This is a genomic window from Actinopolyspora alba (genome assembly GCF_900112765.1).
Lineage (GTDB): Bacteria > Actinomycetota > Actinomycetes > Mycobacteriales > Pseudonocardiaceae > Actinopolyspora > Actinopolyspora alba.
Map to the genome: position 1 here is coordinate 1 of NZ_FOMZ01000021.1, position 57,671 is coordinate 57,671.

General features: G+C 66.1%; 53 protein-coding genes (1 of these 53 running past the window's edge). 40 read left to right on the plus strand and 13 right to left on the minus strand.

What is annotated here, in order from left to right:
- Positions 1-121: 121 nt before the first annotated feature.
- Positions 122-1,198, plus strand: a complete 1,077-nt coding sequence (locus BM150_RS22845; protein WP_092929977.1) for an ArsO family NAD(P)H-dependent flavin-containing monooxygenase — start codon at positions 122-124, stop codon at positions 1,196-1,198.
- 70 nt (positions 1,199-1,268) lie between these two features.
- Here BM150_RS22845 and BM150_RS22850 read toward each other — a convergent pair whose 3' ends face one another.
- The gene (locus BM150_RS22850; protein WP_092929979.1) at positions 1,269-1,754 is read right to left on the minus strand and encodes a DUF7144 family membrane protein; all 486 of its coding nucleotides are present in this window, start codon (positions 1,752-1,754) and stop codon (positions 1,269-1,271) included.
- Positions 1,755-2,120: 366 nt separating this feature from the next.
- Here BM150_RS22850 and BM150_RS22855 point away from each other — a divergent pair, with 366 nt between their 5' ends.
- From BM150_RS22855 to BM150_RS24335, 4 genes are all read left to right on the plus strand, one after another.
- Positions 2,121-4,229: a glycoside hydrolase family 3 C-terminal domain-containing protein gene (locus BM150_RS22855; RefSeq protein WP_092929981.1), complete on the plus strand. Its 2,109-nt coding sequence runs from the start codon at positions 2,121-2,123 to the stop codon at positions 4,227-4,229.
- A 125-nt stretch (positions 4,230-4,354) separates the two neighbouring features.
- Positions 4,355-5,605 (plus strand): ROK family transcriptional regulator, encoded by a 1,251-nt coding sequence (locus BM150_RS22860; RefSeq protein WP_092929983.1) that lies wholly within the window; start codon positions 4,355-4,357, stop codon positions 5,603-5,605.
- Positions 5,606-5,704: 99 nt separating this feature from the next.
- Entirely contained in the window at positions 5,705-7,018 is a 1,314-nt protein-coding gene (locus BM150_RS22865; protein ID WP_092929985.1) for a PIG-L family deacetylase, read from the plus strand.
- A 168-nt stretch (positions 7,019-7,186) separates the two neighbouring features.
- Positions 7,187-7,336 carry a hypothetical protein gene (locus tag BM150_RS24335; protein ID WP_175496992.1) on the plus strand — a complete coding sequence of 50 codons (150 nt, stop codon included), beginning with the start codon at positions 7,187-7,189 and terminating at the stop codon, positions 7,334-7,336.
- An 81-nt stretch (positions 7,337-7,417) separates the two neighbouring features.
- On the opposite strand, the gene BM150_RS22870 is transcribed toward BM150_RS24335, so the two are convergent.
- Positions 7,418-7,906, minus strand: coding sequence for an NUDIX domain-containing protein (locus BM150_RS22870; protein ID WP_092929987.1), 489 nt, complete (start codon positions 7,904-7,906; stop codon positions 7,418-7,420).
- Positions 7,907-8,313: 407 nt separating this feature from the next.
- On the opposite strand from BM150_RS22870, the gene BM150_RS22875 reads away from it, so the two are divergent.
- The 6 genes from BM150_RS22875 (at position 8,314) to BM150_RS22905 (ending at position 14,809) form a co-directional block, all read left to right on the plus strand.
- Entirely contained in the window at positions 8,314-11,364 is a 3,051-nt protein-coding gene (locus BM150_RS22875; RefSeq protein ID WP_092929989.1) for a LamG domain-containing protein, read from the plus strand.
- Between the two features lie 395 nt (positions 11,365-11,759).
- Positions 11,760-12,308 (plus strand): hypothetical protein, encoded by a 549-nt coding sequence (locus tag BM150_RS22880; protein WP_139219636.1) that lies wholly within the window; start codon positions 11,760-11,762, stop codon positions 12,306-12,308.
- A 222-nt stretch (positions 12,309-12,530) separates the two neighbouring features.
- Positions 12,531-12,662: a hypothetical protein gene (locus BM150_RS24985; RefSeq protein ID WP_281243743.1), complete on the plus strand. Its 132-nt coding sequence runs from the start codon at positions 12,531-12,533 to the stop codon at positions 12,660-12,662.
- Between the two features lie 182 nt (positions 12,663-12,844).
- A complete protein-coding gene (locus BM150_RS25200) occupies positions 12,845-13,246 on the plus strand; it encodes a CPCC family cysteine-rich protein (protein ID WP_092929993.1) in 402 nt (133 codons plus the stop codon).
- A 788-nt stretch (positions 13,247-14,034) separates the two neighbouring features.
- Positions 14,035-14,256, plus strand: coding sequence for a hypothetical protein (locus BM150_RS22895; RefSeq protein ID WP_092929997.1), 222 nt, complete (start codon positions 14,035-14,037; stop codon positions 14,254-14,256).
- Positions 14,257-14,590: 334 nt separating this feature from the next.
- A complete protein-coding gene (locus BM150_RS22905) occupies positions 14,591-14,809 on the plus strand; it encodes a hypothetical protein (RefSeq protein WP_092930001.1) in 219 nt (72 codons plus the stop codon).
- Between the two features lie 42 nt (positions 14,810-14,851).
- Here the strand turns inward: BM150_RS22905 and BM150_RS22910 are convergent, their stop codons facing one another.
- Positions 14,852-15,751, minus strand: a complete 900-nt coding sequence (locus BM150_RS22910) for a LysR substrate-binding domain-containing protein (protein WP_092930003.1) — start codon at positions 15,749-15,751, stop codon at positions 14,852-14,854.
- A 120-nt stretch (positions 15,752-15,871) separates the two neighbouring features.
- Here BM150_RS22910 and BM150_RS22915 point away from each other — a divergent pair, with 120 nt between their 5' ends.
- The gene (locus BM150_RS22915) at positions 15,872-16,882 is read left to right on the plus strand and encodes an aldo/keto reductase (protein WP_092930005.1); all 1,011 of its coding nucleotides are present in this window, start codon (positions 15,872-15,874) and stop codon (positions 16,880-16,882) included.
- 147 nt (positions 16,883-17,029) lie between these two features.
- On the opposite strand, the gene BM150_RS22920 is transcribed toward BM150_RS22915, so the two are convergent.
- The 3 genes from BM150_RS22920 to BM150_RS22930 all read right to left on the minus strand — a co-directional run bounded on the left by BM150_RS22920 (position 17,030) and on the right by BM150_RS22930 (position 18,755).
- Positions 17,030-17,512, minus strand: coding sequence for a hypothetical protein (locus BM150_RS22920; RefSeq protein ID WP_092930007.1), 483 nt, complete (start codon positions 17,510-17,512; stop codon positions 17,030-17,032).
- A 136-nt stretch (positions 17,513-17,648) separates the two neighbouring features.
- Entirely contained in the window at positions 17,649-17,867 is a 219-nt protein-coding gene (locus tag BM150_RS22925) for a hypothetical protein (protein ID WP_092930009.1), read from the minus strand.
- Positions 17,868-18,119: 252 nt separating this feature from the next.
- The gene (locus BM150_RS22930; protein ID WP_092930012.1) at positions 18,120-18,755 is read right to left on the minus strand and encodes a TetR/AcrR family transcriptional regulator; all 636 of its coding nucleotides are present in this window, start codon (positions 18,753-18,755) and stop codon (positions 18,120-18,122) included.
- A 241-nt stretch (positions 18,756-18,996) separates the two neighbouring features.
- Here BM150_RS22930 and BM150_RS22935 point away from each other — a divergent pair, with 241 nt between their 5' ends.
- Both BM150_RS22935 and BM150_RS22940 read left to right on the plus strand, forming a co-directional pair.
- Positions 18,997-19,389, plus strand: coding sequence for a YidH family protein (locus BM150_RS22935; protein WP_092930014.1), 393 nt, complete (start codon positions 18,997-18,999; stop codon positions 19,387-19,389).
- Between the two features lies 1 nt (position 19,390).
- Complete coding sequence (locus tag BM150_RS22940; protein ID WP_092930017.1) at positions 19,391-19,741, plus strand: DUF202 domain-containing protein; 351 nt, start codon at positions 19,391-19,393, stop codon at positions 19,739-19,741.
- A 114-nt stretch (positions 19,742-19,855) separates the two neighbouring features.
- Here the strand turns inward: BM150_RS22940 and BM150_RS22945 are convergent, their stop codons facing one another.
- Positions 19,856-21,100: an NAD(P)/FAD-dependent oxidoreductase gene (locus tag BM150_RS22945; protein ID WP_092930020.1), complete on the minus strand. Its 1,245-nt coding sequence runs from the start codon at positions 21,098-21,100 to the stop codon at positions 19,856-19,858.
- A 151-nt stretch (positions 21,101-21,251) separates the two neighbouring features.
- On the opposite strand from BM150_RS22945, the gene BM150_RS22950 reads away from it, so the two are divergent.
- Positions 21,252-22,625 (plus strand): cryptochrome/photolyase family protein, encoded by a 1,374-nt coding sequence (locus BM150_RS22950; RefSeq protein WP_092930024.1) that lies wholly within the window; start codon positions 21,252-21,254, stop codon positions 22,623-22,625.
- An 86-nt stretch (positions 22,626-22,711) separates the two neighbouring features.
- Here the strand turns inward: BM150_RS22950 and BM150_RS22955 are convergent, their stop codons facing one another.
- Positions 22,712-23,602, minus strand: coding sequence for an oxygenase MpaB family protein (locus BM150_RS22955; protein ID WP_092930027.1), 891 nt, complete (start codon positions 23,600-23,602; stop codon positions 22,712-22,714).
- Between the two features lie 49 nt (positions 23,603-23,651).
- Entirely contained in the window at positions 23,652-24,542 is an 891-nt protein-coding gene (locus BM150_RS22960) for an MBL fold metallo-hydrolase (protein ID WP_092930029.1), read from the minus strand.
- A 340-nt stretch (positions 24,543-24,882) separates the two neighbouring features.
- On the opposite strand from BM150_RS22960, the gene BM150_RS22965 reads away from it, so the two are divergent.
- From BM150_RS22965 to BM150_RS23000, 8 genes are all read left to right on the plus strand, one after another.
- The gene (locus tag BM150_RS22965; RefSeq protein WP_092930031.1) at positions 24,883-25,257 is read left to right on the plus strand and encodes a hypothetical protein; all 375 of its coding nucleotides are present in this window, start codon (positions 24,883-24,885) and stop codon (positions 25,255-25,257) included.
- 236 nt (positions 25,258-25,493) lie between these two features.
- Positions 25,494-26,384, plus strand: a complete 891-nt coding sequence (locus BM150_RS22970) for an arylamine N-acetyltransferase family protein (RefSeq protein WP_092930033.1) — start codon at positions 25,494-25,496, stop codon at positions 26,382-26,384.
- 16 nt (positions 26,385-26,400) lie between these two features.
- Positions 26,401-27,816, plus strand: coding sequence for a tryptophan 2,3-dioxygenase (locus tag BM150_RS22975; RefSeq protein WP_245755690.1), 1,416 nt, complete (start codon positions 26,401-26,403; stop codon positions 27,814-27,816).
- Positions 27,817-27,913: 97 nt separating this feature from the next.
- Positions 27,914-29,329 (plus strand): aspartate aminotransferase family protein, encoded by a 1,416-nt coding sequence (locus tag BM150_RS22980; protein WP_245755691.1) that lies wholly within the window; start codon positions 27,914-27,916, stop codon positions 29,327-29,329.
- A complete protein-coding gene (locus BM150_RS22985; protein WP_092930038.1) occupies positions 29,326-30,735 on the plus strand; it encodes an amidase family protein in 1,410 nt (469 codons plus the stop codon). The genes BM150_RS22980 and BM150_RS22985 overlap by 4 nt, the downstream gene beginning before the upstream one ends.
- Before the next feature lie 58 nt (positions 30,736-30,793).
- Positions 30,794-32,119: an aminotransferase class I/II-fold pyridoxal phosphate-dependent enzyme gene (locus BM150_RS22990; protein WP_217641885.1), complete on the plus strand. Its 1,326-nt coding sequence runs from the start codon at positions 30,794-30,796 to the stop codon at positions 32,117-32,119.
- Between the two features lie 415 nt (positions 32,120-32,534).
- Positions 32,535-33,851: a S8 family serine peptidase gene (locus tag BM150_RS22995; protein WP_092930044.1), complete on the plus strand. Its 1,317-nt coding sequence runs from the start codon at positions 32,535-32,537 to the stop codon at positions 33,849-33,851.
- A gap of 16 nt (positions 33,852-33,867) precedes the next feature.
- Positions 33,868-34,098 (plus strand): hypothetical protein, encoded by a 231-nt coding sequence (locus BM150_RS23000; RefSeq protein ID WP_092930047.1) that lies wholly within the window; start codon positions 33,868-33,870, stop codon positions 34,096-34,098.
- A gap of 96 nt (positions 34,099-34,194) precedes the next feature.
- Here the strand turns inward: BM150_RS23000 and BM150_RS23005 are convergent, their stop codons facing one another.
- Complete coding sequence (locus BM150_RS23005; protein WP_092930050.1) at positions 34,195-35,412, minus strand: site-2 protease family protein; 1,218 nt, start codon at positions 35,410-35,412, stop codon at positions 34,195-34,197.
- Positions 35,413-35,634: 222 nt separating this feature from the next.
- Between BM150_RS23005 and BM150_RS23010 the strand changes: the two genes are divergently transcribed.
- The 3 genes from BM150_RS23010 (at position 35,635) to BM150_RS23020 (ending at position 39,238) form a co-directional block, all read left to right on the plus strand.
- Positions 35,635-36,219 (plus strand): TetR/AcrR family transcriptional regulator, encoded by a 585-nt coding sequence (locus BM150_RS23010; RefSeq protein WP_092930053.1) that lies wholly within the window; start codon positions 35,635-35,637, stop codon positions 36,217-36,219.
- Between the two features lie 119 nt (positions 36,220-36,338).
- Entirely contained in the window at positions 36,339-36,620 is a 282-nt protein-coding gene (locus BM150_RS23015) for a metal-sensitive transcriptional regulator (RefSeq protein ID WP_092626884.1), read from the plus strand.
- 254 nt (positions 36,621-36,874) lie between these two features.
- Positions 36,875-39,238 carry a heavy metal translocating P-type ATPase gene (locus BM150_RS23020; protein WP_092930056.1) on the plus strand — a complete coding sequence of 788 codons (2,364 nt, stop codon included), beginning with the start codon at positions 36,875-36,877 and terminating at the stop codon, positions 39,236-39,238.
- Between the two features lie 18 nt (positions 39,239-39,256).
- Here BM150_RS23020 and BM150_RS23025 read toward each other — a convergent pair whose 3' ends face one another.
- The gene (locus BM150_RS23025; protein WP_175496995.1) at positions 39,257-40,411 is read right to left on the minus strand and encodes an adenosine deaminase; all 1,155 of its coding nucleotides are present in this window, start codon (positions 40,409-40,411) and stop codon (positions 39,257-39,259) included.
- A 213-nt stretch (positions 40,412-40,624) separates the two neighbouring features.
- Here BM150_RS23025 and BM150_RS23030 point away from each other — a divergent pair, with 213 nt between their 5' ends.
- Positions 40,625-41,371, plus strand: a complete 747-nt coding sequence (locus tag BM150_RS23030) for a GntR family transcriptional regulator (protein ID WP_245755692.1) — start codon at positions 40,625-40,627, stop codon at positions 41,369-41,371.
- A 444-nt stretch (positions 41,372-41,815) separates the two neighbouring features.
- A complete protein-coding gene (locus BM150_RS23035) occupies positions 41,816-42,799 on the plus strand; it encodes an arabinan endo-1,5-alpha-L-arabinosidase (protein ID WP_092930065.1) in 984 nt (327 codons plus the stop codon).
- A 79-nt stretch (positions 42,800-42,878) separates the two neighbouring features.
- On the opposite strand, the gene BM150_RS23040 is transcribed toward BM150_RS23035, so the two are convergent.
- Positions 42,879-44,504, minus strand: coding sequence for a BCCT family transporter (locus BM150_RS23040; RefSeq protein ID WP_245755693.1), 1,626 nt, complete (start codon positions 44,502-44,504; stop codon positions 42,879-42,881).
- Positions 44,505-44,825: 321 nt separating this feature from the next.
- On the opposite strand from BM150_RS23040, the gene BM150_RS23045 reads away from it, so the two are divergent.
- The 8 genes from BM150_RS23045 to BM150_RS23080 all read left to right on the plus strand — a co-directional run bounded on the left by BM150_RS23045 (position 44,826) and on the right by BM150_RS23080 (position 51,909).
- Entirely contained in the window at positions 44,826-45,287 is a 462-nt protein-coding gene (locus BM150_RS23045; RefSeq protein WP_092930121.1) for an SRPBCC family protein, read from the plus strand.
- Positions 45,288-45,779: 492 nt separating this feature from the next.
- A complete protein-coding gene (locus tag BM150_RS23050) occupies positions 45,780-47,039 on the plus strand; it encodes an ATP-binding protein (protein WP_245755694.1) in 1,260 nt (419 codons plus the stop codon).
- Positions 47,036-47,449, plus strand: a complete 414-nt coding sequence (locus tag BM150_RS23055) for a roadblock/LC7 domain-containing protein (RefSeq protein WP_092930072.1) — start codon at positions 47,036-47,038, stop codon at positions 47,447-47,449. The genes BM150_RS23050 and BM150_RS23055 overlap by 4 nt, the downstream gene beginning before the upstream one ends.
- On the plus strand, positions 47,446-47,808 hold the full coding sequence (locus BM150_RS23060) for a DUF742 domain-containing protein (protein ID WP_092930075.1): 363 nt from the start codon (positions 47,446-47,448) through the stop codon (positions 47,806-47,808). The genes BM150_RS23055 and BM150_RS23060 overlap by 4 nt, the downstream gene beginning before the upstream one ends.
- On the plus strand, positions 47,786-48,391 hold the full coding sequence (locus tag BM150_RS23065; RefSeq protein ID WP_092930078.1) for a GTP-binding protein: 606 nt from the start codon (positions 47,786-47,788) through the stop codon (positions 48,389-48,391). The genes BM150_RS23060 and BM150_RS23065 overlap by 23 nt, the downstream gene beginning before the upstream one ends.
- Entirely contained in the window at positions 48,388-49,779 is a 1,392-nt protein-coding gene (locus BM150_RS24820) for a cytochrome P450 (protein WP_245755695.1), read from the plus strand. The genes BM150_RS23065 and BM150_RS24820 overlap by 4 nt, the downstream gene beginning before the upstream one ends.
- Positions 49,776-50,906 (plus strand): cytochrome P450 family protein, encoded by a 1,131-nt coding sequence (locus BM150_RS23075; RefSeq protein ID WP_245755696.1) that lies wholly within the window; start codon positions 49,776-49,778, stop codon positions 50,904-50,906. The genes BM150_RS24820 and BM150_RS23075 overlap by 4 nt, the downstream gene beginning before the upstream one ends.
- Before the next feature lie 301 nt (positions 50,907-51,207).
- A complete protein-coding gene (locus tag BM150_RS23080) occupies positions 51,208-51,909 on the plus strand; it encodes a cyclase family protein (protein WP_092930130.1) in 702 nt (233 codons plus the stop codon).
- Between the two features lie 208 nt (positions 51,910-52,117).
- On the opposite strand, the gene BM150_RS23085 is transcribed toward BM150_RS23080, so the two are convergent.
- On the minus strand, positions 52,118-53,854 hold the full coding sequence (locus BM150_RS23085) for a GGDEF domain-containing protein (protein ID WP_175496993.1): 1,737 nt from the start codon (positions 53,852-53,854) through the stop codon (positions 52,118-52,120).
- A gap of 363 nt (positions 53,855-54,217) precedes the next feature.
- Between BM150_RS23085 and BM150_RS23090 the strand changes: the two genes are divergently transcribed.
- The 4 genes in view from BM150_RS23090 to BM150_RS23105 are tightly spaced (each overlapping or abutting the next) and all read left to right on the plus strand, a layout consistent with a single transcriptional unit that may run on beyond the window.
- On the plus strand, positions 54,218-55,309 hold the full coding sequence (locus tag BM150_RS23090; RefSeq protein ID WP_092930084.1) for a sensor histidine kinase: 1,092 nt from the start codon (positions 54,218-54,220) through the stop codon (positions 55,307-55,309).
- Positions 55,306-56,097: a LytR/AlgR family response regulator transcription factor gene (locus BM150_RS23095; RefSeq protein ID WP_092930087.1), complete on the plus strand. Its 792-nt coding sequence runs from the start codon at positions 55,306-55,308 to the stop codon at positions 56,095-56,097. Before BM150_RS23090 ends, BM150_RS23095 begins: the two co-directional genes overlap by 4 nt.
- Positions 56,094-56,444, plus strand: coding sequence for a hypothetical protein (locus tag BM150_RS23100; protein WP_092930091.1), 351 nt, complete (start codon positions 56,094-56,096; stop codon positions 56,442-56,444). Before BM150_RS23095 ends, BM150_RS23100 begins: the two co-directional genes overlap by 4 nt.
- Positions 56,441-57,671 carry the 5' portion of a sodium/solute symporter gene (locus tag BM150_RS23105; RefSeq protein ID WP_092930094.1) on the plus strand. It continues 458 nt past the right edge of the window, so the window shows 1,231 of its 1,689 coding nt (coding positions 1-1,231); it begins with the start codon at positions 56,441-56,443; its stop codon lies off the right edge, out of view. Before BM150_RS23100 ends, BM150_RS23105 begins: the two co-directional genes overlap by 4 nt.

Below are 57,671 nucleotides of genomic sequence, written 5' to 3' on the forward strand. Positions count from 1 at the left end.
GGCAGGAGGCCTCCGACGCGGCGGAGGTCGCGCCGGAGCTCGTCGGTGGTGGGTACGGAGCCACCACCGAGGCCGACACCGCGGCAGCCCACTGACGCCTCGCTCTCGAGAAAGGAACGCTGTGGCCGGGAACTGTGACGTCGTGGTGATCGGAGGCGGCCAAGCCGGACTGGCCGCGGGCTACTTCCTACGCCGAGCCGGGCTGGAGTTCGCCATCCTCGACGCGCAGTCCGAGCCCGGCGGGGCGTGGCGGCACATGTGGCAGTCGCTGCGACTGTTCTCCCCGGCCGAACACAGCCCGCTGCCCGGGTGGCCGATGCCGCGGCAACCCGGCGTCGACTATCCGGGACGCGAGCACGTCGTGGAGTACCTCACCCGTTACGAGCAACGCTACGCGTTGCCGGTGCATCGGCCGGTGCACGTCACCGGCGTCCACCACGCCGACGACCACCTAGCCGTGCACACCGATCAGGGCGAGTGGCAAGCACGTGTGGTCATCAGCGCCACCGGAACCTGGCGAGCCCCCTACATCCCGTCCTGCTCCGGCCAGGACGAATTCACCGGCCGCCAGCTGCACACGGTCTCCTACCGCGGCCCCGAACACTTCCGCGGACAACGCGTCGTCATCGTCGGCGGCGGCAACTCCGCCGCGCAGATCCTCGCCGAGGTCTCCACCGTGGCCGACACGCTCTGGGTCACTCATCGCCCGCCCCGGTTCATGCCCGACGACGTCGACGGACGCGTCCTGTTCGACGTCGCCAGCCGGCGCGAAGCCGCCCGACGCGCCGGAACAGGCGACCCCGACGGTGTCGCCGCTCTCGGCGACATCGTCATGACCGACAGCGTGCTCGACGCCCGCGAACGCGGTGTGCTGCACGCCCAGCCGATGTTCACCCACCTCACCCGCGACGGGGTGACTTGGTCCGATGGATCCGAGTACCCCGCCGACGACGTCATCTGGTGCACCGGATTCCGCCCCGCGCTGCGACATCTGCGCCCTCTCGGGCTGCGCCGTCACAACGGGACCATCCCCACCGACGGCACCCGTGCAGTGCAGGAGCCTCGCCTGTACCTGCTGGGCTACGGCGACTGGACCGGCACCGCCTCAGCCACCCTCATCGGCGCAGGCCGCACCGCCAAACACGCCATCACCGACATCACCCAACAGCTGTCCGCAAGTCGCGTCGCCAGCTTCTGATCGCCGCACGACGAAATCGGCCAGTGATTTATCAGCCGGATCTCCAGGTGGTCCGAGCGGAGAATCTCGGTCAGCCGACGGCGTTTCGGGGCGGGACCACCAGCGAGTAGATCACCAGCACGCACAACCCGATCGACACCAGTTCCCAGAACGGGAACGCGGCGAGGAAGGCCAGGTGAGCGATCGCGGCCAAACCGGCGAGAGCGATACCGGTCATCCGTGCCCACATCTGACCGGCCAGGCAGCCCGCGCCTGCCACGACCTGCAGTGCGCCGAACGCGAGCCAGATCCAGCCCCAGGCGCCGAAGCCGAAGACCAGCAGCTCACCACCGGTGACCACGTAGTAGCCGGGCTGCAACAGCGCGGTGAGACCGGCGATGACGTTGAAGACGCCGACCAGCGCGAGCATCCAGCCCCCGAAAGCCAGCCACCCGGACATCCCGGGCATCGGTTGGGCGGCCGTCATCGCCCAGCTGCCCCGGTCCTCGGGCGCTCGGCGTTCGGCACCTTCCCCGGCACCGGGTGTGGACTGTGGTCCTGTCTGCGGAGTGGACATTTGAACTCTCCTCCGTGCGAAGGGACGGCTGGTACCAGCGTCCTCCGGTTCGCACGTTCGCGCAGCGCAGCGGCGCGCCCGCCGCGTGGGTGGGTATCCGTTCCGTGGGCGGGTCTGTTCCCGCCGTCCGGCCGGGCAGCACCGTGCGTGACGCCCACAGGTGGTCTTGACCACTATTCCGTCGAGTCTTAAATTAAACCGTAATTTAAGTCACTCCGCGGTGGACGTGCCGCGCACGCCCACGAAGGGGTCAGGGCATGTCATCGCCCGGCCGGATCCTCGACCCGATGGTTCTCGTGCGCCCGGTCCGCCCGATTCGCGCAGTTAATTTAACTATTGAATTAATGGTAGAGCGGAGAGAACGACATGACCATCACCGAGCTGGCGTCCCGTGTCGAGACCGCGATCGCCTGTCTGGACCTGCCGAGCAAAGTGGCCCTGTTGACCGGCTCGGACTCATCCGGCCTACCGGAGAACACGTCGATCGGGCTGTCCCGGCTGCGCTTCTCCGGCGACCCGAGCGGGTTGCGCGGCGCTGAGTACGCCGACGGCGGGATCGCGTCACTGCTGCCCAACCCCACGCTGCTCGCCCAGCACTGGGACGTCGCGGTAGCGGGTGAGGCCGGGGCGCTGCTGGCCGAGGAAGCCATCCACCGGGGTGTGCACGTGCTGCTGGGGCCCTCGGTCAACCTGCACCGAACTCCGTTGGGGGGCCGTGTCTTCGAGTGCTTCAGCGAGGATCCGCTGCTGACCGGTGCACTGGCGACCGAGTACGTGCGTGCCCTGCAGCGCAGGGGAGTATCGGCCTGTCCGAAGCACTTCCCGGCCAACGAGTCCGAGTTCGAACGCACCACAGTGGACTCCGTGGTCGACGAGAAGACCCTGCGGGAGGTGTATCTGCTGCCGTTCGAGATGCTCGTGCACGACGCGTCCCCCTGGAGCTTGCTGACCGCACACAACAGGATCAACGGGATCAGCGCCACCGAACACCCCCAGCTCGTCGAGCGACTGCTCAAGGGGGAGTGGCACTACGACGGTGCGGTCGTCTCCGGTCCGTTCGCCGCGAGTCCGATCGCGGCCGGTACCAACGCGGGGCTGGATCCGGTCGTGCCGGCCCCGGACGGGCCGTGGGGCGCGGGCTTGGTCGCGGCGGTGCGTGCCGGTGACGTGGCCGAGTCCACCATCGACGAACACCTTCGACGCGTACTGCGGCTGGCCGAACGAACCGGGGCTCTCGACGGCGAGTCGGACGGCTTCGTGACGAGCCGTTCCGGAGCGCTGCCACGCGCCCCGCGACCCGCACCCGACGCTCCGTTACGCCGTCGTCGGCTGCGCGCGCTGGCAGCGGGCGGCATGACGGTGCTGACCAACCCGGCCGGGGTGCTGCCGCTCTCCGGTACGGAGTTCCTCGCCGTCATCGGTCGGCACGCCGTGGACACCCTGGCGCAGGGAGGTGCGGCGGCCCGCGTGCGCCCACCACACGTGGTCTCCGTCGCCGACGGTCTCGTCGCGACGTTCGGCCGCGACCGGGTCTCGGTGGTCGACGGTGTCGACGTGCGAAGTGGCCCGTCGGGCCGGCCGGAGTCGACGCGCGATCCGGCGAGCGGGGGCATCCCAGGGCAGGCGATCCGGCCCGCTCCCGCGACCACCGCTGAGATCACCGAACGCGTGGCCCTGGCGGCGAGTGAGGTCGACGTTGCCGTGGTGGTCGTGGGGTTGACCTCGGAGCAGGAGACCGAGGGCAAGGACAAGTCCACTCTCGCGCTTCCCGGACAGCAGGACGCCATGGTCGCCGCGGTGGCCGCCGCGGCCCGGCACACCGTCGTCGTGGTCAACGCGGCCACCCCGGTGCTGATGCCGTGGCTCGATCTGGTGGACGCGGTGCTGTGGGCCGGACTGCCCGGCCAGGAGGCCGGAGCGGCGGTGGCGGCGGCGCTCACCGGCGAGATCGAGCCCGCCGGACGGCTGGTCACCACCTTCCCCGCACGCGACGGGGACGGCCCCGCCTGGTCGACCTGTCCGGTCAACGGGGCGCTGGTCTACGAGGAGGGCACAGCGGTCGGCTACCGGGGTTGGCACCGGTACGCCGAGGTGGAGCCGTTGTTCTGGTTCGGCCACGGCCTCGGCTACACCACCTGGCACTACGATTCCCCCGCGCTGGTCAGGGATCTCAACGCGGTGCGCAGCGTGACGGTCGACGTCGCGAACACCGGTCCCCGGGGCGGTACGGAGACCGTGCAGGTCTATCTGCTGCCCGCGGCGAACTCCGAACCGGTGCGGCTGATCGGCTGGACCAGGGTTCACGTCGAGGCGGGGCGGCGGACCCGTGTCCGGGTGCCGTGCGACCTCCGGGCGCAACGGGTGCGCGACGTTTCGTCCGGAAGCTGGCGTTTCCTGCGCGGCGGGCGAATCATGATCGGCCGAGGACTCGGTGACGTACGCACCACACTGTGGTGGGGTCCGGAGTCGGACTGACGGGGGAATCGGGCTGACGGGGACCGGCCGGAGGGGGCCGGAGTGACAGGGACCGAAGCGAAGCGCACTACTAGGCTCGCCTCTCGGGTTGCCGGTCGGCGATCGCCGGTATCGGAAGGAGCGACATGGGGGATCGGTACGGGCGGACGGTACGCGATCTACGGCGCGGCAATCGTGCCGCGGTGCTGCGCCGACTGTACTTCGGCGGACCACTCAGTCGGCACCAACTGGGGCCCGCCACCGGTCTCAGCCCCGGCTCGGTGAGCAATGTGGTCGGTGAGCTGATGTCCGACGGCCTGCTGGAGGAAGCGGGCTCGGTCGAGTCCGACGGGGGACGCCCCCGTACGCTGCTGCGCGTCTCCCCCGAGAGCGGGCGCGTGGTGGGCATCGACATCGGCGAGACGCGGGTCCGCGTGGAGTTGTTCGACGTCGCCCTGACCGAGATCGCCCGCGCGGAACGACCCCTCGACGTCGGCAGACGCGACCCCGACCACGTGATCGCGCGGCTGGCCGAGGCGTTCGACCGGGTGATGATCGAAGGGGGCGCCTCCCCCGAGTGGTTGCTCGGCGTCGGTGTCGGCGTTCCCGGCATCGTGACCTCGGACGAGGTTCACGGTGCCCTGGTGCACGGGCAGACCATCGGCTGGGTCGGGGTGGCCGTCGAGCGGCTGGTTCGCTCCGCCGCGCACCTGCCCGAGCACGTGCCGGTCCTGGTCGACAACGGTGCCGAGACCCTGGGACAGGCCGAGATGTGGTTCGGCCACGGGCGCGGTGAGCGGGACGTGGCGGTGGTGCTGCTCGGCTCGGGTGTCGGCGTCTCGGTGTTCGCGGACGGAAGTTCGGCTGGTATCGGCGAATGGGGCCACAGCACGCTGCGCGTACGTGGGCGGCGCTGTCGGTGCGGCGGGCACGGCTGCCTGGAGGCGTACACCGGTGCGGAGGCGATGGTGCGTCGTTGGCGGCGCACCGGGGGAGAGATCGGCCCCGACGCGGACGGCGAGCACGCGTTCGGCGCCTTGCTGGCCGCGGCCTCCCGCGAGGGGAACACGATCTCGGACACCGCGGCGTCCACCGTGGTCTCGGAGGCCGTGGAGTATCTCGGAGCCGGTATCGCGACCCTGGTGAACCTCTTCCTGCCCACCCGAGTGCTCATCGGTGGCTGGGCGGGCCTGCTGCTCGGTCGACACCGGCTGGAACTGGTGCAGGACAGCGTAGCCCGGTACGCGCTGCGCTATCCCGCCGACCGGGTCTCGGTGGCCGAGGGCGGGCTCGGTCCCGACGCGGTCACCGTCGGTGCCGCCACGTTGCCGCTCGCGCGCTTCCTCGACGAGGGTGGGCGCTGTACCGCGACCGCTCGCGCTGCGCACGGTCGGTGAGCCCGCTACGGCGCGCGGAGATCGTCCCACGGCGCGTCCGGCTCCGTGCGCTGCTATTTTCGTCGTGCGTCCCGTCCGAACCGCTGTGACACTCGGCGGATGGTGCAGCACTCCGGGCACGTCGAGCGAGCCACCTCCGGTGGACAACCCTCCGAAGGGGGAGCCGTCCGGCAGCCGGGGTGGAAGTCCGTCCAGGGCCGCGCGACCGAGCACACGCACGACGTCGAAGCCGCCGATCCCGGAACCGAACGCTCGCACGAGATCACCTTCACCCTGGCGCCGGAACGCGGATCACAGCCTTCCGCGACGGCGACCGAGTCCCGGGACGAGACCCCGCTGGCCGGATTGCGTGTCGTGGTCGCCGACCACGACATCGGGCTGCGGCGACGTACGGCCGAACTGCTGCGCGAGTACGGTGCGCTGGAGGTCGTCGAGACCGAGGAGCGCGAGAGGTTTCGCACCGTGCTGCGAACCCGCCCGCGTGCCGAGAGCGGCTGGCACGTCGCGCTGTGGGACCGGGAGCTGGAACCCGGTCCGGGCGGGCTCGCCGATTTCCTCAACGCCTGCGGGCACGAGTTCCCCGGCACGGCGTTCGTGCTCACCACCGACGAGGTCTCGACCACAGCGGCGGTGGCCGCGCCGCGCGGACGTGCCTCCGAGATCGTCACCCGCCGAGCCTCCGGCGCCGAGCTGGCCGAAACCGTGCTACGTGCCTTCCGGGACCGCCAGCAGGATCGCGAGGAGGGCGGGGCGGAGTCCGGGGAGAGCGGGGCGGACCGGAAACCGTTCCGGATGCTGGTGGTCGGCGCCCATCCCGACGATGCCGAGATCGGTGCGGGTGGCACCATCCACCGCCGCGTGCAGGCGGGCTGGGAGGTAACCGTGCTGACCATGTCGCACGGCGCGGTCGGCGGTGAGCCGGACGAGCGGATCGCCGAGGTCCACGAGGCGATCAACTCGCTGGGCGCGACTCTGGTGCTGGAGGATCTGCCCGACGGCGGCATCCTCGACGACGTCGAGACGGTACGGCGGATCGAACGCGTGGTGCGGCGAGTCCGGCCCGATGTCGTGCTGGTTCATTCCGAGAACGACACCCACCATGACCACCGTGCCGTCCACCGAGCCACCGCCTCCGCGGCGCGCGGCGTGGAACGGTTCGCCTGCTACCAGTCGCCCTCCGCCACGGTGGATTTCGCACCGAACCGGTTCGCCGGGCTGCGCGAGACGGATCTGGAAGCCAAACTAACCTCCGTCCACACCCACGGTTCGCGGTCCGAAACCCGGGATTACCCGCTGGACGACCTGCTGCGGGCCACCGCGCGCTACTGGAGTCGGTTCACCCGGGAGCACTACGCCGAACCGTTGGAACTGCACGGCAGCGGTGTCGCTCGTTCGGGAGCCGCCGAACGGTGAGACCGCCGGTTCCGGTGTTGCCCGACCGCGCATCCACGTGAAACGGCCCCAGCGAGGGGGTGCGAAGCTCAGCGAGCGGAGTCGCCCCGAAGCGAGCACACTGGATCCGTCAGGAGCTCGTCGGGAGATGGGGGAACTCCGCTGAAGGGGCTGCTTTCGCTGCTGGCGGTGGCTTTGCTGGTGTGGTGGGTCAAGGAATCACCCGCCGAAGCCGCCTCGGCGGTGCGACAGGGTCTGGTAATGCTGCGACAGGCGGCCGAGTCGGTGAAGACCTTCCTCGAGGCGCTGCCGTCGCTGTCCTCGTTGACTTCTTCCTAGCCGGACGGTCCGGTGGTCGGTCGATCGCCGCGACGCCGGGAACGCGCAGGGCACCGGGAACGCGTGGTGGAAGTCGGTTTCTCAGTCCGGGTAGAGCGCCTCGGAGAGCAGGGCGAGGCGGTTGGACAGCACGAACTCGCGCAGCGGTGCGGGACGCAGGTCGAGTGTGGCCAGCGTTTCGGCGCGCATGTCGAACCGCTCCGCGCGGTACTCGCCGCGAGTGGGATCGTCGAATTCCGGGCCGTGGCGGGTGGATTCGTCCATCGAGGTCAGTCGTGCCACGAAGAAGTGCTGCACGGTGAGGCCGCCGGAGCGGGCGGTGCTGCTCAGGAACACGCGTTTCGCACCCGTGGCCGTGGCGCCCATCTCCTCGGCGATCTCTCGGTGCATCGCCGCCTCCAGCGACTCGTCCCGGTGCTCCAGCCCACCGCCGGGAGTCGTCCAGTAGGGCGCCATGCCCGGTTTCATGCGGCGCAGCAGTACCAGACGTTCCTCGTCGTCGATCAGGATGGCCCGGGCGGAGCGTCGCTGAATCCGAACCGCCCGCTGGGACGCGTGCTGTTGGGTCATGCCGAACAAGCCTACGTGCGATGCCGTGCTTCGCAGAGCGCGCCGGTTCGCTTTCCCCGACGCGCTTTCACATCGTGATTACACCTCGTGTTGTTCCATCCGGTTCCGGAGTGCGCGAAACCGCGAACGGTCCGTCTCTCGGGGGTGTACTTCGGCCCACCTCGACACCGCGCTCTCGTTGGTCTCGGCGGTAACGGGATGATGTCCTACTGATCACGAAGCGGTGACTTCGTGAGGTGGCTCTCCGGTAAAGCGGCCGATCGCTCGTTTTTACTCTTCCGAATGTCCCAATCCAACGTGCGCAAAGTGAGCATTGTTCGCATTCCTGTTCGCCTCGATGCTTTGTGCTGGTTTGTCTTGATCCGCCCGTCGCCGGCGAGGCGGAGCAGCACGTTGGAGGTAATCGAGTGCGCACGTCCCACAAGGGACGCCTGTTCAGATCACTGGGGGTAACTCTCCTGGTGTTCGCGGTACTGGGGTCTCCGTTGAGCCAATCGGTCGGCGCCACCGCCCGCGCCGCCACGGCCGAGCCGGTCTCCACAGCGAGACCGTCGGCTGTGCACGGCGCGAATCTGTTGGCGGATCAGATCGCCCCCGATACGGCACCAGTGGTTTCCTCGCCGCTGTATCAGGCGGACAACAGTTGGCATGGTGGTACGGATGTACCCGGTGAATTCACATTCGGCGCGGCCGGAGTCGCCGATGTCGACCACTATTTCTACGGATTTCAGGATCCACCCTCGACAAGGGTGGACGCCAATACAGCAGGAGGCGAAGCCGCGGTCACGCTGACTCCTCCCACCGACGGTGCGGTGACCTTGTACGTGCAAAGCGCCGACGCGGCCGGAAACCGTAGCCCGATGGCTACGCACCACTTCTACGTTCGCTCGGGTGATGGGCCGGCGTCGCACTGGCGACTCGACGGCGACACCACCGACGAAGTCCAGCTCGGTGGCCGGGACGGCACTACGCACGCGGGCGTCTCATGGCAGCCCGGTGCTCTGGGCAAGGCGGTGAAGCTGGGCGGTTCGGCGGATCACTTGACCGCGCCCAACGCGCTCCCGACCAACACGAGTTTCGCGATCTCGGCGTGGCTGAAACCGGCCGCGATCGACGACACCGTTCATACCGCGGTCTCCCAGGACGGCGAAGTGGTCAGTGGTTTCCGACTGCAGGTCACCGCCGACGGAAACTGGCGTTTCCGGATGGCAGGCTCGGACGTGGCGGGCGGTGGAAGCGAGCAGGCTTCCGCTGTCTCGGACTCGACCGTTGCCACACGACAGTGGACGCACGTCGTCGGTGTGCACGATGAGACGGCGAACGAACTCAAGCTCTACGTCAACGGCTCGTTGGTTTCGACTCGCCCCTACAACGGTGATGTCGACACCGACGGTGAACTGGCTATCGGACGTGCCGAGAACGACGGTGTCGAGTCGCAGTACTGGGAGGGCGCGATCGACGAGGTGAGGGTTTACGACCGCGTTCTCACCGACGCCGAGATCCGTTCCCGGGTCGAGTCGGACGATGTACGCACCGGACACTGGAAGTTCGAAGCGGAAAGTAGCACCACGAGCGTTCCGAACACGGTTCCCGGTGGTCAGCCTGCCACTGTGCATGGTGGAGCCGACTACACCGACGGAGCCGTGGGGACCGCCTTGCGGTTGGACGGTACCGACGATCACGTGGTCGCCGCGCAGCAGGTGGCACGCACTGATCTCTCGTACTCCGTGTCCTCCTGGGTACGGTTGGATGAGAGAACGACCGAGCCCGTGGCGCTGGCCAGCCAGAACGGTTCGAACGAAGCGGTATTCCAACTGGGGTACTCGGGTACGGACCGGGACAGCTGGGACTGGACGCTGCGCGGTTCGGACGGCGGAGCCGGTGCGACCGTCACAGTCTCCTCCGAGCGGGCACCGAGAGTCGGGGTGTGGACCCACCTGGCCGGTGTCTACGACGCGCGTGCCGACGAAGCCCGGCTGTTCGTCAACGGTCGGCGAGTGGGGGCGACCGAGTTCGGAGCGGCATGGCATCCCGGGCAGAACAGGTTCGAAATCGGCAGGGCCAAGCACGCCGGTACCTGGGGTGCGTATCTGCCGGGCGCCGTGGACGAGGTCCGCGGCTATGGTCGAGTGCTGCACGACAACGAGGTCCGCGACATCGTAGTGGCGAATGACGTCCCCTCCGGTTTCTGGCCACTCGACGGGGAAGTCACCGATCACTCCGCCCGTGGCCTCGACGGCACGACACACGGTGATCCCGAGTGGGAAAGCGGTCGGAGCGTCGCACCGGAACCGGATGATCAGGCGATTCGACTCGACGGAGTTGCGGAGTACGTCAGTGTTCCGAACGCGGTGGACACCACTAGGAGCTTCTCGGTCTCGGCCTGGGCCAAGCCGGAGCGGATCGGTGAACGTAGGGTGGTGCTCTCGCAGGATGGTAACGGCACCAGCGGTTTCCGCCTGGAACTGACCAGTGACGGCAAGTGGAGTTTCACCATGGCCGGGGGTGGTGATTCGAAGCGCGTCACGGGGGACGAAACAGCGCCGCAGGGTGTGTGGACTCATCTGATCGGAGTCCACGACGTGCACAGCGGTGAGATAAGGCTGTACGTCAACGGCTCCTCGGCTGGTGCCACGTCCTATGCCGCGGCATCGGGCACGGTGGGCGAAACGGCGATAGGGCGTGGACAGTTCGGGGAGCAGCAGGAGGGCTTCTGGCAGGGAGCCATCGACGATGTGACCCTCTACAGTCGGGAGCTTTTCGAAGGGGAGCCGGAGCGTATCGCGGCGCTCGAGCCGGATCTGGCGCACAAGTTGCGGCTGAACGAGTCCGACGGGGAGACCGCGTCCGATTCGATAGGGGGAGTCACCGGTACGTTGCACGGTGACGCCGACTTCGCCCCTGGGCGTATCGGCAACTCCGTCTCGTTGGACGGCGACGGTGACTATGTCTCGACCTCGACGGTTGATCTACGTACCGACGAGAGCTTCACGATTTCGGCCTGGGTATATCTCTCCAGCCAGGAGGAGGGTAAAGCGACCGCGGTGAGCCTGGACGGAGCCAACACCAGCAAGTTTCGGTTGGGCTACTTCCGCGACATCAATAGACCACTCGGTGCTTGGTTCTTCGAGATGCCCGAGTCGGACACGGAATCCGCTCGGGTGACGTCGGCCGCTGAGTCGGTTCGATCACCGGAACTCGACACCTGGACCCACCTGACCGGGGTCTACGACGCCGAAGCGGGGAAGCTGTGGCTCTACGTTGACGGCAACCGGATAAATGACGGAACCGTGAGCAATACCTGGCAGGCCACCGGTGGTCTGCAGCTCGGCCGTGCCAAGAGATCCGGAGTATACGAGCAGTCCTGGCAGGGTAAAGTGGACGATGTCCGGCTCTACTCCGCCAAGTTGCCCGGTGATCGTATCGGTTCACTGTACGACTCCTACGGGACGAACTGAGTACTGAAGCCGAGTACCGGTACGGTCTACACAGAATCGACGTCCGGCGGCTTGTCTTCCGAGGTCAAATCCGGTTAGGCGTTCCGCCGGACGTTCTGTTGATCTCTTGTGGCCGCACTTCGTGTGAGCGGTGTACGTCCTGGTTCCACTGATCTCGTTGAGTTCTGAGACACTTCTCGTGGACTATCTCGGTGAGATCGTTTTGGTGGTATCCGGGAACGATGATCCGCTCGTTGGGCGTGTCGGACTGGAAATCGTGTCAAGATCGGGCCATGTCCGATTCTTTTCATGGGAAGGTGATTTCTGCTTGTCGGGCGCGTGATTGATGAGTCATTTCGTGGTGTGAGGTAAGATGGGATCAACTTCAGCCCTCAACGCGACATGCCGGGAGCTCTATGCCTTGGGAGGCGAGTGATGGCATTGGTCTTGCCACTGTTCGGGAGGCTGTTCGCGGTGAGGTTCTGAAGTCTGTTCGTTACGCGGTGCTGCGTGGGGTGGACTGGCCGGACGGTCATCGGGCTGAGCGTGCGCATGAAGTGGACATGGACGTTGAGTTGGTGCTGGAAAGCGGCAGTGCGGTGGTGCTGTCGTGGGCGGTGAATGGCCCCGATGAAAGCTTGGCGATCGAGCTCAGGGAACCTGCGGCGGTCATCCGCAACTTGTCGGGAGAGCCTGTCGATGTCAGTGACCATCCGGATTGGGCTCCCTTCTTCGGGGCGGTGGTCACCGATATCGTTCCCGCCTGGCATGTACCCAACGAGGGGTGCTCGGAGATGCCGTGGTCGTTTCGGTTCGAGTTCGACGTGGGATCGAGTGTGGTCGTAGCGTTGGGTGAGGCGGCGGGGAATGGGTTCGGCTACTTACCCGATGAACTCGTCGTGATCTTCGACAGTGACCTCGCGGCTTCCTACGTGATCCCGGGAAGTCGCCACTCGCAGGACTGAGGGCCGCATCTACCGCAGGCTGTGCCCGGCGAAGTTGCCGCACGGCCCACGGTTGACTGTTCCTCGAAGCACGGTGGCAGCGCGACTGGGTGTTCGTGCTGTCCGGCAGGGATGGGCAGAAGTGATCACAGTAGAATTCGGTTGCTTCACGGTAGCTTCCGCAGGAGGATCAGGCTGTCGATTGGCGTAGTCGAGTCGTGATGCTGAACCAGTGGAGCGATCGTGGTCGAGTATTATGAGATCCGCCGCCGTACGAAGCCACCGCAGATTGTCGATGTGCTGAACGTGCTGCCGGACAAAAGCGGCTTCCTGCGGCTCGGGGTGAATCAATGTCGTGACGACTACACTGACTGAACGAGTCGCGACAGGATCAGCGTCCGTGCTCTCGCTCGCCGAAGCTCCGGTCCGCACGGCATGTGGGGCATACTACTCCAGTAGCTTCTGTTCTTCTTCGGACGTGTACGCAAAACTTTGGGATTGGATCGGTGTTGTAGGTGCTGTCCCGTCGGGATAGGGTTCTTGTGTCGTTGTTTCGAATGTCCGAAACGCTTCGATCAAATGGAGGGTACAGGGAGGGAGTCTATCCCTGTCCCTGTTGCGGTTACCTGGTGCATGATTCCCCTCCGGGATCGTACGAGATCTGCCAAGTATGCTTCTGGGAGGACGATCCGGTCCAACTCCGTTGGCCGTGGTACAGCGGCGGAGCGAACAGTGAGTCTCTTGTCGAGGCGCAGGGCGAGTACCGCACGGATATTCATGCCGGACGCTCGCGTCTCTCCAAGTGGTTCGCGAAGAAGGTGCCCTCAAAGGAACCAGGGTTTCGTCCTATTGATCCGGAGGTCGACAACTTCGACTCCTCGGATGACACGCAGGATGAATGGCCGGAAGATAGTACGCGTCTATACTGGTGGCGCTCCAGTTTCTGGCGGAGCGAGTGATGTTGGGGCGGTGGCCTGCTGGTTTCGCTGCGAGATCGGTTGCCCACGGCAGTGCGCGTAGGTAGTCCGAACCGTCGGCACCGTCCAATCACAGTCGCGAGTAGCGATATCTTGTCAAAGTCTCCTGCTTCTAGCCAAGAAGCAACGCTTTGTGGCATAATTCTCGTTGCGGAGAATGCCGTAGTAAACACAGTTGCGATGATCAATAGTGCGATAATTCCGGGTGGTTGATTGATATGGCTTCCAGGTTGAAGCGGTACTGGTGGAATTTTCGTGGATTGCGGGACTCCAAGAATATTCGTTTTGTTGCGGTCGAGGATATGGAGGCTATATTTTCCGACATCGAAAAGTATGGGTTGTCCGGGTCCGGGAAGAGGTGTTGGTACTACGAAAATCAAAATAACATACTGAACATCTACACCAGGTTTGCCATACATGAAGGATCCCCCAGGGACTGTTTTAGGTGTTTTGTTATCTTTGAGGTTTCCGAGGGTGTGTACGTGCAGACTTTGATGGATCTGTTGCCGCATGTCTACCTCAGGCAGCGCCCGCTGCGACGTCATGAAGCGCATGATCTTATCGACGAATTGATGGGACGTCTCATCCCGTTGAAGTATCTCACGAATGAATACCGAAATTGATTTCGGCGAATTTTTGGGGCGACTACGTCGTTCATGGTCCCCCAAAGTCAAATACTGATGATGCCAAGCTGTAGTGAATCGTGGGATTCTGGTGTGGGGATTGGTGGGCTGGGCGCTCGGTGTATGAGGTGATTCCGTGGTTGTGGGGTGATGGTGCTGGCCTGTCTCGTCGACTTCGCGCTGGGATTCTGCGGTATGTTCCGCTGGACAAGGTTAGTTGAATACTTTTGTCATGTGGTCGGCAAGCTCTTGCTTCGGGGATTTTTTACGGAGGAGGACGCCTTGCTCGTATCCAAGATCGACTGTGCGATACAAAAGTTTCGCGAGGATGTTCTCGATTTCGAGGAGTCGAGCATTCAGCACGACTGAGCCAGTGCGGAATCCTTCGTCCGGCGACCTCCTTCAAAATCGGTTGCCGGGCGTTCCGGAGCTGTGGTCGTGTTCGTGTCGTGGTTTATTTTCACGAGAGGGACGTGGTTACACGGCTGCTCTTCGACGTCGACGCCGACTCGCTGGTCGACGCGCTCGACAGGTCGAGCAGGGTGGCCGAAACGGTGGAGTTTCCGGCGCTTCGAGTGGAGTTGAACGATCCGTACAATCCCGAACACTGGCCGAGATACGCCTCTCGCGGGTTTCCGACGAGGATGTTCAGGGCCGTCCCGAAGGAGCCCGGATCCTCGAAAACGGGAACCACAGCGCTCGGTTGTCGATACGCACCTTCGAGGACGACCCCGACCGTGTGCTGGAGAACCTGCTCACCGTGCTCCCCACCGGCACGTGGCACAGCGAAACCCGCCCCTGGCGAACGGAACGGAACAAGGAAGTGGTGCTTCGCTGGTCACCACGTCGCGACGAGCACACGGCCGTCATCGCCGAGCTGCGGGTGCGTGTCTGTCGCGGAGTGCCGTCCCATCTCCTGTGAGAGCCGGCTTCCCAACGGCTGCGACCGGACGAACCGGCAGCGCTACGGCGTCGTGCTTCCGTCCAGCAACACCTTCCGGAACTCCGCCACCAGCGGTCGCAGGTCGATGTGGTGCCAGGCGGCCCACAGCCGCACCGAGGAATCGCACCAGGGCAGTTCCCGCAGCGCCACATCAGGGGGAGTGCCGCGCAGCACGCTGCGCTGCAGCAGCGCCATGCCCAGCCCGGAGCCCACCAGCCCCAGCGCCGCCAACGGTTCGGGTGCCACCGTTCGGATGTTCGGGGTGAACCCGTCCGTGGCGCACGAGGAGAGGAACTCCCGGAAGTCCTCGTCAACGTCCTTGCGACCGATGGCGATCCAGGGCTGATTGTCCAGATCGGATGGCTCGACGAGCTCGCGGTTCGCCAGTGGGTGATCGGCGGGCATCGCGAGCACCAGCGGATCCGCCAGCACCAGCTCCGATTCCAGCACCGGATCGCCCTCGTCCGGCGGTGCGTCCACCAGCGCGATGTCCAGACTCCGCCTGCGCAGTGCCTCCAGCTGCTCCTCGCCGGGCTGGTTGTACAGCGAGACGTGCACGTCCGGCCGGTCCCGGCGCAACGAACGCAGCGCGCCGGGCAGCACGTCGGCGTGGATGGCGTGTTCCACGTACCCCAGGCACAACCCGCCCGTCTCGCCGCGTCCGAGGCGCTGCCCGAGTGATTCGACGCGTTCGGCGTGCCGCAGCAGCGCCCGCACCTCGGTCAGGAACACCTCACCGTCCGGGGTGAGCCGGACGCGTTGCCTGCTGCGCTCGAACAGCACCAGTCCCAGCCGCTTCTCCAGGTCGGCGATCCGGCGGCTCAACGGGGACTGCGAGATGCGCAGCCGCTCGGCGGCCCGGCCCACGTGCTCCGTCTCGGCCACGGCCACGAAGTACTCCAGCTGACGTAGCTCCACCATGTCAGACCCTCACCGCATCAACCTTCGCCAATTGAGTCTTGGACAGCTGTAACAGCCGAGCCTAGCGTCGTGGGAGAGGGGCCGGAAACCGGCCCGCACCACGCACGACGAGGAGTACACGTGAGCATCCGATCGTTGTTGTCCGGCGAGACCCTCGGCTTCGGCGCGGCCCCGGTGGGCAACATGTTCCGCCCGGTACCGGAGGAGGACGCGGCCGCCACGATCCAGGCCGCCTGGGACAACGGCATCCGCTACTACGACACCGCCCCGATCTACGGGGCCGGACTGTCCGAGCTCCGGCTCGGCAGTGTGCTGTCGCGGTACGAGCGCTCCGAGTACGTGCTCAGCACCAAGGTCGGCCGCGTGATCGAGTACGAGACGGACCAGCCCGCCGATCCGGACGAGCAGGGCGGCATCTTCGCGCACGGACGTCCGAACAAGGTCCGCAACGACTACGGTTACGACGGCACCATGCGCTCGATCGAGCAGAGCCTGCATCGGCTGGGCACCGACCGCATCGACATCGCCTGGGTGCACGACATCTCCCCGGACTTCTACGGCGACGACTGGATCGACGCCTTCGCCGCCTCCCGCACCGGTGCGTTCCGCGCGTTGACGAGCCTGCGCGAGCAGGGCGTCGTCGGCGCCTGGGGCATCGGGGTCAACACAGTGGAACCCTGCGAGCTCACTCTCGGCCTGGCGGAGCATACCCCGGACGCCTTCCTGCTGGCGGGGCGCTACACCCTGTTCGACCACTCCTACGCGTTGCAGCGGCTGCTGCCGCGCTGCGCCGAGCGCGACGTCGAACTCGTGGTGGGTGGACCGTTCAACTCGGGCGTGCTGGCCGGTGGCAAGCACTTCGAGTACCAGGAGGCCTCGCAGCGGGTGCTCGACGACGTCGACCGGCTGCGAAAGATCGCCGAGCGGCACGGCACCGACATCCGGGCCGCGGCCCTGCGGTTCCCGCTAGCGCACCCCGCCGTGGCGGCGACGATCCCGGGCATGTCGCGCCCGGAACGCGTGAGCCAGAACCTGGAGCTCTCGCGCACCCCGGTCCCGACCGAGTTCTGGCGGCAGCTGCGTGACGAGGAGCTGGTCGACCCCGCCGCGCCGCTGCCGGGCGACGTCTGATCCGTCCGGCCTCCGACCCACCCGGCGTCCGATCCGCCCTGCCCGGTCTCCGGTGTCGGACGCCCGCGAGTATCGGCGGGGAACGTGCCGCGGTGCCCGCTCATCGAGTGCGGGCACCGCGGCACGCGTTACCGCCGTTGGTGGGGGTCACTCCTCAGAACGTTGCCGGTGATCCCGCAGCACACCGACCAGGCTGTTCGCGACGCCCTGCCGTGTCAGCAGCGGCCCCTCGTTCTTCCCGGTGTTCTCGTCGACGTGCATCACCCGCACGGCGGTCCCGTTGCGTTCGACCACCTCGGTCAGTGCGGTTTCGTCGAACGTCCCGTCGGTGGCGAGCAACACCCTGGTGACCGCCTTCGGGTGCGGGGCCGCCGCGCGCAGCGCCGTCCCCACGGCCCCGCTTCCCGCTACCAGCTGCAGCCGTGTGCCCGCGTCGAGCTGTTTTTCCAGCAGGGCACGTACCTGCAGCAATCCGTCGTCCACGGTGGATAGCGGGAACCAGTGCAGCGGTACGGTCTCGGCGAGTCCGGACCACGGGCCGGGAGGGCATCCCGCGCCACGCCCTTCCGGGTCGAGCACCAACACCGCTGTCGTTGTCGGATTCGAGTCCGCCGAATCGGCACTGTCCATGCGGACCTCCTTTCCGCTGTGGCCCGGATACCCGGAACAGCGTGGTTTCATGCCGGGCGGCGCCGTTTTTCGACTGTCCCATCGGGGCAGGCGTGTCGAAAGTGCCGAATTCTCGATCTCCACCCGGTTTCTCGGTTCAGTGCGGATCCCTGCCCAGCAGCCACGCCTGCCGGTGTCGGTTCGCTTCGAAGCACTTCCTGGCGAGCCGGGTCGTGCGCCGCCGTGCGGGGGTGTGCCCGATCTCCCGGGCGTTGACCTGCTCGGTGTCACGGGTGGAGGCAGTAGTCCTGACCTGCTCGTGACGCCGCTGCTCGTTCATCGCTGTGACCTCCGGTGGTTCCTGCTCGGATGGCACGAGTAGTTTATATAGACAGGTCTGTCTAGTCAATTCGGGTGTGCCGCTCCGACCTCACTCGTATCCGGTGGGGGAGTGATGCGGGCGCCCGCTCCGCACGCGTTTCGGTGGGTGGTAGCGGTCGACTACCGTGCGACGCGATCCCGGGCTCGCGCTGGACGTCGACCGTGCCGATCCGGCCCCACCGCTCGTCCGGCGCCGGGAGCTGCCCGTTCGGCTCGGGCACTGAATTGTCACCCTAATCGACGAATCTCATCGATTCCTCGAAGCCTCCGAAGGAGTGATCGGTGCGGTGAGCATGCCGTGCGCGGCGTCGATCAGGTCGATCGTCCAGTGTGCCGGCCGGTGCGGATCGGTCAGGGGATCGATGTGCTCGTGATCGGCGATGGTGTGCAGCACGAGGTGCACCAGCATCCGCATCCGGCGGTGCAGCACCGCCTCCGGTAGTTCGCCGAGGCAGCGCCGTATCCCCGTCCGCACGGAGCGCAGGCTGGAGGCCACCTCCCAGTCCCAGCTCGTCAGCGGTGCGGGTTGGCTGAAGTACTGGGCCAGGAACCGTCCGTGATGGCTGTCGGTCTCGTCGGCGCTGCTCGCCAGCGGCACGATGAACGCCGTCAGCAGGTCACGCAACTCGGTCCGCGCCTCGTTCTCCTGCTCGGCCAGCAGCCGCAGTCGGTGCTCGTTGATCCCGCTCATGCGGTGATCGAGGATCGCGTTGACCAGCGTTTCCTTGTCGCCGAAGTGGTACTGCGCCGCTGAGGTGTTGCGCTGCCCGGCGACCAAGCCGACCTCGCGCAGCGAGACCTCACTGATGCCGCGCTCGGCGAACAGCCGTTCGGCGGTGACGATCCACCGTTCTCTGGTGCCCTGGCCGGTGGAACTGCTCATCCGGGCTCTCCGCGCTCGCTGGTTCGAACGGATTCATTGTGCCAACGCCTCGCACGTTTAATGCACTTGCTTTAAAACGTGGCGTGCCTACCAGGGCGGTATCGATGAGTTCGATTCACGAATTCGCCGAGCGCTGCTGGGGGGTCGCCCAAGCGCCACCCGAGCGGGCGGTCAGGGCTCACCCTGTGGTGTGCTGTGGGCGACGGAAACCGGATGTCCGAAAGGTGGCAGTGAACGCGCCATGTCAGTGCCCAGCCACGGAACCAGGCGCTGGCCGAGCCGGGTGTACGGCGAGGGGGACGAGCCGGACGCCCGGTTCTCACTCGCCAACGAGCGGACCTTTCTGGCGTGGCTGCGCACCGCGATGGCGCTGATGGCCGCCGGCGTCGGTATCGAGACGGTCAACGCCGCCACCTCGTCGTCCCGGAATCCACTGGTCACCTGGCTGGCGCTGCTGTTGTTGGCGGGTGGTGTGCTCGTCAGCGCCACCTCGTTCACCAGGTGGGCGGCCACCGAGCGGGCGCTGCGCACCGGCAGGCCGTTGCCCGCGCCCAGGATGGGTGCCGTGCTCGGCTACGGCCTCGCCGCCGTGGGAGTGGGGATCGCCGTGCTGCTCGTGATCGTGGGGATATGACGTGTCCGACCACGACACGGGTGACGAGCGGGCCCGCGCCCCGGTCGATCCGGGGTTGCAGATCGAACGCACCACGTTGGCCTGGTTGCGCACCGGACTGTCCTTCGCGGTCGGTTCACTGGTGCTGACCAGGCTCATCGCCCATACCAGGCCGCTGGTCGCGCTCGGCTGCGTGCTGGCGCTGCTACCTGTCGCGGTGCTGGTGGGAGTGTTGGCGGTGCGCCGTTACCGTGCCGACAGCGCCCTGCCGCAGCATCGGCAACCGCTGGCGGACGGTGCGTTGCCCGCGGGCGTCGCGCTGCTGGCCGTACTGGTCGGAGCGGTGGGGATGGTTTACACCGTGCTGTTGTGACTGAACTTTCCGGCGGTGTCGACCGCGAGGGGGTAGGAGTTCGGCTCCGCGTCGGAGCCGCGCGGCGATTTCGCGAGAAATCGACGCCGCACTGTTCGGACCGCACAAGCTCGATCAGGGGTGCGCGCCGCGGTCCAGATCGGCCAACACCGCTTCGGCGGCGCGTCGCCCCGACACGAGCGCACCCTGGATCGAACTGGTGTCGCGGTGATCGCCGCACACGTACAGCCCGTCGCGCAGCCGTACCCTTCGCCGGAACGGATGTGGCGCGGGCATGGCGGGAAGCGCGCGTGGAATCGGATACGTCGCCAGCCACTGCCACTCCCGGGTGCCGCTGCCGAACAGCCGGGCCAGGTGTTCCCGGACCTCCGGTTCCACCGCGTGCGGATCGGGGACCGCTCCGAGAACCGAGGTGCTGATCAGACTGCTCCCGTCGGGTGAGTAGGACGGTGCCACATCGCTGAGCACCGTGGTGTTGAGCACCGCCCGTCGTGCGTCGGTGACGATCGTGCCGCCGCGTACCGGGCTGTGCCGGGCACGGTGGTAGAAGGTCGTCACGGCGTTCCACGCGGGAACCCGCAGTCCCGGGAGCAGTTCACCGGCGGCGCTCGCGTCGGTGGCCACCACCACGGCCCGCCCCCGCATCGTCGCGCCGTCGCGCAGTCGTATCCGCCCAGGGGAGACCTCGGCGACCGGCTGTTCGTACCTGATGCTCGCAGGTGACAGCCGCGTAGCCAGCTGTCGCGGCAGCGCGGCCATCCCGGTGCGGGGCAGCACCGGAGCGGCACGGGCGAAGCAGCGCCACACGTGGTGGAAGAACCGCGAGGAGGTGGACAGCTGGTCCTCCAGGAACACCCCGGAGAGGAACGGCCGGAACAGTTCCTCGACCGTTCGCGTCGACAGACCTCGGCGTGCCAGGTCCACGCGGGTGGAACGGTCCGGTGCCGCGGTGAGGTGCCTGCCCGGCAGCAATGCGTCGCGGGCGGTGAAAAGGCCGAGCGCGGCCGCGTCCGGAATCGGCAGTCCACCGCGCACGAGCTCACCGATACCGGCCGGATCCGTGCGTGGATCGGCCAGCCGCACGACGCGGCCGTCGCGCCGGATGTGGCGTATTCCCCTGGTGAACCGCCGCGGTTCCAGAGCGGGCACGTCGACGCGGTTCCGCACCTCGGGGTAGGCGGGAGCCAGCACCTGGAAACCGCGGTCCAACCGGAAACCGTCCACCTCGTCGGTGCGAACCCGTCCGCCGGGTTCCTCGGCCGCCTCCAGCACCAGAACCCTTACACCACGCGAGACCAACCGCTCGGCGGCGCTCAGTCCGGCGAGCCCGGCGCCCACGACGATCACTTCCGAGGCCACGCGGTGAACCTAGTAACCGCATCCGCGCCGCGCCACTCGGCGAGCATTTGTCATTCGATCGAGTGAGTCCAGTCGGAATGGTGGGCTGTGCTGCCGAAACCTCGTCCCCGCGGCCACGGGGCCGCCGACCGATCCAGTAGTCTCGTGCGGCGTGACCGCCCCCGCGATTCTGTGGTTCCGTCGTGACCTGCGACTGTACGACCACGCGGCCCTCCTGGCCGCCGCACGCCGGTCCGAATCCGTGTTGGCGGTGTTCGTGCTCGACGACAACCTGCTGCGCCCGGCCGGGGCCAGTCGGCGCGACTTCCTGTACGGGTGTCTGCGTGAGCTGGACGAGCGTCTCGGGCACCGGTTGCTGATCAGGCACGGGGAGCCCGCCGAGGTGCTGCCGGAACTGGCCGGGCGTGTCGGTGCGGAGAGCGTGCACGTCTCCGCCGACACCAACCCCTACGGCAGTCGCCGTGACGAGCGTGTACGCGAAGCGCTGCGGGAACGTGGAGTCGACTGGGAGGTCACGGGCTCGCCCTACGCGGTGACACCGGGACGGATCACCAAGGCCGACGGCACGCCGTACAAGGTGTTCACCCCGTTCCGCCGTGCCTGGTCCGAGCACGGCTGGCCGCTCCCAGCCGAGACCGGTGTGGACACCGTGGAATGGATGAGCCCCGACGGACTCGACGGTGTGCCCGTTCCCGACGGCGAGCTGGACGCGGGTCCCGAGCTGCCACCACCGGGCGAGACGAACGCACTGCGCCGTTGGCACGATTTCGTCGAATCGGACCTGGCGGAGTACAACCAGCGGCGCGACCGGCCGGACATCGCCGGGACCAGCAGAATGTCGGCCTACCTGCGTTGGGGATGCGTGCACCCGCGCACGATGCTGCGCGATCTGTCCCGACCGGACCACCACGGCGCGGCGAGTTACCGCAACGAACTGGCCTTCCGGGAGTTCTACGCCGACGTGCTGTGGAACTGGCCGGCCAGCGCCCGGTACAACTTCGACACCCGCTTCGACCGGATGCCGCTGGACACCGGCAGCGAGGCGAACGCGCTGTTCGACGTCTGGTGCGCGGGACGGACCGGCTTCCCGATCGTGGACGCGGGAATGCGCCAACTGCTGCACGAGGGCTGGATGCACAACCGCGTGCGGATGATCGTGGCCAGCTTCCTGGTCAAGGATCTGCATCTGCCCTGGTGGTGGGGAGCTCGCCATTTCATGCTGCACCTGGTGGACGGTGATCTGGCCTCCAACCAGCACGGCTGGCAATGGGCGGCGGGCAGCGGCACCGACGCCGCGCCCTACTTCCGCGTCTTCAACCCGACCACCCAGGGTGAGAAGTTCGATCCATCGGGGGAGTACGTGCGCCGGTACGTGTCGGAACTGCGCGGTGTCGACGGCAGCAGGGTGCACCGTCCGTGGAAGCTCGACGGCGCGCGGGCGCCGGACTATCCCGCACCGGTGGTCGATCACTCGCACGAGCGGCAGGAGGCGCTGGCCCGCTACGGTCGCATCAAGAACTCGTAAGGAGCTCGTGGTGGCATGTCCTCGGCTGCCGTGAGTTCTCCCTCCGAGCCAGTCGCGAATGTCCGGCCGCTGCGGAAGCGAGGGCCTCACCCTTCCACGGGCTGCTCCGGCCGGGACGGGTGCTCTCGCCGGGACGGTGCGGCCATCGCCCAGCGGATACCCGCCGTGACGGTCCGCCCGCTCAGTCGCACCAGCGTCGCCTCGGTCACCGGCAGGTACGGCAGCCGCAGCGGCAGCCGCGCCCAGCGGGGCAGCAGTGCCACGGCCGCTGCCGCCAGTCCCGTGTAAGGGCCACGGGCCGCCAACGGCAGCGGTGGTTCCAGCAGCAGGAACCGGGCGGTGGAGCGCGCCTCCGGGGTTCCCGACAGCTCTGGACGGTACTGCCGGATCTGCTCGTCCAGCTCGGCCTCGGTTTCCGGCGGGTCGATCACACCGAGCTCACGTGCGACGCGGGCGGTGTCGGCGACATAGCCGTCCCGACCGGCAGCGTCCAACGGGCGCTCGCCGTAGCGCTGGTGCGCCCGCAGGAAACTGTCGATCTCGGCGATGTGCACCCAGCGCAGCAGCCGCGGGTCGGTGGCCGCGTAAGCGCGCCCGTCGGGAGCGGTGCCCGCTACGTGCTCGTGCACCGCGCGGATCCGGCGGACGGTCTCCGCCGCGTCGTCGGCGGTGCCGAACGTGGTCACCGCCAGGAAGTAGCTGGTTCGTTGCAGTCGTCCCCAGGGGTCACCCCGGTAGCCGGAGTGCGCGTTGACCCCGGCCATCGCCAGCGGGTGCAGCGATTGCAGCAGCAGCGCCCGCAACCCGCCGACGAACATCGAGGCGTCCGCGTGCACCCGCCGGATCGGCCGGTCCTCGTCGAACCAGCGCGGTCCCGTGGCGGAGTGGATGCGTTCCCGACGTTCCGGTCCCTCCGAGCCCGCCACGTGCTCGAACACGCTCGCTCCCAGCCGAGAGCGCAGCCGCGATACGGTCATACCGCCATCGTGCGCGCATCCGTGCCGCGCGCGCCACGGCGCGAGGCCCTCACAGCTCCAGCGGGATCCGGTTCCCCGCCGCCCCGAGCATCGCGGCGATCGCGTCGGCGATGTCCGGGGTGTGATGTCGGTTCTCGGCGTGCGCCACGCGCAGGTTGACCGAATGGCGTTCCGCGTCGTGCCACTCGGGCCAACCCCGCCGCGCCAGGTCCTCCAGCCTGGCGAACTCGGGCAGCGCCTCGGTGGTGTTGTCGAGCAGCCATCGCAGGTACTCGCGCTGCTGCGCGAGCACGGAGTCGTGGCGGGTGATCACCGGGCCGTGTCCGGGGACCAGGGTGTCCGCCTCGAAGGTCTCCAACCAGTCCAGTGCCTCGATCCAGCCCCCGATGCTGCCGTGCAGCGCCAGGGGAGTGACGCCGTGGAACAGCAGATCGCCTGCGAACAGCACACCGTCGTCGGGATGGTGGACCACCAGGTCCCCGTCGGTGTGCGCCCTCGTCGGTACCGGGTGGATCTCGGCGTGGGTACCGCCGAGATCGATGGTGGTTCGCCCGGTTACCGGAGTGATGTGATCCGGCGGGTCGATCGAGCCCCAGTCGGCGTACTCGAACAACTCCGGGTAGGTGTGCGGCCCGTCGTGGATCTCCTCGACCGCTGAGTTCGCCGCGTGGACCGAGCCGCCGTGTTCGACCACCTGACGCGCTCCGTGCGAGTGGTCGCCGTGAGCGTGGGTGAGCACGGCGGTCAAGGACGTCTCCGGATCGGGACCTCGCGCCGCTTCCAGCAGAGCCCGACTGCGGCTCTCGGTGGCGCAGGTGTCGACGAGCAGGGTCCGGTGCTCCCCGGTGATCCAGCCCGCGTTGTTGTGGAACCAGCCGCCCGGCAGCTGCAGGTAGGCGGAGCTGTGTTTACCGATACGAGTGATCGCGGTGGCCGTCACTGCGTGGAGTCCCCTTCCGGAAACGAAGATCACGGGTGTCGCTCGATCATGTTATGCCGCACGGTTGTCACGCCGCGCACGCCGCTGTCCGAGCTCGACGGATTCGGCGTGTCGCTCCTGGCGGTTTCCGTTCTCGCCCCTCCTCGGACGGCAGCGCCGGATCGGTATCGGATCGAGAGATGCCGTTCTTCACCAGTAATGCGTTTGAAGTTTCAGTGTTGATCGAAATAAACTGCTCGTACGAGCGGCACCCAGCCGTAGATGCCGCAGTTCCGCCGGCGAACGAACCGGTCGGTTGTTCGTACGGTGCGGTCCTCGAAGCCGCCGGTAGCATGACGCCATGCGTCACCCCGTGACACCGGACGGGCGTTATTTCGTGGCGAGTGGCAGATTGTGGCGCCGCACGAATCCGGATCTCGATCCGGACCGCCGGGACGAACTCGTGCGGGAGCTGATGGCCGCCCGCAGGAAGAAGCGGGCCGCGATGCGCCGGGATGACGCCGCCGCGCGGGAAGAGGCGCGGGCCGAGGTCGATGCGGCGAAGCGTGCCCTGGGAGAGCGCGGTCCGGTGTGGTGGACCGACGGAGCTCCCGATCTCACCGGTTACGCGGTCGGCGACACGCCCTATGCGGACTGGTTCGCGGGGCTGGGGGAGCACCACGGTCCCTCCGGCGCCGCAGGACTCAGTAAGCGCCCTCGAACGCCCGAGCGGTAATGATCGGCATTTCCTGTCAATATCCATTTCGTTCGGTAAGCGACTTGTCAGCGGTGCGTCACTGGTGCGTCAGTGGATTTCTCTATGGTTCGGGCAAAGAGCGGTGAAAGGTGGTACCGATGAAATCGATGATCGAATCGATAAATCATTTGGTGCCGCGATCTCATTAGAGGGATATTGTCGTTTTTAAGTCGGTTTTCGAGCGGTTGTGGTGAATCGGAACAGGGGTGGTGTAGGTGAGCGCAGGGGCACGATGCGCGTGGAAGAGTGACGAAGTCGATCTCGAGCGTTATCTGACTCGTATCGGATATACGAGCGGACGGGCCGCCACAACAACGGCTTTGCTGGCACTGCACCGGTCGCATGTCACTTCCATCCCCTTCGAGACGATCGACATCGTCCGTCGAAGGCCGGTGAGCCTGGAATTGCCGGATGTGCAGGAGAAACTCGTAAATCGTCTCCGGGGCGGTTACTGTTACGAGCACGTCGTGCTTTTCGCGGCCGTGTTGGAGCGATTCGGTTTCGGAGTCACCGGGCTGCATGCGCGAGTGACAGCTGACGCGCTGCGGTTGCTCGGCCTGCGTAAACCTCAGCGGGATACGTCGGATGACTCGCGCCCCGCTCCGCGCCCCAACACGCACGCGGTTCTCAGGGTCACAACCATTGACAGTCCGAATCCTTGGCTCTGCGACGTGGGATTCGGCGGTGGTCCGTTGGAACCCGTCGAGCTGGTGGAGAACGGTTCGTCCGAGCAGCGGGGCTGGGACTTCTTCCTGCGGTGTGAAAGGACGGAAATCGGGACCGATCTCTGGCGGTTACGGCAGTACGGCCCGACCGGATGGTTGGATCGTTACACTTTTACGATGACACCCCAGTACACCGTGGATTACGAAGTCGGTAATCACTACCTAACCACTCATCCTTCGTCGGTTTTCCGGCGCAACCTGTTCGTGCAACGTTTTCTTCCCGAGCGGCACGACATTCTGCACGGCACCACTTGGTTCACCGTGCGCCCCGACCAGCCGCCCGTGGAAAAATTAATGAGCCCCGAAGAGGTTCCCGGATTTATCCATGACTTTTTCGGTATAGATGCGGAGGTGGGAAACTGGTTCGTTCCGTCCTTCTGAGTCAGTGTCTTCTCTCGTGTCGTGGAAGGTTCTTTTGTTTTCCGAGAAAATTATTTCGCAAGAGTTTCCGGAAATAGTGGAATGGTTTCGGGGGCATCTGGAGAGTTCGAGTAAGAGTATGGATCGTTCGGGCGCGGTTTGCCCGTTCGCGGGGCCCGCTCGAAATGCGGAAACGCTCGACTTTCGTGTGGCTGAGGTGGCCGATAGTGACGGCCTGTCCGAGCTCGCCGCGCTTATGGAGGAAAACGTCGAAGAATTCGAGAAGATCGACTGGCCTGCGGGTAAGGAGGGTATAGGAGCGCTCGTTGTCGTCATACGGGGGCTTCCGGAAAACCAGTATTTCCTGCTGGATGACGCCCAAGGTGCGGTGAAGGACATCGCGGTGCGGAAAGGATTGATGATCGGACAGTTTTACCCGAGCTGTCCCGACTCCTCGGCGAGAAATCCGAATTTTCAGGTTTCGCAGGCTCCGGAGCCGCTTTTCGTGATACGCCGTATGGCTTTTCATGATATTCTTTTTCTGCACGACAATCCTAGGTTGTTCGCCGAGTACGAGCGGAGGTTCGGGCACTATTACACCGAACGCGGGGAACGTAGTATTGATCCAAGGTTCGTGGAACTTTATCGTACCGCTCGAGGGGAACTTTCCAAGAGTCCCTACATTGATTACCAGAGTATAGACACACTCTTGTCGCTCCAGTGCCCCAACACTCGAGCACCCGCCGAGATGACGTTCTACGTGATCGGTCAGGTGAAGGAACTGCTGTTCAAATTAATTTACAGGGAAGCTCGGTCCGCTCGGGCGCGTATTGTCGAAAACCGGGTGGAGGACGCTATCGTCCATTTGGGAAGAATCAAGCAGGAGTTCGACACGCTGAGCGCCACTTGGAATGTTATAGACACACTTTCACCGGTGGATTTCGCCGAGTTTCGTGACCAACTCGGCGAGGCATCGGGGATCGACTCCTACATGTTCCGGATGATGGAGTTCATGCTCGGGAAGAAATCAGAAGAAATGGCTGAACGACACAGTGGCATAGCGGGTGCGGAAGAAAACGTCCGGCGGGCGTTGCGTGAGAGCAGTGTTTATGATGTTGCTGTGGAGCTGCTGCTCGATCGGCTCGGATCGGCTGTCGAGAACCAGAATTACCAGGATTTGCCACATGATTCCTCCGCTTCGGAAAAAGTGCTTCGTGCGTGGACGATCCTGTATCGGCAACGAGATCGTTCCGACCAACTGTTTCGACTCGCGGAGTCCCTCATGGATGTTGCCGAGGCGTACGGGCGCTGGTGCTGTCAGCACATGTTGACGGTGGAACGAATCATAGGTTGCAAAACCGGTACAGGTGGGACTACAGGGGCTCACTGGCTTCGGAGCTCGGCGAATCATCGGATTTTTCCCGAACTCTGGCAGGCTCGTACTCTGGTCTGAATCTTTTTCGGATCGGTTTTCCATCGCTCCGAAGCGTTCGTTTTTCCGTTTGGTTTTTAATTCGAAATTTCCTTTCATGTGATCATGAGGAGCTGTCTTGGCCACTTCCGAGGAAACCGCGCAGAATATACTCGACGAGTACGAGGACAGGACCTCGGTATCGCGGTCGGCCTTCCTGAAGGCGCAGGACCACATGCCGGGCGGTGATACGCGCACGATGACGAGTTACTGGCCTTATCCGGTGTATTTCGACAAGGGACAGGAAAACACTGTACGAGATCTTGACGGGAACTGGTACACGGACTTTCTGGCCAACTACGGTGCTCTGGTGCACGGCCACAACCACCCTGCTCTGATCGAAGCGGTCCACGAGCAGATCGAGAAGGGAACCGCTCCGGGGGGTCCCACGTTCGTTCAAATCGAGCACGCACGCCGGATGCGTGAACGAGTCCCCTCACTGGAAAAATTGCGTTACTGCAACTCCGGTACCGAGGCGACCATGTGGGCGATACGAACGGCTCGTGCCTTTACAGGTCGTGATCTGGTGATCAAGATACACGGTGGCTATCACGGGACCCATGACTGGAGTCAGATCAGTGCCTTCGTCGCCGCCGGCGGGGAATTCGAGCAGTATGATCGAGATCTGGACCCTGTGCAGGTGAGTCCTGGCGTTCCCGAGAGCGTGCTCAATTCGGTTCTGTCCATTCCTTACAATGATACCGCGACAGCTCGACGAGTTCTGGACGATTATGCGGACCGGATCGCGGCCGTGATAGTCGAGCCGGTGCTGGGCGTCGGTGGTGGTATTCCAGCGGAACCGGATTTCATGCGCACTCTTCGAGATCGAACCGCTGCTATGGAAGCACTGCTCGTTTTCGACGAATGTGCCACGTTCCGGGTCGGCCCCTGGCAGCTGAAGCACGATGTCCGACCCGACCTGACCACTTTCAGCAAGATCGTCGGAGGTGGTCTTCCCATCGGTGTTTTCGGAGGACGTTCAGATGTGATGAAGATTTTCGACCCGCTGTCCGAAAGTGAACCTGTCTTTCATGCCAGCGCTTTCGGGGGCAACAGTCTTTCGCTGGCTGCCGGCATCGCCGCCCTGGACAATTTCGGGTCGGACGAGATCGAGCGTCTCAACGAACTCGGATCCACACTTCGCGCGGGTCTCGACCGGATGGCGGCTCGGGAGGGGATCGCGGGTGACGCGGTTGGTTTCGGCTCCATCAGCTATTTCCACTTCGGCTCGGGAAGACTGGACAACGCGGCGGACACCGCGGCCAGACGTGCGAACAGGGCTACGCTGCGAGGCTTGGTGCATCTGGAGCTGCTCAACAAGGGATTCCTGGTGGGAAGACACGGCATCATTTGTCTCAGTACTCCTACGTCGAACGAGGCCGTGTCCGGTTTAATCAGTGCTTTCGGCGAGGTACTGCGCAAGCTGCGTCCCTACATCGCCCATTACCATCCCGACCTGCTTGTCGAGCCCTCGGTACGCGGAGAATCGGCATGAGCGTCTCACCCGCGGACTGGTCGTTGACGCGAGCGGCTCGTGAACTGACCAGCGGACGCGTCACCGCCGAGACATACGCTCGCGCGCTTCTCGCCCGCTGTGCCGAATATCGCTGGCTGAACGCTTTCGTCGCCTGTGATCCGTCGCGCGTGTTGGAGCAGGCACGTGTCGCTGACTCGGTAGGCCCGGACGCCACACGTCCGCTGCACGGTGTACCGATCGCGGTCAAGGACAACATCGACACGTCCGGGTGGAACACCACGGCAGGAACACCGGCATTGCGGGACAATCTCGCCCACTTCGACGCCGGGGCGTGGTCACGACTGCGTGATGCCGGAGCCATCCTGCTGGGCAGAACGAACATGCACGAACTTGCCTATGGGATCACAGGGGAAAATCACTGTTTCGGGTCGGTCTCTAACCCAGTCGCCGCGGGCAGGCTTGCCGGCGGTAGCAGTAGCGGCAGTGCGGCGGCCGTCGCTGCCTCACTCGCTCCGGCCGGTTTGGGAACCGACACCGGTGGATCGGTGCGCATTCCCGCCGCGCATTGTGGCATCATCGGATTCCGGCCCAGTACGGGGAGATACCCTGCGGACGGAGTCCTCCGGATATCGCACACCCGTGACACGGTCGGCATCATGGCACGTGATGTAGCCGATCTGTGTCTGCTCGACAGTGTACTCGCGTTCGAGACCGAAACATCGGATCCCACGGACTGGGGAAAACCCGGTACGCGGCTCGTCGTCCCCTCGTTCCCGGGAAATGGCGACCTCGACGCGGAGCTGATGGCCGTTTTCCGTCGTGGATTGGAGAGACTACGGAGCGCGGGACTGGTTCTGATCGACTCGGACCATCCCCCGGAGGTTCCGGAGTTGATCGACAAAACGAGTTTCCCGATATCCCTCGCCGAAACCCCCGTCAACTTCCGGAACTATCTGGCCGGGATGAAATACCCGGTGGGGCTGGAGCGGTTGTTGGCGTCGGTGGCGGATCCCGAGGTGCGCGAGTTGTTGTACCCGCTCCTGTCGGAGGATCTCATAGGGGACTCCGAGTATCGACGGGCTGTGGACAGTCTTCTTCCGGAACTCGATCAGCTGGCTCGGCACACCCTAGACAGGCATGGCGCGGTGGCTTACCTGGTTCCTACCACCGTCCTCGGCCCACCCGGTACGGACACCTGCCGCGAGGTGTCGCTCAACGGTCGTAGTGTGCCCACCTTTTCCACCTACGTGCGCAACACCAATCTGGCCAGTCTCGTCGGCTGGCCTTCGATCAGCATCCCGGTCGGAAAAACGGTGCGGGGCCTGCCTGTCGGTCTCCAGCTGGACGTTCCCACCGGTCATGACCGTCAGCTGCTGGAGCTGGCTCGACGCTGCGGCACTCTGCTGTCCGGTGCTTCGCCGTAGCCGATGTAACTCCTCGATACCCACTAAGCGGAACACAGACGTCATAGGAGTGATTTCCTTGCGGAACCCCTCGGAAGTGTTCGGTTCCGAACACCTGCCGGATCGGCTCTCCGACGCCGAGCTCATCGAGAGGTACCGACGAAGCGGCGGAGATCCGGAAGAGTTGATCTATCTAAGTCTGGGGGAGAGTTGGACCGGATCGCCCGCAGGGCTTCGTGAGGCACTGTCGGGTGCGGTACCCGAGTACGCGCACGGCTACACGCTCTCCCCGTACGGTTTTCCCGCACTGCGGGATGTCCTACGGCGGTACATCGTTACCACGCACGAACTCCTCCCGGAACCGGACGTTCGAACCGACTACGAGGTCGCGGTGAGCTCGAACGGAACCCGGGACGCGATGTTCGACTTCGGTAGGCTGTTGTGCGCCACCGCTGGTGAGCGTGAAGGAGACAAGATCGCGTTGCTGCCCAATCCCGGTTGGGACTACTCCGGGGTTTTCGAGCCGCTCGGTTTCCGCGTGTTGCCTTATGACGTGTCGGAAGCGGACGCATATCGCCCCGACGTCGATTCGGTGGTGCGGCTCCTGGACGTCAGCAGGAAGAGCTGCCCACAAGCCCAGCTGTTGCTGATTCTCAACCCGCAGCACAATCCTACCGGAGCGGACTGGGGGGACGAGGCCGTACGACAGTTGATCAGAGCCGCACTGCGGAACCGAGTCGCTCTGCTGATAGACGACGCGTTCTATGCCGTCCACGATCCGGATACTGTGCCCACCAACACCGTCGAGATTCTGCTGGCGGAATCGGCCCGTAGTGAGGTGGGCAGTCGGTTTCCCTGGCTGGCCGTCCGAACCCTGGGCAAGCAGTTCCACTGCAACGGCTGGGGGATCGGTGCGTTGACGGCCCATCCCGAAACATTGCGCGGCCTGGTTCGACAGGTGCACCATCACGCATACGGCGCTGCCGTGCCTTTGCAGGCGGCGATGGCCGGATGGATGGGTGATCCGGCCTCGGCTTCGTATCTCGAAACCTTACGATGCGACTATGCCGCCAAACGTACGCACGTCGCCCGAAGGTTGGTAAGTGAACTCGGTTATCCGAAGCACGCCGGTTTTCCGGGGGATTGTACTTCGTATGTCCGACTCCGTGTTCCCGAACGATTTTTGTGTTTTTCCGATCCGGCTGCGACATATCGGGGACGATGCCTTCACGATGCTGGTGTTCTGCTCGGCGAGGGAAGTATGGTTCCCATCCATCACGGAAGTGATTCGGTCTCGAAACACGTACGGCTGTACCTCGGTCCGAAACGTTTCGAGCTCGATTCGGCGATGGACCGGATCCTGGAGGCCGGACTGGGCTGGGCCGAGCCGACCCCAACGAAGTGAACCATTCCGCTCCTGGTGGGGCGAACGGTTGCTCGTGGCGTCCGGTGGCGGCCCGCTGGGTGGCGGTCGGCCCTACCGTTCATGGTCTCGCTCCTGGTCAGCGCAACTAAATGAAAAATACTAATTTACGTACGGTGTTCGGGTCGCCTGTATTCGAAAGTCGGGTTCGAGCTGAATCTTTTCGGTCGGATGACACGTATGGATGTCGGTGGTTGGGAGAGAACACGTAACCGGCTATCATGAATACAAGAGTGGTTCACGGGTATGGTGTCAGACCGATGCGACCGCTGCACAGACGTTTTCGGATTCGTTGTTTCGGTTCCGAGGTCGTTGAGCCGGACGACGTGATGGGGCGCGTGACCGGTTGTGAGCTCTCGGCACCGTGCCGCTCTCTCACAGTCTGGAGGAAACCGCTATGACCAATCCCGTTCCGTCCGCCGGTGACGATCGGCTTACCGGAGGCGCTTCCGCGCAACCGGTATCACCGACCGGACGATACGTCCTGGTGTTCAGCGACGAGACGTTCGCCCGCGAGACCGATCAGGTCGAAACGCTGCGTTCGGTGGGTGGCGCGGTCAACGTGGCCAGCACCTCCGACTACGAATGGCGTGCGCTGGACGTGGATCAGGCCGCCTCGGCCGATGCCACCGTCTTCGCCGACCTCGGTATCGGCACGGTGACGGCCGATCCGGACAGGGCGGCCTCGATCATGGCCGCCGCCGCCGAGGACCCCCGCGTGACGGCTGTCGAGCCCGAACAGTACATGTACGCTCTGAGCGGGCCGGAGGACACACAGGCAGAACCGTCCACGGCTCGGACACCGACCACCGACACCGGCTGGTCCACCGTTCGGGCCGCCCCCGTCGAATTCCACGACACCTCCGAGGCGACCTGGGGGCTACAGGCCACCGGAGTGCTCGACTCCGCCGCGAACGGCCAGGGAATCCGAGTGGCCGTGCTGGACACGGGACTCGACCTGCGTCATCCGGACTTCCCCGACCGCGAGATCTCGGCACGCTCCTTCGTGACCGGCGAACCCGCCCAGGACGGTAACGGTCACGGCACGCACTGCGTGGGCACGTCCTGCGGCCCGGAGAGCCCGCCGGAACCACCCGGCAGCCGTCGCTACGGCGTGGCGACCCGAGCCGAGATTCTGGTGGGCAAAGTGCTCGGCGACGGTGGTTCCGGTACCGATACCAACATCCTCGCCGCGATCAACTGGGCGATCGGCAACGACTGCCGGGTGATCTCCATGTCGCTCGGTGCCGACACCCGTGCCGTCTCACGGCGTTACGAGACCGTGGGGCAGCGGGCGCTCAATCGTGGTTCGCTGATCGTGGCAGCCGCGGGCAACAACGCCAACCGTGATTTCGGAAACCCCGGTTTCGTGGGGGTCCCGGCCAACAGCCCCTCGATCATGGCGGTCGCCGCGTTGGACTCCCGGCTCGGCATCGCCGACTTCTCGGCGCGCAGCAACCCGGTCGACGGCGGCCAGATCGACATCGCGGCGCCGGGAGTCGACGTGTACTCCACCTGGCCCATGGACCAGCGGTATCGCACGATCTCCGGTACGAGCATGGCCACCCCGCACGTCTCGGGCATCGCCGCGCTGTGGGCGCAGCGTACCGACGCGGCTGGGGAGGCGCTGTGGTCCACACTGATCCGTGGTGCCCAGCGGCTCGAACTGCCCGGCGTCGACGTCGGAGCGGGAATCGCCAAGGCACCCTCGTGAGGCGCGGACGGAGACCATGGCCGAAGAAGTGGTGGTCACCGTGCACGACGAGTGGCTCGACCACATCGACACCGTGGCGCAGCGACTGCGCCGGGTCGGGATGCGCGTGGACCGGGTGCTCGAGTTCGTGGGGGTGATCACCGGCGTTCTGGAGCGTGACCACTTCGACGCTGCCCGCGCAGTGCCGGGTGTCGCCGCGGTGGAACGTGGCGAGACCGTGCGGATCCCGCCCGGCGAGACCCAGTAGGAGCCCGCCACCTCGGTGAGTCGGGGTGGCGGGCTCCGAACCGGGGAGACCGTTCGTGGGAGCGTTTCGAGGAGAGCTTATCCAGCGGTGGCTTCACTACCCCCGGCGTTGCCCCGGGTACCACCAGTCCGACGGTGGGGTCGGTTCCGTGCCATCCCGCCCACCGGCACCATCCGGCGAGATTCCCGCGCGGCGCGCAACGGCACCCGGCATTCGTTCGGCGATGAGCCGGTTGAGATCCGTCGCGGGCACCAGCCCCTCCGCTCGTCCCTGATCCAGCACCAGGATCGAGCGCCGGGGGTCGTCGTAACGGGCGAGCACACTGGTCACCGGCTCACCACGACTCGCGGTGGTGAATTCGGAGAGCGGATCGGCCAGCTCGCGCAGCGTGTTCCGGTTTCGCTCGGTGATCGGCACCTCGTGCAGTCGACGGGGGCTGAGCACTCCTCGCAGCGTGCCGTCACGATCCACCACCGCGAACACCGAGCCGTCGTCGCCGAGCCGGGAGTTGAGCACGTCACTGACCGACAGGTCCGACCACAGCGGGGTCGCGCCGGTCGTGACGAACTCACCTATCCGGGTATCGCCCAACGCCATGCCCAACCTTGCCTGCTGGCGTTCGGCGGCGGCGGCCTGGAGCACGAAAAGGCCGACCAGCATCGCCCAGATTCCCTCGATGCCACGCGTGACCACACTCACGAAGCCGCCCGCGATGAGCAGGAAACCCAGACCAGCGCCCGTGCGGGTCGCCCACAGGGCTGCTTTGAAGCGTTGCCCGGTACGGGCCCAGATCACCGCGCGCAGAATTCGACCGCCGTCCAGCGGAGCGGCCGGAAGCAGGTTGAACACCATGATCGCCAGGTTCAACATCCCCAGATAGGCAGCAACGATGATCGCCAGCTGTCCGGCCTGCAGGATGACCAGCACCCATGTCGCCAGCGCGAACGCCCCCGCCACCGCGCCGCTCACCAGCGGTCCGACCCCGGAGATGAACAACTCCGCCCTGGGGCTGGGGGCCTCGCCGCGCAGGCGGGCTACCCCGCCGAGCAGCCACAGCGTGACCCGGTCGACGCTGAGGCCGTGCCGTAAGGCCACGAGCGCGTGAGCCAGTTCGTGCAGCAGCACCGAGACGATCAGCAACAGCGCGGCCGCGGTGCTCGCGATCCAGTAGAAAACCGTGGCGTGGCCGGGCAGCGTGGTGGGCAGCCAGTAGGCACCCAGCATGAAGACGATCAGTCCGATGATGCCCGCCACGCTCCAGTGCAGCTGCAGGCGAATCCCGGCCACCCGGCCCAGCGGAATCGTTCCCGTCATCACCGTTCACCGCCCTTCGGCGGGGTGTTGCCGACCGCGGAGTGCGACGTGTGCCCACTGCGCGGTCATCCCGATGTCCAGCGTAGTCGCTTCCCCGGTCGGTTATCGAACAACCGTGCGTGCCCGAGCTTCGAGGAAGGCCGGATCTCGCCGGTATCCTCCGGTCCTCGTGGCGTCGCGAGTACCGTCGATTCCGCGACCGGGTGAAGGGAAGAGCTGCTGATGAGTGCGGGCACGGCGACACGAGGATCACGGCCGCGTGGTTCCGCGCGGGAGCGGCTGCTCGAGGCCGCATCCGAACTGTTCTACCGGCACGGCATCCGTGCCGTCGGTATCGACACGGTCATCGAGCGTGCCGGGGTCGCCAAGATGAGTCTGTACAACCACTTCAGCTCCAAGGACGAGCTGGTGGCCGCCTACCTCGAGCGCCGTGAACAGCGCTGGAGCGCGTTCTTCGACAGCGAGCTGCGACGGATCGGCGGCACGCCCGCGGGTCGGGTGCTGGCGGCTTTCGACATCTTGGCGAGCTGGCTCGAGCGGGAGTGCCCCCGTGGATGTGCTTTCGGCAACGCCGAGGCCGAACTCGCCGATCCGACGCATCCCGCGCAGGCGGTGATCGAGGCGGACAAGGCGCGGTTGCGCGAATGGCTGACCGAACTGGTCGCCGCCTCGGGGTCCACCGATCCGGGGCTGGTGGCCGAGCAGCTCTTCCTGCTGTGGGAAGGGGTGCTGGTCACCTCGGGCACCGAACGGGTCCGTGATCCGGTCGCCGCGGCCAAACAGGCTGCCGCGCGACTGCTGGGATGAGCCCTACATACCCCTCGGGGGTGGTTCATGGCCCTCCGGCGGGGCCTGGTTCGTACGGGTGGGGTTACGGGTAGGGGGTATTCTGAGGGTGGTTTGTCCGTGTCGGTGAGGGAGGTCGAATGCGCGGGTACGCCCAGGACAAAGAGGAGTACCTCAAGCGGCTGCGGCGTGTCGAGGGTCAGGTGCGCGGTCTGGCACGCATGGTCGAGAACGATGAGTACTGCATCGACGTGCTGACCCAGGTCTCGGCGGTGACCAAGGGGCTGCAGGCGGTGTCGCTGGGGTTGCTGGACGAGCACCTCAAGCACTGCGTGGCCGAGGCGGTCTCCGAGGGCGGTGAGGACGCCGAGGCCAAGATCCAGGAGGCCAGCGACGCCATCGCTCGTCTCGTGCGCTCCTGAGTCGGCCACTTCTCGGCGCTCTGCCCGGCGGACGCGGGTGCGTGTCCGTTCCGGGACGAGTCCTGTGCCGGGTGCTCGTCGTCGTTGGTCCGACCGCGGGAGCGCGGCGTTCGACTCGTTGACACGGTACCCCCGTAGGGTATATAGCTGGGTTCGGAACACGATACCCAACGTGGACGGTCACGAGTCGCCGCCGGCGGCCTCCGTCGCGGTGCCGCGGCACGCTCCCGGTCGTGTCGAGAGGGGAACCAACGATGACCACCGGCCGGCAGGACACGCTCCCATCTGAGCAGGCGATCGACACCGAACTGTCGGTCGGCGGAATGACCTGCGCCTCCTGCGCCTCCCGGATCGAGCGCAAGCTCAACAAGCTCGACGGGGTGAGTGCCACCGTCAACTACGCCACCGAGAAGGTCAGGGTGACTCATCCCCCTGACACCGGTACCGAGCGGCTCGTCGGCACAATCGAGGCGGCGGGCTACAGTGCCACTCCGGCCGGCTCCTACAGCTCCGAAGGCCCCGACGAAACGGCGGGTGAAGCCACGGAGGCCGCCGGGGGAGAGGGGGACGAGGAGCTGCTGCTCCGGCAGCGGTTGATCGTATCGGCGCTGCTCTCGGCCCCCGTCATCGCCATGGCCATGGTGCCCGCGCTGCAGTTCACCTACTGGCAGTGGATCTCGTTGACCCTGGCCGCGCCGGTTCTGGTGTGGGGGGCGCTGCCGTTCCACCGCGCCACTTGGACGAACCTGCGCCACGGCGCCGTCACGATGGACACCCTGATATCGCTGGGTACCTCGGCCGCCTTCGGCTGGTCGCTGTACGCCCTGCTGTTCGGCGGCGCCGGGGTGCCCGGAATGACCCACTCCTTCGAGTTCTCGGTGCAACACGTCGACGGTGGGAGCTCGATCTACCTCGAAGTCGCCGCCGGAGTGACCACCTTCATCCTGGCGGGCAGGTACTTCGAGGCCCGCTCCAAGCGTCGATCCGGAGCGGCGCTACGTGCGCTGCTGCGACTCGGTGCCAAAGAGGTCGCGGTGCTGCGCGACGGCCGGGAGTCGCTCGTTCCGGTCGAACAGCTGCGCGTCGATGATCTGTTCGTGGTACGTCCCGGTGAGAAGATCGCCACCGACGGAGTGGTGACCGAGGGCAGCTCGGCCGTGGACGCGAGCATGCTCACCGGCGAATCCGTGCCCGTCGAGGTCGAGCCCGGTGACACCGTGATCGGTGCCACGGTCAACGCGGGCGGCCGGATGGTGGTGCGTGCCACGCGGATCGGTTCCGACACCCAGCTGGCCCGGATGGCCAAGCTGGTCGAGGACGCGCAGGCGGGAAAGGCGCGGGTACAGCGTCTCGCCGATCGGGTCTCGGCGGTGTTCGTGCCGATCGTGATCGTCCTCGCGCTCGGTACGCTGCTGTACTGGCTGCTCGCCGGTGGGGGAGTCACTACCGCGTTCACCGCCGCCGTGGCCGTGCTGATCATCGCCTGCCCCTGTGCCCTGGGACTGGCCACCCCCACGGCACTGCTGGTCGGTACCGGCAGAGGGGCTCAGCTGGGAATCCTGATCAAGGGTCCCGAGGTGCTGGAGTCCACTCGCCGCGTGGACACCGTCGTGCTGGACAAGACCGGAACGATCACCACGGGCGACATGGAGCTGCTCTCGGTCCACACCACCGAGGACGGTTCGGATTCCGAGGCGTTGGCCTTGGCCGGAGCGTTGGAGAACGGTTCGGAGCACCCGATCGCCCGGGCCATCGCTCGCGGCGCCGCCGAGCGGGTGGGTCCGCTTCCCGCGATCGAGGAATTCGGCAACGTCGAGGGACTCGGCGTACACGGAGCCGTCGACGGCCACACCGTCCTCGTGGGGCGTGCCCAGCTGATCGAGCAGCGGGGCATTACGCTGCCGAGGCCACTCGCCGAAGCCAAGCGGGCCGCCGAACGGGACGGCTCGACCGCGGTGGTGGTGGCCCGCGACGGTGAGGCCCGCGCCGTGCTGGTCGTCGCCGACACCGTCAAACCCAGCAGCGCGCCGGCCGTGCGAGGAATGCGCGAGCTGGGACTCACCCCCGTGCTGTTGACCGGTGACAACGACGCGGTAGCCCGCTCCATCGCTGCCCGCGTCGGTATCGAGCAGGTCTGGTCCGAGGTGATGCCCGAGGACAAGGTCGACGTCGTCGGGCGTATCCAGGACCGGGGCGGCGTGGTCGCCATGGTCGGTGACGGGGTCAACGACGCCGCGGCGCTCGCACGTGCCGACCTGGGACTGGCGATGGGGACCGGTACCGACGTGGCGATCGAGGCCAGCGATCTCACGCTGGTGCGTGGCGATCCGCGCGCCGCGGTGGACGCGATCCGGCTGTCCAGGCGCACGCTTCGGACCATCAAGGGCAATCTGTTCTGGGCGTTCGGGTATAACGTGGCCGCGTTGCCGCTGGCCGCGGCGGGACTGCTCAACCCCATGATCGCGGGGGCGGCCATGGCGTTCAGCTCGGTGTTCGTCGTCGGCAACAGTCTTCGACTCCGCGGTTTCCGCGGGGTCGCTCACCGGGACGCCGCGGGCACCCCGCTCGGGGCCGACGGCGATCCCGTTCGTGCGGAAACCACTTCGCTCACCCACTAGGCCTCCGGCCGCCGAAACTCACTCGCCGGTTCCGGAGGGAGCCGCCACCGGACCCACCGAGTCGTCGACCCTGCCGAACAGCGCCTCCGAACGGAGTGCGGCGTAACCGGGTTTGATCACCTCGTTGATCAGCGCGAGCCGTTGGTTGAACGGCAGGAACGCCGACTTCATCGCGTTGACCGTGAACCACTGCAGATCGTCCAGCGTGTAGCCGAAGGTGTCGATGAGCTCGCGGAACTCACCACTCATGCTGGTCTGGCTCATCAGCCTGTTGTCGGTGTTGACCGTCACGCGGAAGTGCAGCCCCCGCAGCAGGGCGATGGGGTGCTCCGGCAGGGAGTTCACCGTCCCGGTGTGCACGTTGGACCGTGGGCACATCTCGAGCGGAATCCGCCGGTCCCGCACGAAGGAGGCGAGCCGTCCCAAGTGGGCTGTTCCGTGCTCGTCGAACGTGATGTCGTCGAGGATCCGAACTCCGTGCCCCAGGCGCGCCGCGCCGCAGTACTGGATCGCTTCCCAGATGGAGGGAAGCCCGAACCCCTCGCCCGCGTGAATGGTGAAGTGGAAGTTCTCACGGCGCAGGTACTCGAACGCCTCCAACGACTGGGTGGGTGGATGGCCCGCTTCCGGGCCGGCGATGTCGAAACCGACCACGCCCTCGTCGCGGTAACGCACCGCCAGCCTGGCGATCTCGGAGGAACGGGAGGCCTGTCGCATGGCACACAGCAGCAGCCCGATCCTGATTCGCCCGCCGTGCCGCGCCGCACGGTTCGCGCCCTCGGCGAATCCGGCCAGGATGGCCTCGACCACCTGGTCCAACTCCAGACCGCCCTGGGTGCTCAGTTCGGGGGCATAACGGATCTCGGCGTATACCACCCCGTCGGCGGCGAGGTCCTCGGCGCACTCCGCCGCGACCCGGTGCAGTGCCTCCGAAGTCTGCAGCACCCCGACAGTGTGGGCGAAACGTTCCAGGTATTCCTCCAGCGAGCCTGCCTCGGCCGCCGCGGCGAACCAGGCTTCCAACTCCTCGGGATCCGTGCTCGGCAGCTGCTCGTAGCCGTTCCGCGCGGCGAGTTCGGCGACCGTCCGCGGGCGCAGGCCACCGTCCAGGTGGTCGTGCAGCAGTACCTTCGGAGCCTGCACGAGCTGTTCGTCCGTGGGGCCGGTGGTCATCCCTCGCATCAGTGCTCCTTCTGCTTTGCGCAATGTTGTCAGACAAGTTTGATTGGTCGAGTGTCTACACCTCGCGCCGCTTTCGTGTCAAACTTTGCTTGCGATCGGCGTTTCGCATGGTCGTCTTGTTGTGTTCCCGGTTCGGCCGGGCTGATTGACCGGAGTGTGTCTTCGGAACTAACTTGTCTGACAAAGTTCCGAATGAGGTGAAGTGTGCCGGGCAGTCGTGGATCACAGCGCAGACCGTCGGTGGAGCTCTACGAGCGGATCGTGGACGCCATCCGCCAAGGACACTACCCACCCGGCTCGGCACTGCCGTCCGAACCCGAACTCGCCGGCGAGCTGGGGGTGAGTCGCCCGGCGCTGCGGGAGGCGCTGATCCTGCTGCAGGAGGACGGGGTGATCACGGTTCGTCGGGGGGTGGGGCGCACGGTCAGTACCGGAACCCCGCAGCGGGGGTTCGAACGCCTGGGCTCCGTGGAGAAGTTGTTGGGGGCCGAGACGACAGGCGTTCGTGCGCTGGCCCGCTCCACCGAGGAACCGACCGACCTGGTGCTGCAGCACCTGCCGGTCCCCGCGGCCAGTGAGATCCGGTTCTGGGAGAGCATCGTCGACGTCGAGGGTTCGCCCGCCTGCCTGGTCCAGGAATGGATTCTGCCGGACGAGACCCTCGGCGAGCTGGATCCGGACCTGCCGGAAGCGTTGCGTGTCGCCTCGGAGGAGCCGAGGACCATGCTGGACGTGCTGACCTCGCGCTCTCCCGGGCTTTCGCTGCGCGGGTCGAGCGGGATCACCGCGACAGTGCTGGGAGGGCAACGCGGTGCGGCCTTCCGGCGTCCGGCAGACACCCCGGTGGTGTTGATCACCCAGGTGGTCCGCGGGGACAGCACGCCGCTGATGATCGGCAAGTACATGCTGCCCAGCGGGGCTCCCGCCGTGCCGTTGTTGCAGACCAGATGAGCGGTAGGAGTTCGCCGCCGCCGTTCCTCCCCGCGTTCGGCGGAACCTTCCGCGTGATTTCGCCGCGTGCGGCGGACTGATCCCAGTTCTCTTCGAGGGCTCACCCGCTCGATCAACGGCGGGAGCCGTGCGATTTCCCGGAGAGGATTCGGGCTTCGAAAGGTGGGCGGGGAGACATCCGCCGATTCGGTACGCGGCTGCGCCGACTCGGCGGTACCGGGCACCGCTGAAAAGACGCTGTGCGTCAGATTGTGTTGACCGGGACGTCACCTCGTCCTAAGTTGCCCGAACGGTGTTCGGCTTTTCGGACGGCCGGTTTCGGGACGATCGGCTACCGCGTTCGGGTGGCTCACATTGCCCGGTCGAGTGGATCAGCGTGTCACGGCCGGTCAGGTGAACGCGTGATTCCTAGTGTGCCGAGCACGGACAACCTTTGAGGAGCCCATGTTCACCAAACGAATTCCGCTTCGGACAGCGGGTGTTATCGCCGCTTTGCTGACGAGCCTCGGAATCGCTGCTCCCGGCGCCGCCGCGGCGGACTACCCGATGCCCGGTGCCGTGACCGGCGATATCGGCGCACACGACCCATCCATGGTGCGTACGGATTCCGGCTACCGATTGTTTTCCACCGGTGGCGGGATACAGCAGCGCCTTTCCACCGACAGAGTCGACTTCGAACGTACCGGTTCGGCGTTCGACAGTCTTCCGTCCTGGATCCACGACTACAATTCCGAGGGCGAGATCTGGGCCCCGGACGTCTCCCACCACAACGGCAGGTACTGGCTGTACTACGCCGCCTCCTCGTTCGGATCCAACCACTCTGCGATCGGTCTGGCCACCAGCACGACCGCGGCGCCCGGTGACTGGCAGGACCAGGGCATCGTCTACAGCACGACCACCGGCGACAACCACAACGCCATCGACCCGAACCTGTTCGTCGACAGCTCCGGAAAGTGGTGGCTGGCCTTCGGCTCCTTCTGGAGCGGGATCCGCATGATCAGGCTCGACCCCGCCACCGGAAAGCAGCACGATACGGACCGAACCCTGTACCATCTCGCCAGCGGTCCCGCCTCGGACGCCGTCGAGGCTCCGGAGATCGTCGAGCGCGACGGCTACTTCTACCTGATCACCTCTTTCGGGCAGTGCTGTCAGGGTACCGACAGCACGTACCGGGTCGTGGTCGGACGTTCCACCTCGCCCACCGGTCCCTATGTGGACCGCTCCGGAACCCCCATGCTGCAGGGCGGTGGTACGCGAATACTCGGCAGTCACGACAACATCATCGGGCCCGGTGGACAGAGCGTGATGCACGACAGCGATGGCAGCCTGCTCGTCTACCACTACTACGACGCCAACGACTCCGGCGCGCACAAGCTGGGTATCAACCTGCTCGGCTGGGACTCCCAGGGGTGGCCCTACGTGACGTGAGCTCTCGGTTCCGCTCGTGGTGAAGCGGCCGGTCGGACCTGGGCGAGGTCCGACCGGCCGTTGTGCTCGCCCCGTGGAGTCACTCCTGATCGCGACCGGAATCGTTTCGTCGGGTGTCCTCCTCGGAGATATCCGTCGTACTACCTCCGCCCGGCTCACCGGTCGGTCCCGTTCTCGTCCGTCTGGTCGTGCTTTCCCGGAGACCGACCAAAGGGCTGGGCTCCTCCGTTCGGGGCAGTGTGCGGCGTTCCTGATTGAGTGCCCTGCTCAGGCCCACGCACATCAGCAGCAGCACTATGCAGAACGGTAGTCCGGCCACGATCGAGGCGGTCTGCAACGCACTCAGCGCGTCCGCCCCGCTGACCGCTCCCGCGGCCAACAACACCGCGGCGATCACGCCTTCCAGCACGGCCCAGAACAGCCGCTGCTGCCATCTCGGACGCGGGTCACCGCCGTTGGTGAGGATGTCGACCACCAGCGACCCGGAGTCCGAGGATGTGGCGAAGAACAGCACAACCACGATGATCGCCAGCACCGAGGCCAGTATGCTGACTGCCTCGACCACCGGTAGCTGGTTGAACAGCACGAACATCGCGGTTTCCGAACTCGCGTCGGCGAGGGGATTGTTCGGGTTGGCACGAAGTCGCTGCAGTGCCGCGTCGCCGAACACCGTCAGCCACACCATCGAGGCCCCGACCGGTGCGAACAGGGCGCCGGCGATGAACTGCCGAATCGTACGTCCGAACGAGATCCTGGCCAGGAACATTCCCACGAAGGGGGACCAGGAGATCCACCACCCCCAGTAGAACAGGGTCCAGTCGGCCTGCCACTCCCGGGCCTCCGCGTTGCCCGGGTAGGTCTCGAAGCTCGTCAACGGCAGGTTCTGCAAGTAGGTGCCGATGTTGTTCGCCAGTGCGTTGACGATGTCGCGCGAGGAGGCCACCACGAACACGAACACCATCAGGGCGAACGCCAGCCACAGGTTGATCAGCGACAGGTTGCGGATGCCCTTGTCGATGCCGAGCATCACCGACACGACCGCGATCGCCGTGATGGCCAGGATCAGGATCACCTGCAGCGTGGCCGTGTTCGGAATGCCGAACAGGGTTTCCAGCCCGGCGCCCACCTGCTGACCACCGATCCCGAGCGAGGTGGCCAGGCCGAACAGCGTGCCGAACACGGCCAGGATGTCGATCAGGTGTCCCACCCAGCCGTAGATGCGGTCGCCGATCAGTGGATAGAACGCCGCGGCAGGGCGCAGTGGCATTCCTCTGCGGAACGCGAAGTAACCCAGCGACAGTCCCAGTACGATGTAGATCGCCCAGGGATGCAGTCCCCAGTGGAAGAAAGTGAGGTTCATCGCCTCGGCGACGTCCGCCTCGGTGCTGCCGGGACCGGTGGGCGGGTTGAGGTAGTGCGAGACCGGCTCGCTGACCGCGAAGTAGACCAGCCCGATCCCCATGCCTGCCGTGAACAGCATGGCGAACCAGGGCAACCTGCCGTACTCCGGTTTGGAGTCCGGTGGGCCGAGCCGTATGTTGCCGAACCTGCTCAGCATGATCACGACCACGAAGACGAGGAACAGCGTGGCCGACAGGATGTAGAGCCAGCCGAAGTTGGTCGTGATGAAGCTGTTGACGTTGCTCGCTACCGTGTCGACGTTCGCCGGTGCCAGCACGCCCCACAACACGAATGCTATGGCCACGATCCCCGAGATGATGAAGACCGGGGGATTCGTATGTGTTCTGATGTAATCTCGAATCACTGTGGATCACCATCCCCGAGCGCTGCGGGGCGCCCGCGGTGAGGACACCGGGACGCTTGGGGCCCGGCACTATCGTCCTCTATCGGGCCGTTCCATGCAGAGCAGACATTCGCGTCCGTCCGTTCGGCGCCCGGTTTCGAGAACTGTATCGATCCCGATCCCGGTTCCGGTGCGGCTGTTGGTGGCGGTGGTCTCTCGGGCGAGAGTCACCCGCCAACGGCGGGTTAGCTTGGGGAGGGTCGTTCGTACTAGGAGGTCGTGGTGCTGGAACCCGCAGCCCGCGCTGAGCTCGAGATGGCGGTTCCGCCCGAGCTCGTCTACCGGATGCTCACCGATCTCGACGTGCTCGCCGAAGTCTCCGAGGAGCTCGAGTCCTGCACCTGGCTGGACGAATCATCTCCACGCCCGGGAGTTCGTTTTCGTGGCTTCAACCGGAACGGTGATAAAACCTGGTCGACAGTGGCTACTGTGCGTGTAGCCGAAAGTGGACAATGCTTCGCATTCGATGTCGACGACGGTGACACACCGGTCTCGCACTGGCGTTTCGAGCTCAGTTCCACCGATGCGGGCTGTCGCGTGGTGGAGAGTGCCTGGGATCGTCGTCCTGCCTGGTACACCCCGGTCAGCGCCGAGACCACCGGCGAGACCCACAGGCAGGAAGCCAATCAACGCAACATCGAGCGCACGTTGCACGCGCTGCGAGCGGCCGTCGAGCGCGGTTGAACCGTTCGGCCCGGACGAGTGCCGCTTCCGAAGCCGTGCGCGAGCTCGGTGCGAGCTTTGTCGCGGATTTCCGAAGCGGATCCGGGCGTCTTTCGCGTCCCGTCCTCGGATTCGCCGGTCCCTTCCCGGTAAGTCCCGCGAAGTTTCCGGAACATGTCGCTTCGGGTATTCCGGCGAATAAGTGATCCTGTGTGGATGGATACACGTCTTTCACACTCTAGTGGTGCTCCGATCGGTATTAGTGCCCGCCGCCGCTAGGAGTGATTCCGGTGGTTGCGTACGATCTTGCCCGCGACCACCTCACCGCGCCGGAGTTGTGCCGGGCGAGCCCATCGTGGATCTCAAGTCGCCGGGTGCGGACCAGCTCCGGCGACGGCGGTGTCGTCTCCGTGGCTGCCATGACGCATGGTGCCCCGCACGTTCGTTCACGAGGGACGCATGACAACACAACACCCAAAGACCTCGCCCCGCCACCGTTGGAGTGTCGCGTCGGTGGTGCGATCGGCGGGCGCCGCCGGTTTGACCGCCCTGGCGGTAGCAGGTGCGGCGGCCATCGCGCGCCAGCGACAGCGGATAATGGAGCTCGTTCGGGAGCGTGAGCAGCATCTCGCCGAGCTCGAACACCTGAGGACCAAGCGGTTGCCCGCGCTGGCCGAATCCCTCAACGGGATGTCGAGCGCACCGGTGCCGGGTCCGTTGCGGCAGGAGGACGGCACGTTCGCCTCCGACTCGCTCGCCGAGCTCGTCGACGTGATCGAGCGGATCGTGCGTGCCACTCGCGAGCACACCGAACACTCCTCACGACGCACCCTGACCGGTGTGTTGGACACCGTGCGCGGGCTGGCCTCCGAACAGCACATGGCGGTGTCGGACATGCAGCACCGGCACGACGACGCCGATGTGCTCGCCGATCTCTACACCATCGACCACGCCGGTTCCCAGCTCAGCAGGCGGCTGCGGGGGTTCGCCGTGCTGTTCGGGGCCTGGATCGGACAGCAACGTTCGGCGACGAGTCTGCAGGACATTCTCCGCGGTGCCCAGTCGCAGATCAGGGACTACCAGCGCATCTCCGTGAGCGCCTACAGCCCCAGCACACAGGGCGATTCCGTCGGCGATCTCGGCGTTATCACTCGTGTGGTGGAACCGCTGGTCCTGTTGGTGGCGGAGCTGCTGGACAACGCCGCGCGTTACTCCCCGCCGTACGCCCAGGTCGCGGTCGGGGTGCAGCACGCCCACAACGGCGTCGCCATCACGATCGACGACGCGGGAGTCGGCATGCCGCTGGAGGAACGGCGCCGCGCCGAACGGCTGTTGTCGAAGCAGGAGATCGCCCTGGACGAGATCGGTGATCCGCCCCGCGTGGGATTCGCCGTCGTCGGGCTGCTGGCCGTCCGTTACGGACTGACCGTCTCCGTGGACGCTCCACCGCTCTACGGCGGGATGCGGGCAGTGGTGTTCGTCCCCAACGAGTTGCTGACCCACATCGAGACCCCCGAAGAGAGCCAAGTTCGCCAGGAGGCGGCCACCGAGTCGGCCGGCGACGACGAGCAGTCCACCCGTGCTCGGCAGCGCACTTCGGGAGGACTGCCCAAACGCAGTCGCAGGACACGGGAAACCACCGCGGCACAACCCGACTCGGCACCGCCGGCGGACTCCGACAGCGCCGCCGGGTTGGCTGCCTGGCAGCAGGCCAGTGACTCCAGCAGTGCCGTGTCCGTTGGTGAGAACGAGGATGAGGATCCCCACGCATGAGTACGAACACCGTCCGGCGCCCGGAACTCCGTTGGATGCTCGACGACGTGCTGCTGCCGGAGGTACGCAGCGCCGTGGTCTTAGCCAGAGACGGATTGGTGATCACGGCCACGGGAGACATCGGTGAGGCCGACGCCGACCGGTTCGCGGCGTGTCTGGCCTCGCTGCGCGGTTCCTCCGCCGCGGCCACGGAGTTCTGCGGCGCGCAGCCCACGTGGAACCAGACGCTCATCGAGTTCGACACGGGCTACATCTTTCTCATCGCCGCCGGTCCCCATGCCTACATGGGCGTGTCGACCACCAAGAAGGTCGACATGGGGCCGGCAACCCAGCGGTTCCACGCGGTGGTGCAGAAGCTGGGATCCGAACTGGGAACCCTGCCCCGATCCGGGGACAGTGACCGATCATGAGTCCGCCTCGCCGGCGAGATCGGGAGTCGCTGGTACGCCCTTACCTGATCACCGGGGGACGTGCTCACCCGACCAGGAACACTCTCGACCTCACCACGCTCATCCAGGCCACACGGCATGCCGATCCCGCGCTGCTCTCGCCGGAGCAGCGCCGGACCCTGCGGCTGTGCTCCGGCGGGTCGTTGTCGATCGCCGAGATCGCGGCCCATCTCGAATTACCGGCCAGCGTCACCAGGGTGCTCGTGGCGGATCTGGTGGATCAGGGGCATCTGGCCACGTTGTCGACCGAGTGGCAGCAGCACGGGCCGGACCGCGAACTACTGCAGGAGGTGCTTGATGGGCTCAGAGCCCTCCGGTGAGGTGTATCTGCCGGACAGCGTCCGTACCGCCGTCAAGGTTCTGGTCGTGGGGCCGTTCGCGGTCGGCAAGAGCACCTTCGTCAACACGTTGTCCGAGATCGAGCCGTTGCACACCGAGGAGACGATGACCCGTGACGGTGCGGTCGTCGACGATCTGCACGGGATCACGGACAAGACCACCACCACGGTGGCGCTCGACTTCGGCCGTCGCACGCTGAGCGACAGGGTGGTGCTGTACATGTTCGGCACGCCGGGCCAGCAGCGTTTCCTGTCGATGTGGGAGGACCTCGCCCACGGGGCGTTGGGGGCGCTGGTGCTGGCGGATGTGGCACGCCTCGAGGAGTCCTTCGACGTGATCAGCGTGCTGGAGGAGCGGGGACTGCCCTACGGAGTGGCGATCAACGATTTCAACAGTGTCGACATTCCCTCCCACGAGGAATTACGTGAGGCCTTCGACTTACTGCCCGAGATTCCGCTGGTCACCTGTGACGCTCGTGATCGCTCCGCCACCGCGCGAGCGATGATCTCCCTGGTGGAGCACGTGCTCGCCTCACCCTTGCAACACGCCCAGGAGTCCGCATGACCGAAACCGACCGGGACGAGACAGCAGTGCTGTCCGGTTGTCCGATGCACGCCGACCCCACGCCGATCCACGATCAGGCGTTCGCCGCCGACCCCGACGGTGTGTACGCCGAGCTGCGCGAGCAGGGGCCACTCGCCTCGGTAGAGCTCGCTCCGGGAGTCCCCGCCACGCTCGTGCTCGATCACGAGACCGCCCTTTCGGTGCTGCGCGATCCCGAGACGTTCCCGAAGGACTCTCGTGCGTGGCAGCGTGAGGCGCCGGCCGACAGCCCGGTCGTGGCGATGATGATGTACCGGGACAATGTGCTGTTCCAGGACGGCCCGGCGCACGACCGGCTGCGGCAGGCGATCACCGACAGCCTGAGCCGGGTCGACTCCGTGACGCTGCGTCGGTACGTGACCGAGAGCGCCGAGAGCCTCATCCGGGACTTCGGTCCCGCAGGGAAGGCAGACCTGCTCGCCGAGTACGCCCGGGTGCTGCCGTTGCTGGTGCTCAACAGGCTGTTCGGCAGTCCCCCGGAACTGACCACCCGCATGGTCGACGCGATGACCGCCCTGTGGGACGGGATCGACACCGAACGGGCCAACCGGGAGCTCGGCCAGTGCATCGCGGAGCTGATCGCACTGCGTCGCGAGCAGCCCTCGTTCGACATAACCACCTGGTTGCTCGAGCACGAGGCCGATCTCGACGACGAGGAGATGGTGCAGCAGCTCGTGGTGTTCATGGGTGCCGGTGCCGAACCGGTGCAGAACCTGATCACGAACGCGCTGCGGTTGTGGCTGGCCGACGACCGGTTCGCGGGCGATCTTTCCGGAGGACGGCTACCGGTGGAGGACGCCATCGACGAAGTGCTCTGGAAACAACCGCCGCTGGCCAACTACGCCATCACCTACCCGACACGCGAGGTCGAGTTGGCGGGCAGATCGCTTCCCGCGAACCAGCCCGTGGTGATCGGTATAGCCGCGGCCAACACCGATCCCGCCCTGCGCTCCACCCGCCGCGACGGCAACCGGGCACATCTGGCCTGGAGCGCCGGTCCGCACACCTGCCCGGCGAGAGACACGGCCCGATTGATCGCCTCTGTTGCGATCGAGACCATTTTGGATACGTTGCCAGACATGGACTTGGCTGTGCCCGCCGACGAGTTGGAGTGGCGACCCGGGCCGTTCCACCGTGCTCTGACCGCGCTGCCGGTGCACTTCCCGCCTGTCCAGGAGACCGACAGTCGTGACGAGACACCTGGAGAAAGCGGCCGATGGAGCAATCGTCCTGCCCACACGTCCTGGATCCCACCGGAGACGACGTCCACACCGAAGCGCGCCGGCTCCGTGACCAAGGCCCCGCGGCGCGCGTTGAACTACCTGGGGGAGTGGTTGCTTGGTCGGTGACCAGTCACCGGCGATTACGGGAGCTACTCGCGGACAACCGTGTTTCCAAGGATCCCCGCCAACACTGGCCCAGCTGGATCAACGGCGAGATCCCCGATGACTGGGCGTTGGCGAGCTGGGTCGCGGTACGCAACATGTTCACCGCGCACGGGCAGGAGCACCGCAGACTCCGCTCGCTGGTCTCCAAGGCGTTCACCCCGCGCCGGATCGCCGCGATGCGTCCCTTCGTCGAAACGAAGACCAACGAGTTGCTCGACGAGCTGGCCGCCCTGCCCACGCGGGGCGGTGTCGATCTCCGCGAGCGGTTCGCCTATCCGCTGCCCATCTCCGTGATCTGTCACCTGTTCGGTGTGCCCGACGATGCCCGCCCCGCACTGCGCCGCGTCGTCGACGGTGTGTTCGACACCTCGGCCACACCCGAGCAGGTGCAGGCCACCCAGTACGAACTCTATACACTCCTCAATGAGCTGGTGGCGACCAAACGCGCCGAGCCCGCCGATGATCTGACCAGTGTGCTGTTGCGGGCCAGGGACGAGAACGAGTCCCGGCTCGACGAGCGTGAGCTGGTCGACACGCTGATCCTGCTGATCGGAGCGGGACACGAGACCACCGTGAATCTGCTCGACCACGCGATAACCGCCGTGCTCCGCCACCCCGACCAGTTGGCCATGGTCCGCGAAGGCTCCGTTTCCTGGGAGCAGGTGGTCACCGAAACACTGCGGTGGCAGGCGCCGCTGGCCAACGTTCCGTTGCGGTACGCCGTCGAGGACATCGAGTTCGACGGTGTCGTCATTCGCGCCGGTGAGCCCATCCTGGCCGGTTACGCCGCGGCGGGACGTGATCCGGAGCGCTACGAGCGCCCCGACGAGTTCGACGTCACTCGGCCGGACAACGGGGATCACCTGGCGTTCGGGCACGGCGCGCACTACTGTCTCGGCGCACCACTGGCGCGACTGGAGGCAGAGGTCGCGCTGCCCGCCCTGTTCGAGCGCTTTCCCGGGATGCGACTCGCGGTCGGGGGTTCCGAACTCCGGCCCGCAGGAGGCTTCATCGCCAACGGACACGCCACCCTGCCGGTGATGCTGGACGGACTTCCGCGACCGCGTGGCGCGGCCCCTGTCGCGTGAGCCCCGCCGTGTTCGTCGGGTGGTGTCGTGCTGCCCCTCGGTAGTGCCGCGCTGTCGGACGAGCACGGCCGGTACGATGTCCGATTCGGACACGACGAGCGTGCTCGCGGTGAGCGGATCTCGTCGTCTCACGACATCGGACGAGTGATCGACAGCTCTTCCGGAAGGGACGGATGGTTTGTTCGCACGGCGGAAACTGGTGAGTTGGAGTGCGGGATTGGCCGCCTCGGTCGGGTTGGCGCGTTCCGCTCGCGCCGAGTCCGGTGGTGGAGGTCGCCGGCCGGGATTCGACCCGGGCGACATGAGATTGGTGAACCTCTCGCATGTCAACGATCCGGAAACGACCAGTATTTATCCGGGGGATCCGGAATTCACCCTGAGCACCGTGGCCACGCTCGAACAGGACGGGTTCTACCTGCAGTACGTGCAGGAGGGTGAGCACACCGGGACGCACTTCGGGGCCCCCTGTCACTTCAACGCGGGTGAACCCGGTGCCGACGAGTTGGACCCCGAGGACCTGCTGCTTCCGGCGATCAAGATCGATGTTCGTCGCGAGGCCGAACGGGATCCCGACCACGCTGTCACGGTGGAGGACCTGTGGCGGTTCGAACGGCGGCACGGTCCGATTCCGCGAAACGCCGCGGTGGTGCTGTGGACCGGTTGGCAGGAAAAATGGGGTACCCCGGCTTTCCGCAACCTCGACGAACAGGGCCGGATGCATCACCCCGGGTTCTCCCCCGAGGCGGTGAGTTGGCTGCTGGAAACCGGTCGACTCGGTTATCGCGGGGCCCTCGGTACCGACACCTTCAGCCCCGATGTCGGAACGGACCACCAGTACCGGGTGTCGCTGATGCTGTACAAACGGCACCGCATCAGTCTGGAGGTTCTGGCGAATCTGGAACGTCTCCCCACCACCGGCGGTTGGGTGTTGGCGGGCGGGCCCGCTCATCGCAACGGTTCGGGGGCCACGTCCACGGTGTTCGGGTTGTTGCCGAAACACTGAGCCAGGCGGAGGGACTGATTCATGGAAGGGAGACGGCGGTGCTCCGGTCGTCTCCCCGATCTTCCCGAAGCGCCCACCGGCTGCTCGCGCGGGGTAGTGGCCGGTTCAGCCCACTACGGTTCGCACGAGCTGATTCGTAGCGGCTAGTCTCAGCTTTCCGCGTCGTGGTCCCAGCCGCGTGGAGCCACTGTGCACGGGCGGGACGAGATCAGTTGTGCAGCGAGATCCCGTCGTCCGGAACATTGGGGTCGTCCGGAACCGCGGGATCGCCCGGAGCGGTGTTGCCATCGTGGACGGAGTGGGCTCCGGCACCCGGCCGCTCGTCGTGAGCCGACGGAGCAGCACGGATCATTCCCTCTTCCACCGCCCCCGAGCCGGCCGGTTCGTCGTCGGCGGGGGCGGCCCCCTCGGGCGGTGTTTCGCCGCCCCGCTGTTTGCGCCGTTGTTTCGTGGCGTACATCGCCGCGTCGGCGTGATGCAGCAGTGTCTGGGCCGAGATCTCCTCGTCGACCGGGCAGTGCACGATCCCGAGACTGCCGCCTATCGTGTGACTTCGGCCCTCGACCGTGAAGGGGCGTTGCAGTGCCGCCAGCACCCTCCCGCCGACCAGCTCGGACTCCTGCCTGCGTTCCGTGGCGACCAGCACGGCGAATTCGTCCCCGCCGAGTCGGGCCACGGTGTCGGCCGCCCGCACGCATTCGCGGAGCCTGTCGGCCACGGCGCGCAGCAGCGTGTCCCCCGCGGAGTGCCCGAAGGTGTCGTTGACCGCCTTGAAGCCGTCGAGATCCAGGTACAGCAGTCCGAACGGGTAGTGCGTCCGGCTGCTGCGCGTGATGCTGTCGTGCAGTCTCTCGTAGAGCAGCGTGCGGTTCGCCAGTCCGGTCAGCGGGTCGTGCGAAGCCTGATGGGCCAGATCCTCCTGGGTGTTCCGTACCTTCTCCAGCAGCTTGGCGTTGTCGATGAGAGTTACCAGCTGTCGCAGGACGACCAGCACGAACAGCAGGAAGACTCCGACCACTTCGAGGTCGTCCGTTCCGGCTCCCAGCACGGTTTTCACGGTCGTGTAGGAGGCCGCCACCATCAACGGCAGGTACGGCAGCATGAGATGCGCCCAGTCGACGGTGCGCTCCCGCCATTCGTGCCCGGACGCGGCTTCGTGATCGTCGGGGACGATCGCTGCCAACGCGATCAGTGCCGGTCCTGCCACGAAGCCCGCGTCGAACAGGGGGTTCATGCTGGCCGCGCCGCTGCTGACCAGGTAGGCGAAGATGCTGTCGGAGACCGACAGGGCGATCAGGCCCGAACCCAGCAGCAACAACCGCAGGCTGTTGCGGGCGCGTCGGAAGGAGGCGAGCAGTACGACGATCACCACGAGCACGAGATCGGTAACCGGGTACGCCACCGCCACCACGAATCCCAACGCGGTCGGTGCTCCCGAACGCACCACGGCGCCCAACGCGGTCGCCCAGGTCAACAGGAACAGCGAGCCGGTGACGATCAGGCCGTCCAGTACGAGGACGGCGCGGGTGCGGGCCGCCGCTCGGGCGGAACGCGCCGTGATTCCCTTGACGGGTCGACCGTCCTCGGCGAACACCAACAGGGCGGGCAACGCGAACACCGGCAGGGTCAGAAAACCGACATCGGCCAGCGATGGCGACGGCAACGGTGTGTCGGCGAAGGTGCGGAACCAGGCCCATACCGCCATGCCGGCGGTCCAGCCCGCGGTACCGAACCCCAGCAGCACCCGCCAGTGCCGTTGACCGCCGTGGTTGTGCCGAGCTTGCCACCAGCAGGCGAACGTCGCTCCACTACCACTGATCAGTTGTGCCACGTCGTCGACGATCAGCGCTGATTCCGCGGTGAGTACTCCGGATCCCAGAACGGCGATCACAGCCACCACGTAACAGCACACCAGTGCCGACACCAGCGGAAAATATCTGGTCATCAATCCTCCGCCTGCGGCGAACGGGTCCGGAGATCGCGGCCGGTACATTTTACGCCCCGTCGCGATCATGAGAATACCTGTGACCGGATCAATTCGTGCCCGTCACACCGGATGGAATATTCCGATAAGCTGGAATCGTCGCCTCCGTGCGTGTTCGCAGTGAACTCCGCGGAATCGTTCCGGACCGAGATTCCGCCCGGAATCTCCTTTCCCACCGCTCCCGAGGGCGCTACCGTCTCCCCTCCGGGAGCTACGGACAGCACGCCCGAGGTCTCGGTGACCGAGTCCGATGAACATCTTTCGGATGGGGGTGGCCGAAGCACTAGTATCCGGCGGGCCGTCTCGACAGTGCTAGGAGCGTTCATGCCCGTGCCCGCCGATCGAGCACCAGGCTTCGCGGAGCCTCGGACCGGGTGGTCAGCGCCCGATCCGATGACCAGCGTGGCCACGGCGCACCGCATTACGAAGAACCTCAAGGAAGGTCTGAACGGGACCGGGGTCAAAGCGGCCGCACGGGATCTTCGGCGACTGCTTCGTGCCCGGGCGGTGGTGCTGACCGGGCTGTCCGGTGAATGGGCGCGGGCGGGAACTCCGAACGATCCGCGAGGCGCGGCCGAGTTGATCGACAAAGTGCTGCACACCGAGACGCGGCACGGTCGACCGCCGCTGACCGCCGTTCCGCTCCACTCGAGTGCTGAGCTCGTGGGGGTGCTGCTGGTCAGCGGTCGTGTGTCGGTGTCCGCGGTGAGCCGGGCCGGAGACTGGATCGAGGACTCGTTGGAACGCGGCAGGCTGGAAAGCACCGCCGAGCAGGCAGCGCGTTCCGAGCTGCGTGCGTTGCGTTCCGAGATATCCCCGCACTTCGTCTACAACGCGTTGACCGTGATCGGCTCTCTCATCCGCTCCGAGCCGGATCGCAGCCGTGAGCTCGTGCTCGATTTCGCCGATTTCATCCGCTACGGGCTCGCGCGAAACCGTGAGTACGCCACCGTTTCCGACGAGTTCCACGCCATCGAGACCTACCTCGCGCTGCAGCGTGCGGTGCTCGGCAGTCGCCTGCGGGTACAGATCCGTGTGGCGCCCGACGTGCTGGCCGTGTCCGTGCCCTACCTGGTACTACAGCCCTTGGTGGAGAACGCGGTGCGGCACGGGATCCAACCGGCTTTCGTCGGGGGAGCCGACGGGGTCGGCCTCGTGCAGGTCTCCGGTGAGGCGGCCGGAAGCGATCTGGTGATCAGTGTGGAGGATGACGGAGTGGGCATGGACCCGACCGACGCGGAGGAGATACTGGCCGGTCGTGGTTCCGAGAACAGTGTCGGCCTGGCCAACGTGGATCGCAGGTTGCGATCCATCTACGGTGCCTGGTACGGCCTGGTCGTGGAGACCGCGCGAGGGGCGGGGACAAAGGTGATTTTCCGGGTGCCCATGTTTCAACCCGGAGTGGTGCCGCGATGACCAGAGGACTTCGAGTGCTGGCTGTCGACGACGTTCGCCCCGCCTTGGACGAGCTCCGCGAGATGCTGCGGGCCGCTCCCGAGGTCGCCGAGGTGACGGGAGCCGACGAGGCGTTGGCGGCACTGAAACTGATACAGAGCGACCGGTTCGACGTGGTGTTCCTGGACATATCGATGCCCGGCCTCGACGGCATCGAACTCGCATCACTGCTGACCAGGCTGAGTTCTCCGCCGGTGATCGTGTTCGTCACGGCCTACGACGGGCACGCCGTGACGGCATACGACATCGGTGCCGTCGACTACCTGCTCAAACCGGTACGTGCCGAACGGCTGGCCGCGGCACTGGCCAAGGTGAGCAGGGTGGTGGCCTCCCCCGGTGATGCCGCCGATTCACAGCAGGACGTTCCGGTGACCGACGCGATGCCCGCGCTGCCGGTGGAAACCGCCGGTCGCACCAAGTACGTGCGCCGTGGTGACGTGCGTTTCGTGTCCGCCGACGGTGACTACGTCCGACTGCACACCCCCTGGGGGGAGCACGTGGTGCGGATGCCCATCTCACGGCTGGCGGAGTACTGGTGCTCGGCCGGTTTCCAACGAGTGCACCGCAGCTTTCTGGTCGCGTTGCAGGCGGTGCAGGAGCTGCGCAGCGACTCGGCGGGTGGTCTCGTGGCGCACACCGAGCTCGGTGATGTCCCGGTCAGCAGACGGCACGCGCGCGAACTGCGCGAGAAGCTGCTGCACCAGGCCCAACGGGTCGAGCTGGGTAGTGCGTCCCGGGGAAGCCGATGAGCGAGGGTAAACGGGTTCCGGTCATGAGTCCGCAGACCCGGATGGCTCGTGTCCGACGGGTCTCACGGACCAACTGGAGCGAGCCGCCGCTGGGGCCCGCCGAGCTGGAACGGGCCACCCGGCTCTACCGCGCCCAGCGGTTTCGCGGGGCGATCACGTTGTCCGGGCTGGTCCTGCTCGTGTTCGGTCTTCCCCTGGTGCAGGCCTACCTGCCGATGGTCACCTCGTCGCGGCTGGCGGGGATTCCGGCCGCCTGGTTGATCCCGGTGATCGTCCCGTTCCCGGCGATGGTGCTGCTGGCGTGGCGGCAGCTGCGGCGTGCCGAGCTGCTGGAGCGGCACCGATGACAGTGGCGGTGCTGGCGGTCGCGCCGGTGGTGCTGCTCACCCTGTTCGTCGGAGTGCGCGGCGTCGCCGCGATGCGGACCACCTCGGACTTCCTGGTCGCGTCCAGGCAGGTCTCGCCGCTGCTGAATTCGGCCGCCGTCTCCGGTGAGTACCTCTCGGCCGCGTCGTTTCTGGGGATCGCGGGCATGATGGTCAAGGACGGGCCCGGCGCGCTCTGGTACCCCGTCGGATTCACAGCCGGTTATGTGGCGATGCTGGTGCTGGTCGCCGCCCCCATGCGGCGCTCGGGAGCGTTGACGGTCCCCGATTTCGCCGAGGCCCGGTTGTCCTCCACCGCGCTGCGCAAGCTGACTGCCGTGGTGGTGCTGCTGATCGCGGTGCTGTACCTGGTGCCGCAGTTCCGCACGGCGGGACTGGTGCTCAGCGCGGTCAGCGCCACGCCGTACTGGGTCGGAGTGGTCGTCGCCGGGGTCGTCATCAGCGTCACCCTGGCGCTCGGCGGGATGCGGGCGGCCACCTACGTGCAGGCGGTGCAGTTCTGCCTGAAGCTGTTGCTGTTCGCCGTGCCTGCCGTGTGGTTGACGGTTCACGCCGGAGCCGACGTCCGGCAACAGGCGTTGCGACCCGTGGAGTTCGAACGCTTCGAGGAACGGACCCGTGTGGAGTTCCGCATCGGGGTCACGTTCCGGATCACCGAGCCGACGCGGATCCATCGTCCGGGCGGTAGTGACCGTGTGCTGCAGCCGGGCACGCACCGGGTGCGGGCGGGCCGGACTCTCGTCTTCCCGGCGGGCGAGCCCGTGCCGCACGTCGGTTCCGGTGGTCGTCCGGGAGGAGAGCGATGGCGACTTCCGTTGCTGGACGTCGCCGATGCCGGACATCCGCTGTTCGGAACCTGGGCGGTACTGATCGCCACCATGTTCGGGACCATGGGGCTCCCGCACGTGGTGGTTCGGTTCCACACCACCCCCGATGGGGCGGCCGCGCGTCGGACCGCTGCTCTGACGGTGGGGCTGCTGAGCGTGTTCTACCTGTTTCCCGGTGTTTACGGGGCTCTGGGCAGGGTGCTGCTGCCGCGGCTTTACCTGTCCGGGGGAACGGACACGGTGGTGGTGGCGCTGCCCGCGCGCGTGGACGACGGTTGGGTGGGCACGCTGTTCACCGTGCTGTTGACCGGTGGTGCGTTCGCGGCGTTCCTGGCCACCTCGCTGGGATTGTTACTGGTAC

What these genes read in the sequence shown, in the direction of transcription:
- BM150_RS22865 (WP_092929985.1), top strand. Translation starts at nt 5,705, where the DNA reads ATGGTGCAGCACTCCGGGCACGTCGAGCGAGCCACCTCCGGTGGACAA.
- BM150_RS23000 (WP_092930047.1), top strand. Translation starts at nt 33,868, where the DNA reads ATGGCCGAAGAAGTGGTGGTCACCGTGCACGACGAGTGGCTCGACCAC.
- BM150_RS22860 (WP_092929983.1), top strand. Translation starts at nt 4,355, where the DNA reads ATGGGGGATCGGTACGGGCGGACGGTACGCGATCTACGGCGCGGCAAT.
- BM150_RS22855 (WP_092929981.1), top strand. Translation starts at nt 2,121, where the DNA reads ATGACCATCACCGAGCTGGCGTCCCGTGTCGAGACCGCGATCGCCTGT.
- BM150_RS23095 (WP_092930087.1), top strand. Translation starts at nt 55,306, where the DNA reads ATGACCAGAGGACTTCGAGTGCTGGCTGTCGACGACGTTCGCCCCGCC.
- BM150_RS22985 (WP_092930038.1), top strand. Translation starts at nt 29,326, where the DNA reads ATGAGCGTCTCACCCGCGGACTGGTCGTTGACGCGAGCGGCTCGTGAA.
- BM150_RS22870 (WP_092929987.1), bottom strand. Translation starts at nt 7,906, where the DNA reads ATGACCCAACAGCACGCGTCCCAGCGGGCGGTTCGGATTCAGCGACGC.
- BM150_RS22995 (WP_092930044.1), top strand. Translation starts at nt 32,535, where the DNA reads ATGACCAATCCCGTTCCGTCCGCCGGTGACGATCGGCTTACCGGAGGC.
- BM150_RS23025 (WP_175496995.1), bottom strand. Translation starts at nt 40,411, where the DNA reads ATGACCACCGGCCCCACGGACGAACAGCTCGTGCAGGCTCCGAAGGTA.
- BM150_RS22955 (WP_092930027.1), bottom strand. Translation starts at nt 23,602, where the DNA reads ATGACCGTATCGCGGCTGCGCTCTCGGCTGGGAGCGAGCGTGTTCGAG.
- BM150_RS22880 (WP_139219636.1), top strand. Translation starts at nt 11,760, where the DNA reads ATGCCTTGGGAGGCGAGTGATGGCATTGGTCTTGCCACTGTTCGGGAG.
- BM150_RS23085 (WP_175496993.1), bottom strand. Translation starts at nt 53,854, where the DNA reads ATGACCAGATATTTTCCGCTGGTGTCGGCACTGGTGTGCTGTTACGTG.
- BM150_RS22920 (WP_092930007.1), bottom strand. Translation starts at nt 17,512, where the DNA reads ATGGACAGTGCCGATTCGGCGGACTCGAATCCGACAACGACAGCGGTG.
- BM150_RS24820 (WP_245755695.1), top strand. Translation starts at nt 48,388, where the DNA reads ATGACCGAAACCGACCGGGACGAGACAGCAGTGCTGTCCGGTTGTCCG.
- BM150_RS23100 (WP_092930091.1), top strand. Translation starts at nt 56,094, where the DNA reads ATGAGCGAGGGTAAACGGGTTCCGGTCATGAGTCCGCAGACCCGGATG.
- BM150_RS22850 (WP_092929979.1), bottom strand. Translation starts at nt 1,754, where the DNA reads ATGTCCACTCCGCAGACAGGACCACAGTCCACACCCGGTGCCGGGGAA.
- BM150_RS23055 (WP_092930072.1), top strand. Translation starts at nt 47,036, where the DNA reads ATGAGTACGAACACCGTCCGGCGCCCGGAACTCCGTTGGATGCTCGAC.
- BM150_RS23020 (WP_092930056.1), top strand. Translation starts at nt 36,875, where the DNA reads ATGACCACCGGCCGGCAGGACACGCTCCCATCTGAGCAGGCGATCGAC.
- BM150_RS23005 (WP_092930050.1), bottom strand. Translation starts at nt 35,412, where the DNA reads ATGACGGGAACGATTCCGCTGGGCCGGGTGGCCGGGATTCGCCTGCAG.
- BM150_RS23090 (WP_092930084.1), top strand. Translation starts at nt 54,218, where the DNA reads ATGCCCGTGCCCGCCGATCGAGCACCAGGCTTCGCGGAGCCTCGGACC.
- BM150_RS22930 (WP_092930012.1), bottom strand. Translation starts at nt 18,755, where the DNA reads ATGAGCAGTTCCACCGGCCAGGGCACCAGAGAACGGTGGATCGTCACC.
- BM150_RS22965 (WP_092930031.1), top strand. Translation starts at nt 24,883, where the DNA reads ATGCGTCACCCCGTGACACCGGACGGGCGTTATTTCGTGGCGAGTGGC.
- BM150_RS23065 (WP_092930078.1), top strand. Translation starts at nt 47,786, where the DNA reads ATGGGCTCAGAGCCCTCCGGTGAGGTGTATCTGCCGGACAGCGTCCGT.
- BM150_RS23035 (WP_092930065.1), top strand. Translation starts at nt 41,816, where the DNA reads ATGTTCACCAAACGAATTCCGCTTCGGACAGCGGGTGTTATCGCCGCT.
- BM150_RS25200 (WP_092929993.1), top strand. Translation starts at nt 12,845, where the DNA reads ATGTCCGAAACGCTTCGATCAAATGGAGGGTACAGGGAGGGAGTCTAT.
- BM150_RS23080 (WP_092930130.1), top strand. Translation starts at nt 51,208, where the DNA reads ATGAGATTGGTGAACCTCTCGCATGTCAACGATCCGGAAACGACCAGT.
- BM150_RS22935 (WP_092930014.1), top strand. Translation starts at nt 18,997, where the DNA reads ATGTCAGTGCCCAGCCACGGAACCAGGCGCTGGCCGAGCCGGGTGTAC.
- BM150_RS23060 (WP_092930075.1), top strand. Translation starts at nt 47,446, where the DNA reads ATGAGTCCGCCTCGCCGGCGAGATCGGGAGTCGCTGGTACGCCCTTAC.
- BM150_RS23015 (WP_092626884.1), top strand. Translation starts at nt 36,339, where the DNA reads ATGCGCGGGTACGCCCAGGACAAAGAGGAGTACCTCAAGCGGCTGCGG.
- BM150_RS23010 (WP_092930053.1), top strand. Translation starts at nt 35,635, where the DNA reads ATGAGTGCGGGCACGGCGACACGAGGATCACGGCCGCGTGGTTCCGCG.
- BM150_RS22910 (WP_092930003.1), bottom strand. Translation starts at nt 15,751, where the DNA reads ATGGTGGAGCTACGTCAGCTGGAGTACTTCGTGGCCGTGGCCGAGACG.